We start from the raw sequence: 57,671 nt of genomic DNA on the forward strand, positions 1-57,671 counted from the left end.
GCCAGCGATTATAAAGCCCTTGTTGTCTATAATGACGGATCAAATTTTTCAGTCGGGGCGAATATCGGCCTTTTAATGGTTGCGGCCAAGCTGCGGGCTTTCCCCTTTATTGATTATATGGTGCGTAAGGGGCAGGACACCTATCAGGCGTTGAAGTTTGCCCCTTTCCCTGTGGTTTCTGCACCGTCAGGGATGGCTCTTGGTGGCGCTTGTGAGCTTTTGCTGCACAGTGATGCGGTTCAGGCTCATGCGGAAACCTACACCGGGCTGGTTGAGGTTGGTGTCGGCATTATACCGGGCTGGGGGGGCTGCAAGGAGATCCTCTGCCGCTGGGCAACGTCAACTGATGGTCCTCAGGGACCGATGCCGCCGGTGGCCCAGGCTTTTGAGCAAATTGGTCTGGCCAAGGTTGCCAAATCAGCGGAAGAAGCCCGCGAGATGAAAATTCTGCGTAAGACGGATGGTATTACCATGAACCGGGAGCGAGTCCTTGCCGATGCCAAAGAAAAGGCGCTGGAACTGGCTGAAGGTTATGTGGCTCCCGAGCCTCTTGATATTGTTCTTCCCGGTCCAAGCGGCCGGGTGGCTCTGGATCTGGCTGTCTCGGGGTTCCACCAATCGGGCAAGGCAACAGCGCATGATGTGGTGGTTTCTGCTGCATTGGCAGAGGTGCTGAGCGGGGGGGAGACTGATATGACGAGAACGGTCAGCGAGGCGACGTTGCTGGAGCTGGAACGCAAGGCTTTTCACAAGCTTTGCCGACACCCGGATACGATCCGGCGGGTCAATCACATGTTGAAAACGGGCAAACCTCTCCGAAACTGATTGTTCTGAGCAAAAGGTTTCAGGAAAGATGGGAGTAAGGCGATGACGATGGTAGTGGCAATTCTGATTGCTATTCTGGTTCTGGGAACCCTGCTGTATCTCGGCCGGGGATATTGGGCCTGGATTGGAGCCGTACTGGTTCTTATTGCGGGGGGGCACTTTAGTGGAGCATCGCCTGTCCTTACCGGATTGGTACTTATCCTGACGGGATCGCTTTCTCTGATTTTTGGGATGCACAGTCTAAGGCGTAGCCTTTTAACCAGGTCTTTGATGAAAATTGTCCGGCGCAATCTGCCGGTGATCAGCGAAACCGAACAGACGGCACTGGATGCTGGAACTGTCTGGTGGGATGCCGAGCTTTTTACCGGACGACCGAACTGGAAAAGACTCAGTGAGTTCAATGTTACCGGGCTGACTGCCGAGGAACAGGCGTTTCTCGACGGGCCAGTTGAGGAAATTTGTCGGAAGACAGATGACTGGAAGGTCGCCCAGGATCGCGATCTTTCACCGGAGATATGGCAGGAGCTGAAAGACCAGAAGTTCTTTGGCATGATTATTCCCAAGGAATATGGTGGTCTCGGCTTTTCTGCCCAGGCACATTCTGCTGTGGTCCTGAAGCTTTCTTCCCGCAGTTTGCCGCTCTCGGTCATCGTCATGGTGCCAAACTCCCTCGGTCCTGCCGAGCTACTGCTGCACTACGGCACAGATAAACAAAAGAAATATTATTTGCCCCGCCTTGCGCGAGGTGAGGAGATGCCCTGTTTCGCCCTGACAGAGCCCAAAGCAGGCAGCGATGCGGCGTCGATCCAGAGTAACGGTGTGCTGTGCAAGGAAAAGTTTGAAGGCAAGGAAGTGCTTGGTATCCGCCTTAACTGGCGCAAGCGTTATATTACGCTGGCCCCAGTTGCAACGGTGGTTGGGCTGGCTTTCCAGCTGCATGACCCTGATGGACTGCTTGGCACGAAAAAGGATCTGGGGATTACCTGTGCCCTGATCCCACGCGAGACCAAAGGAATGACGATTGGCAAACGCCATGATCCCATGGGAGTGCCATTTCCCAACGGTCCGATCGAAGGCAAGGATGTTTTTATTCCGCTGGATTGGGTTATCGGTGGTGAAAAGGGCGTGGGCCAGGGATGGCGCATGTTGATGGAATCCCTTGCTGCCGGACGCTCGGTTTCTCTGCCGTCCCTGTCGCTTGGGGCCGCGCAGCTCTCCACCCGGGTCAGTGGGGCCTACGCCACAGTGCGCCGCCAGTTCGGCACACCCATTGGCAAGTTTGAAGGAGTGGCAGAACGGCTCGCCCGTATCGGTGGCCTGACCTATGGGATGGATGCGGCACGGCGGCTGACCTGTGCGGCAGTGGACGCGGGGGAACGTCCTTCGGTACTCTCCGGCATTGCCAAGGCCTACCTGACTGAAAACATGCGCATGATTTTTCTGGATGCCATGGATATTCTCGGGGGCGCAGCGATCTGCCGGGGGCCACGAAATCTTCTGAGCCGGGCGTATGATGGCATTCCCATTGCGATCACGGTTGAAGGGGCAAATATCCTGACCCGTTCCATGATTATCTTCGGGCAAGGTTCAATCCGCGGTCATCCGTTTGTGCCACAGGAATTACAGTCAGTTGCAAAAAATGATCTCAATGCTTTTGATGAAGCTTTCTGGGGACATATCAATTTCACTGCGAGCAATGCTGTACGTGCCGGCCTTGATGGCCTGACCGGCGGATGCTTTATCAAAGTTACTGGCCCGAAGGCCTCGCGGCGACACAAACAGCGACTGACACGCTATTGCTCGGCTTTCGTTCTATTGGCGGATGTCTCGATGCTGGTGCTGGGCAGCAGTCTGAAACGGCGGGAAACCCTGAGTGGTCGGCTTGCTGATGCCCTGTCCTGGCTTTATCTGGCGACAGCCGCGATCAAACGCTTTGAAGATGAAGGAGCACAGAAAGACGACCAGATCTATCTTGACTGGTTCTGTGCCTATGCTTTCCAGCAGATTGAACAGGCCTTGATTACCATCACCCATAACTATCCGGTCAGGTATCTGGGAACACTGTTGCGTCTGCGGACTTTTATACTGGGGCGAACAGCGCATGGACCGAAAGACGAGCAAAGTCTGGAACTGTCCCGCAGGGTCATGGGGGAAAAGGGTGGACGTGATCGTTTGGCGGCTGATCTGGCTGTGTCCAAGGACAGTGATGAAGCTTTGGGGGCACTGGAACAGGCTTATGCCAAAGTGCTTGAAGTAGCGGTTCTTGATGATCGTATCCGCGATGCCCGCAAAGCTGGAAAGCTGAAAGGGGTTCCCCGGGAAGAGCTTCATGAAGCTGCTGCGAAAGAGGGCATCATCACCGCAGAAGAGTTCAAGGAGTTACAGGCTGCAGAGGCCTTGGCCGACGCAGTGATCGAAGTTGATTCCTTTACACCTGCTGCCTATAAAAAGCTGAAAGGCTGATCGTTCTGCTATCCCAGTCTTTCCGTGACGACTCCCGGTCTGCAGCATCGGTTTGCCGTGAGATGAAGGGGCTTGTCACGGAAAGAAGAATGCCTTATCGCGTGGACGGTATTGTCGAAGCTCTTTCCTCCCTGCATTGAGGTTTCTATGTCGCTGTTTTCTGCACGGCCCTTTAGTGTGCCTCTGCCTTCAGATCCTGATGTGGTTGTGATTGGTGCCGGGATTGCAGGCGTTGCTGCAGCAAGGGCCTTGCAGGAAAAAGGGGTTTCGGTTCTGGTGCTTGAGGCCCGTAACCGCATCGGCGGAAGGGCCTTTACAGAAAGTACCACCTTTGGTGTAGCCTATGATCATGGTTGCACGTGGTTACATTCCGCAGACGTTAACCCGCTCACGCCGCTGGTAACTGAGGATGCAGGTTTTAGTATCTTTGATTACGGGGCAGGGGACGAGTTCTTCTATTCCGAAGGCCATCCGGTAAAAGGCATTGATCTAACCGCGCTTGATCAGGCCGAAGATGCTCTGTTCGATGACCTGAACAGGTATGATGTTGCCGGGCAGGGCGATATTTCCATTCACGATCTCAGGCCACCGAAAAACCAGTGGGATGGGTTGGCCCAACTGCGAAAAGGTGAGTTTGAAGCCGGGGTTGAAAGTGAAAAGCTGTCGGTCGCAGATTATCAGACCCAGCATGAGAGTGGGACAGAGTGGATGGTTCCCGGTGGTATGGCCACAGCGGTTTTTACAGCCCTTGGACCGGTGCCGGTCCAGTTGAATACCCGGGTCGAGAAAGTTGACTGGAGTGGGATTGGTGTCAGGTTGCTGACCAATCAGGGGGATTTGCGCTGCAAGGCGGTGATTATCACGGTACCCACAGAGATAATCGCTGATGAAACCCTACAGTTCGAACCGCAGTTGCCCGATTGGAAAATGACAGCGTTTCAACAGCTGCCCATGGCGGTTCTGGACAAGGTGACCCTGCAGTTTACGGAAGATTTCAATCAGTTGCTGCCACAGATGAATACGGCCAGCTGTTATATCCGGGACCACCTGCCTCCTGAACTGGCAAAGGATCCAAGAGCAGGCTGGCGCAATCATGTATTGCGACCTTATGGACAGGCTATGGACACGGTTTTCGTTGGCGGGGATCTGGCCCGGAATCTGACCGCTGACAAAGACGGAGAGAAGGTCGCCTGTGAAATGGCACTGGAAACACTGGCGGGTATTTGGGGCTCAGATATCAGGAAGATGTTTATCAAGGGGCACTTTACCCGATGGTTGGCAGATCCGCTGGCACGAGGGGCTTATGCCTATTCCACTGTTGGACAGAACCATCAGCGGGAGGAAGCCCGACGACCTTTGGCGGAGCGTCTGTTCTTTGCCGGAGAGGCCCTGCACGGGCCGTGGGCAACCATGGCACCGGGCGCGTATCTGACAGGACTTCAGGCCGCGGAAGAGACCACGGCGATCTTATCCTGAATAATTAACGAGGCAGATTGGCGAGACAATTGAAACCCTTGGACTTGCTTGCTGCCTGGGGATATGTTTCCGGCTAGCCCATCGCTTATAGAAAGTTGCAGGACATGCTCTGGTTCGAGGAAAATATCCACCCGGAAATCCGTCAGGTTATCCGCATGGATCACCGCGTTTATGAAGGAAATACTGATTTCCAGTCGGTTCAGATCTTTGATAATGATCTGCTGGGGCGGGTTATGGTAATCGACGGTGCTGTCCAGTTGACCGAGTTTGATGAACACATCTATAGCGAAAGCCTGACTCATGTTGCCGTGATGTCTCACCCGACCGCAACACGAGTGCTGATTATTGGCGGGGGCGATGGCACGATTTTACGCGAAGTGGTCAAGCACAAGGATCTGGAAAGCGTTACAATGGTTGATCTGGATGGGGCGCTCGTTGCGCTATGCCAGGAGCACTTTTCCTCCATCCAGCAGGGCGCCTATGATGATCCCCGTGTCAATCTTATCATCGGAGATGGGGCCCGCTTTCTGCTTGAAACCGATCAGCTTTTCGATGTGATCATCATTGATTCGACGGATCCGGATGAAAATAGCGAAGGCCTTTTTACTGATGACTTCTATGCATCCTGTAAAGACCGCCTTGCCCCCGGGGGAATTCTGGTTGCACAGGCTGGCTGCCCGGCGTTTCAGGATTCTGTTGTCGTTCATATGCGTGAACGCATGCAGGCAAAATTCAGGTTTGGCGGGTTCTATTATGCCGCGGTCCCGACGTACATCGGTGGATTGCATGCCTTTTCCTGGGCCAGTGACGAACATGACCTGTCGCAGCTGGCAGAAACAGGGGCTTTGGAAAAACGCACTAAACCCGTGACAAGATACTATTCTGCCCGCTCCCACAAAGCGGCATTTTATCTGGAACCCTGAATCCAAAAGCTTGTGTAAGAAGCGCTCGCTGCCCATATAAGTCATCAGGTTATTGCCACGCTTCAGAACCCCATGGTCTGATCGGAAGACAATGGTTACAAGAAAAAGCAGATCAGTTTTTTTTACGGTCATTTTTTTGCTGGCAGGTTGTGGCAGCCTGATCCCCTCTGGTCATCAGGTAAAAGAAGTATCCGCCTGGAGGCAAGGGACCTACAGACTTGATCCTGACCATGCCAGTCTGGTTTTCTCGCTCGACCATCTTGGTTTTTCCGAATACGTCGGGCGCTTCAACGTGCTGGATGCCTCGCTGGATTTCGATCCCGAAAAACCACTGACAACAAGACTGTCTGCTGAAGTCGATATCGCGGGTCTGGATGTGAACAATCCGGTTTTCGCCGAAGAGTTAAAAGGACCAAGCTGGTTTGATGCCGCTACCTATCCTGCAGCCTATCTGGAAAGCACGGAAATTATCCTAACTGGGGATAATTCGGCCAGATTGCACGCGGATCTTACTCTTAAGGGCATAACCCGCCCGGTTACTTTTGATGTGACGTTTAACGGTGGCGCGAACAATCTGCTCAGCGGTAAGTATACGCTGGGCTTCTCGGCCGAAGGGACGATCAGGCGTTCGGATTTTGGAATCAGCTATCTGGTGCCGGCGATTGGCGACGAAGTGAAATTACAGATATCTGCCGAGTTCTTGCGGGCTTCGGAAGATTAAGCAAAATGGTTCCTGAAGCAGGCAGAGTTATTCTTCACTTTCGGAAGCGGCAATAATCCGCAAGCCATCAAGCGCCTGATCAACCAGGGCCTTGTTGTTCGAGCTTTTGGCATAGACCATATAGGCAGGGCGTTGAATGGTGGGGGTATCAGGGACGAGAAACAGTTCTCCAATCTGGAGATGGGGGCGAACCACGCGCATGGGGAAATAGCCACTTCCGCCATTTTCCAGAATATATCGCAGACCCAGATCACCAAGACCGACATAAATCGGCGGGGTGGCCATATCGGGAAAATGTTCATTGTGAATGTTGCGAAAAACATCACCCCAATCAACCAGGATATAGTCTTTCCGCCAGTCATCCGGCTCGTTTAATGGAGAGGTGGAAACCATGACCAGCTGTTCTTCGAGCAGCTTTTCGATCCTCAAGCCCGGAATTTGTCGAGGACTGTACATGACACCGATATCAAGCACGCCATCTGAGAGTTGACGCATCATGGCGTTGGAATAGTTTGTGTCCAAGCGCAAGGCTACATCGGGGGCGTGCTGTCGCATCCAGGGCATCCAGTGCAAAATCAGTCGTGACCAGAGGCTGAACTGGGACGACAAAGCCAGAGTGGCGTTCAGGCCCGGTGGCAGGCAAACTTCATGTCGTGCCTGTTTCCAGAGCCGGAGCATACTGGCGGTATAGCGTTGTAACTGACGGCCAGCCGGACTGAGCTCGACACCGTTATGGTTGCGTTTGAAAAGGCTGCGTCCAAGCGAGTCTTCCAAGGCTTTGACACGGGCACTGACAGTTGACTGTGTGACATGCAGGTTTTCTGCGGCCTTGTTAAAGTTGCCGGTTTCTGCAATTTCGAGAAAGGTTTCGAGGTGTGTGAGATTCATGGTTCTGTAATTGATATCGAGAAAATCGATTGATCATATCAACATATATCGCTTTTCAAATAGCGGTAATTTCCAGAAACTTGTTTTTAAGTAAAATCAAGCCCGCTTTGGAGAGTCGTTATGTTTGTGCGCCACCCCGTGTGGTTGCAGAATGCCACACGCCCTGGTTCAGAAACCTTTGCTCTGGTATTTGCCGCTGAATCACTTTCCCGTTCAATTATCTCTTCGGTGATTCCAATCCAGCTTCTCCGTGTTCTGGGGGATAGCCAGCAGGTCAGCGTTCTTTATTTCACAGCTAGCTGTGTCGGAATGGTTTTTGCACTTTTCCTGCCGATGATTGTGGGCATCATTCCCCGGCGGTGGGTGTACACCTTTGGGGCTGTCGGGTTTATTATTGCCGCATTTTTCCTGATGATGGAAGATGAAACCAGCCTAGTGATCGGGATGATCGCGCGTGTGGTCGGGCTGGTCTCGACGACTATTTGCATGAACCTTTATATTCTCGATTTCATTGCCCGTCGGGATCTCAGCAGATCTGAACCCACCCGTATTTTTTATTCTGCGCTGAGCTGGTCTGTGGGACCCGTTTGTGGAGCTCTGTTGATGCAGTGGTGGGGCATGTGGGCTCCCTTCGCGGTCAGTGCCGGTTGTGCGGCTGTCATGCTCGGTTATTTCTGGTGTCTGCGGTTGGGCGGCGGCTTGGCCATTACCGCGGGCAGCCGACGGCGGGCGCCAAACCCTCTGAGCAGTATCCGGCAGTTTATTAGGCAACCTCGTCTGAATATGGCCTGGATCATCGCCTTTTGCCGGGCATCCTGGTGGTCGATGTTTTTTATCTATACGCCAATCTATGCGGTTGAATCAGGATTGGGCGAAATTATCGGCGGGCTGATTGTTTCTGGCGGGAATGCCTGTCTGTTCTTGCTGCCGATCTGGGCGCGAATTGCCCGACGGATCGGGGCGCGCAAAGTTCTGATGATTGCCTTTATTGTCGCGGGAACAGGGACGTCTCTGGTGGCCTTTATGAATGGCTATGCCTATCTCGGTGTCGGCCTTTTGTTGATCGCAGCCCTGGGAATGTCGTTTCAGGATGCTATCGGCAACTTGCCGTTCATGGTTGCGGTGCGTCCCAGAGAACGCTCGGAAATGACATCTGTCTTTATGACATACCGGGATGCCTCCGAGCTGGTTCCCCCTGGTGTCTATGCCCTTCTGTTGCGGTCTTTTGATCTTTCTGCTGTTTTCCTTGCTACGGGGGCGTTGATGTTCGGGATCGTGGGGATTGCTTCGCGTGTTCACCCCCGTGTTGGCAAGGACCGGGTGATCGACAAGATCGCTGCTCCGGCGGAGTAGATATTCCTTCCCTCCTTGATGGAGATCAATCGTCTCCGAGTTGTTCATGCCCTATAACAATCCTGCAAATGGGGAGGATAAGCTGTCTTTAATGGGCAGTATTAATTTGTCTTTCATAACAAATCCCGTATTTTGCAGAGTGTCCAAGGTTGTTAGGTGGGAAGATGGAACAATACGAACTGATTGTGATTGGCAGTGGCCCTTCGGGACGACGCGCGGCGGTGCAAGCTGCAAAGTGGAACAAACGGGTACTGGTAATTGAAAAAAGCCCGGCCATTGGCGGGGTATCGGTTCACACTGGAACACTCCCGAGCAAAACCTTGCGTGAGACAGTACTGAACCTTTCAGGTTGGCGCGAGCGCACCTTCTATGGCCGCTCTTATCGGGTCAAGGACAACATTACGGCAGCTGATCTGCTTGAGCGTCTGCATATGACGCTGGAGCATGAGGTGGAAAATCTCGAACACCAATTCGTACGCAACAAGGTCGACTGGGCCCATGGTCTGGCCCATTTTATCGACCCCAATACCCTCGAGATTGTGGATGACGCAGGCGAGAGTACCAGGGTGCGGGGTGACAAGATCCTGATCGCGACCGGAACACAGCCACACCGCCCGGACTATATTCCCTTTGACGGGGAAACGATTATCGACAGTGACGAGATTATCGAACTGAAAAATCTTCCCCGCTCACTCGCGGTGATCGGGGCTGGGGTGATCGGCATCGAGTATGCCACGATTTTCAGCGCCCTGGATGTAACGGTCACCGTTATTGAACCACGCGATACCATGCTCGACTTTATCGATCGGGAAATCATCGCGGAATTTACCCATCTGCTCCGCTTGCAGAATGTTACTTTCCGTTTCGGCCAGGGTGTCGAGAAAATCGAGAAGACTGTCGGTGGTGGCAGTATTATTCATCTGGAAAACAAACGCATCGTCAAGGCAGATATGGTTCTGTTTTCGGCCGGACGTATGGGGGCAACAGACAAGCTGGGGCTCGACAAGGCGGGGGTGCCGACAGACCACCGCCAGCGGATCAAGGTCAATGAACATTTCCAGACCGAGGTACCACATATTTACGCGGCAGGGGATGTGATCGGTTTTCCGAGCCTTGCTTCTACCTCAATGGAGCAGGGCCGGATTGTTGCCTGTCATGCCTTTGACCAAGACGCCTATGATGCGCCGGAATACTTTCCTTACGGGGTTTATTCTGTCCCCGAGATCTCGACGGTGGGCATGTCGGAAGAAGAAGTCCAGCAACGGGGAATCCCCTATGAATGTGGCGTTTGTCATTTCCGGGAAACAGCCCGTGGCCAGATCATGGGGCTGAGCAGCGGGATGATGAAAATGATCTTCTCGCTCAAGACCCGTCGTTTACTGGGGGTGCACATCGTTGGGGAAGGCGCGACCGAATTGATCCATATCGGTCAGGCGGTGTTGAATCTTAAAGGTACTCTCGAATATTTCGTCGAGAATACCTTTAACTATCCAACACTCGCAGAGGCCTATAAGGTTGCGGCACTCGATGCCTGGAACCGTATGCCTCACTAGAAGGCCTCGGGTAACTGTTTTGCCTAACGGATGCTCTGATAACTCTCCGCAAGCATTTTCATGAGCTGAAAATAGAGGCCCGGGCCATAGCTTATTCTTGATGCCCCGAGAGAGGCGAGTGTCGTGAGGTTGGGTGATGCTTCGGCTTTCATGACATTGACCGGCAGATCGACCGTTTCACAGATTGAGGCAATCAATTCAGCATCGACCAGGCCAGGAATAAAGAAGCCGCTGGCCCCGGCCTCTTTGAATGCAGCTGCGCGTTCAATCGCCTGTTGGATCATTCCGGTATGTTTGTTGCGATTTGTTTCTTGTAAAAAGAGATCGGTCCGCGCGTTGATAAAGAGCGGCAGGCCAAGTGCATTGGCAGCCTGTCTTATGGCAGCGATACGTTTTTGCTGGATATCAAGCGTATAAAGGCCGGCTTTACCGACCTGCTGGTCTTCAAAGTTTATCCCGATAGCGCCGGTAGATATGATCCGGGTGATGTTGTGTGCCAGAGCTTCACAATCTTCTGCATAGCCGCCTTCAAAATCTATGCTGACGGGAATGTCGATTGTTGTCGCAATTCGTGAAGCGATGGTTGTCAGAAGATCCAGCGGGATGGCCTCGCCATCAGGATATCCCTGTGCTGCAGCAACGGACCAACTGCCTGTTGCAATGGCTTTGGCCCCTGTTTCGGCAATAGCCTTGGCGGTGCCGGCATCCCAGATGTTGTAAAGCACAAGCGGGTCTCCTTTGATGTGGAGAGCGGTAAACTTGTGTGCTTTCTCGATTTGTGTTTTTTGAATTTCAGTCATGGATATCTTTGCAAACTATCTTTGAAGTTCAGAGGAAACGCGATGTTCGAGTTCAATCAGCTTTTGCTTGCGCCAGAGCCCGCCACCGTACCCGGTCAGGGATCCATCTGCACCAATGACACGGTGACAGGGGATAACAATGGCAATCTGGTTGGCGCCGTTGGCCTGGGCGACGGCCCGTGTGGCTGTGGGGCGTCCGATCCTGCGGGCAATGTCGCTGTAGCTACGGGTTTCGCCGACAGGAATTTCGCGAAGGGCCTGCCAGACATGCCGGGTGAAAGGCGTGCCATGTAAAGCCAGAGGTACTGTGAATTCCTGTTTTTTACTCTGGAAAAAGGCCGAGAGTTCGGCTTCGATCTGATCCGTTGGGTCAAAGCGGCCAAAACCGAGATTGTTTCGGGTTAACTTGCGCAGTTTTTGCAGTTCTGTTGGCAAGGCCTTACGGTCGGCAAATTCCAGCAGATGCAGGGCCGATTTGTCACTGACCGCGACCATAGCCCCCAGAGGTGTATCAATCCAGTCAGCTCTGAGCAGTGCGTCATTTGTGAAGTGGGCCGGAGTGGTGCCCAGCAGTTTGGCAAAGGCTGTCCTGAAGGCGCTGGGCGAAGAAAAGCCGGCATCAAGCTGGGCATCAATCATGCGCCCCCCGTTGGAAATCGTCTCGAAACCATCCCTGATTCGCGAACGCCGGGCCATCTCGAGAAAGGTTATGCCAAAGTGCCTTTTGAAAAGACGTCGGACGGTAGAAGGGTCCAGGCCATGTTTTATAATGTCGTCCTCACCCCAGCGGTAGGCGGGGTTCTGCTCCAAAGCACTCAGAAGTTTCTGGATCGAAGGATCTGTTTCGGCAGCGGGGGCCAGAGGATAACAACGTTTACAAGGACGATATCCGGCGTCAATGCATTCGGCGACGCTTTCAAAAAATTGACAGTTCTCTGATTTTGGTTTGCGAGCGGGGCAGGTGAGGCGACAGAAAACCCCTGTAGATCTGACTGCGACATAAACGCGACCGTCGTAGGCCGGGTTCCGTTCGACCAGAGCCGTATAAAGAGTTTGATGGTCGGGAGACTGGAACAACATGGTCTGGCTAATCTGTTTCTGGCTGTAATTGGACTGATGAAGAGTACCATAATCTCCTGTTTAGCGTCTGTCCGTCCAGAAACGGGCAGTTATTAAATAAAGTCTCGCATGTTGGAAGGATTTAAAGGCGATTTTGTCGTTCCTTAATCTGGGAATCCTGTCAGGCTTGCACTGTAATTTCTGCGATGTTAAGAGAAGATCATGAAACAATATCGCACACTTCAGGCTTTGAATTGGTGGCGTTCCGAATAGGAGCGGCGCGATGGTATTTCATGTTTTGATTTAATATTTCGAGCCGCCATATGGGCGGCTTTATCTTTTCTTGCAGCATCATGTGGCGGCTTCCTTTATCTGGAGAAAGCAAATGTCACATCCCAAGCCTGTCATCCTTACGGGAGATAGAACCACCGGTCCTCTTCATATCGGGCATTATGCGGGGTCGCTGAGAAATCGGCTCAGGTTCCAGCTTAGCCACGAACAGTATCTCTTGTTGGCAGATATGCAGGCCCTGACTGATAACACAGGTGATATAAAAAAAGTGTGCTCCAATGTGCTGGAAGTTGCATTGGATTATCTTGCCGTTGGTATCGACCCGCAACAGTCAACCATCTGTTTGCAGTCCCAACTTCCAGCTCTTGCCGAGTTGTCGATGCTTTATCTGAATTTTGTGACGGTGGCCCGATTGGAACGGAACCCGACCATTCGCGAGGAAATCAGGGCGCGGGAATTTGGTCGGGATATTCCTGCCGGTTTCCTCTGTTATCCTGCTGCGCAAGCCGCTGATATCACTGCTTTCAAAGCAACAGTGATTCCTGTTGGTGAAGATCAGGCCCCGATCATTGAGCAGACCAATGAAATCATCCGGCGGATCAATACAACAGCCGGGCTTGTCGTTCTGCCCGAGGTCACGGCCGTTATTCCCAAATCCGGTCGCCTGCCCGGGATAAACGGCAAGGCGAAGATGAGTAAATCGCTTGGTAATGCCATAGCGCTTTCTGCATCAGCAGATGAAATCTCTGCAGCGGTGAAACAGATGTTCACAGACCCCAAGCACCTTAGGATTGAGGATCCAGGGCAGGTTGAAGGGAACGTTGTTTTTTCCTATCTGGATGCCTTTGATGAGGATCAGGACGAAGTTGAACATTTAAAGACACTCTATCGGCAAGGTGGACTGGGGGATGCCGTGATAAAGCGTCGGCTGGATGAGGTTCTGCAAAATTTTCTTGGCCCGGTTCGTGACAGACGGGCTTTATTGTCTCGTGATCTTGGCTATGTACAGCAAGTGGTACGCGAAGGAACGGAACGCGCGCGGGCAATTACAGAGGCAACCTATGCAGAGGTGACCCGGGCACTTGGGCTTTTTCAGTTTCAGTAGAGCTTGCGCTAGAGCAGCTTCTTTCTTTGGACGGGCTCAGCGTCGGATAATCGGTTCATGCTTGATCGGAAAATTCACGGAACGGGCGATGAAGCACATTTCCGAAGCGCTGTGGTGCAGTTTTTCTGCCACGGCTGGATCAGAGTTTTTGGAAATCGTAACCTCTGGCCTGAGAAGGGCTGAGGTAAATTGACCGCTGCCATCGCTGTTCATGCTCATGGTGGCGGTCGCCCGGTCTTCATATTCAAGAACGGTTATCTTGTTCACGGAACAAAGGTGCAAATACCAGAGCATGTGGCAGGAAGAAATTGCCCCGAGCAACATATCTTCAGGGTTATGACGGCTTTTGTCTCCGCGAAAGGCTGGATCTGAAGAGCCGGGAAGAGATGGCTTTCCTGTAATCAGGATGTTGTAATCCCGGTCATAGGCTTTATAGGTTTCTGTGCCGGTTCCGCGATTTCCCGTCCAAACCAGATGTGTTTGGTAACTGTGGTTCTGTGTCATGTTTCTTGCCTGTAATCTCGAGAGTAGAAGAGCGCTTGTGACCGGGCCCTTATCGGCAGCAGTCCAGGACTGCCTGTGCAAAAGCTTCCGGATCCTGCAACATCATCAGATGCCCTGTATCCGGGATAACAATGTCTTGTGTTGCCATTTCCCGAACCCATTTCGGGACATCCCAGCCTGCAGCAGAATTTTCCCCTGCGATAAGGCCGAAGGGCAGATCCGAGATCATAAGCTCCTTGATGATTTCAAGATATTCGGGATCATCAGTGGCCTGAACCACGGCTCTGGCTTCAGCCTGGATGGTGGAGGCGGGCTGGTTATCGAGCCAGGCCCGTGCCAGTGCTGAGGTCCAGTCGGTTATTTCAACACCGGATCCTGTTAGCCAGTTATCGGCATCGGCTTTGTAATCCGTAAGAATTTTCTCGACTTCCGACAGAGGCATCCGGGAAATCTGTTCCGACCAGAAGGCATCTTTCAATGTGAAGTTTCCTTCGACAGAAGTCAGCGAGGCAACAAAGTCCGGTCTTTTTCCAGCGATGAGAACCGACACGGCCCCACCAACTGAATGGCCCACCAGGTTAACCGGGCCAAGGTTGTGTGTTTGTATATAGTTGACGATGTGTTCGGCCTGATCGGCCAGGACAAGATTGTTAGTTGGCTGTTCCGTAAACATTCCATAACCAATCAGATCAGGGGTATGGATTTCGATATCATGCTTGGCAAAGGGGAGCAGGACCTGAGGCACTCTGAGGTGTCCGAACAGGCCATGAACAAAGAGGATTGGACGCATCATTGGATAACTCTTTGGCGAACAGAGAGGGGGAAATAGTCGACTGGATCAAGATGATAAACGAGAAAAATTCTGATTAAAAATATTTGTTTTTTAACAATATTGATACAAAAATGAATTAATGGGAGGAGCGATGACAGATTGGGATGATTACCGATATTTTCAGGCTGTGGTCACGCAAGGGAGTTTCTCTGCTGCGGCCAGAGCGCTGGATGTTACACAGCCGACGATCGGTCGAAGGATTGGCGCGCTCGAGGCACGTTTGGGACAGGAGCTTTTTGAACGTGATGGAAAGTATGTGCGGCTGACGGGTTATGGACGTCTGCTTGCCCAGCGTATCGAGCCCATGGTAGCCAGCGCGGGACGGCTGGAACGAGAACTGGAAGGCTTTGGTGATAGCCTGCTCCCTCCAGTACGCCTGACATCAACAGACGGGCTTGCGTTATATTGGCTCCCCGAGGTTCTGGCTGACTTTCACCTGAACGAACCGGATATTCCTTATTTGTTAACTCCGGGGAACAATTTTGAGGATGTTGCCCGCCGGGAAGTTGATATTGCCTTTCGCACCGGAGGAGGCGCGACGACTGGCTTGCTTGAAGTGCCGCTGTTGGAACTGGAATATGGCCTCTGGGCATCTGAAACATACCTTGAGCGGCGCGGGCGGCCTGCTTCTGCAACAGATCTCGAAGATCATTTGCTGATTGCCTTTTCAGAGAGGTACATGGGGCTGGATACCATGCAGTTGTTCCGGCCTGAACAGCTGGCGAAAAATATTGTCTTTCGGTCTGATAATGTGGCGGTGCAGGCACGTGCCGCCCAGGCGGGCTTGGGTATTGCCTTCCTGCCGGACTACCTTGCTGTCCAACAGGAAAAGCTGATCCGGATTCCCTGGCCCTCGGCGCTGGTCTCTACAGGCATTACCATGCTTGCTCACCCCAGCGCACTGGAAAGTCCCTCGATCAGCAAGGTCTGGAACTATCTGTTGTCACTCAGGGGCAAATTGACTATCGCGCATGCATAGCCTTTTCAATGTCCCCGGCAAAGTCGACATCGCAGGCACCACCACCCTGGGTTCTTCCTCCGAGAGGTCCGAGGGGATCTCCGCCTGCCATAATCTCTTCAAGGTAAATCTCTGCATCTGATTGCGGGCGGTATCCCAACCAGTCGACATGACTGTTGTCGACGCGGGAACGGGTATTGTTGGAGACACCATAAACCCGGAAGAAATGAAACTCGGGTGCGGTGAGGCACTGTTCGAAGAGATGCAGGGCATCCTGGTGACTGAGCCAGGTAGAGAGCATACGCTGGTCAGTTGGTTTCTCCTCAAAAGAAGCAATCCGTACGCAAGCAACCGACAGACCGAATTTATCGGCATAAAGACTGGCAAGTGATTCCCCAAAAGCTTTGGAAACGCCATAGAAACCACTGGGCCGCAACCGGGCCTCATCGGTGATGGTCGTTTCAAGAGGATGAAAGCCTACGGCCTGGACCGAACTGGCGAAGATGACACGCTTTATCTTCTCAATCCGCGCTGCCTCGAACAGGGTATGTGTCAGCTGATAGTTGAGGGGAAAAATTACATCCCATGGAGCTTCTTCAGGATAGGCGGCGAGATGGATAACACTGTCCACGCCCTTCATCGCTCCGGTCATGGCGTGAAGGTCAACGGCGTCGATTTGGTAATGCTCTTCCCTTTCGGCGACATCCCCCAGCGCTGATTTGTCTACCAGCCGAAGGATCCGGTGCGGAGAGGCAAGCCCTTCCCGAAGAACACGGCCAATACGTCCGGCAGCACCGGTGATCAAAATTCGTTCCATTGTTTTACTTTCGCTCATGTCTTGTTGTGTTCTTTTCCGGCAGGAGGATCTTATCCTGCATAGCGGTTCATGGGCATCCCGGATACCCCGGGTTTGAAGCTGAAAAGCCCGCCGGCAAGCGGCTGGTCCCGTAATTCGGCATCGGAGAGGTCTTCAAGGGCTGTCGTGATGAAAAGTGTATCCAGATCCTTGCCCCCAAAACAGCAAGAGGTAACATTGGCGACAGGCAGCTCTATAACCTGCAGAACAGTGCCATCGGGAGCATAGCGGGTAATACAGGCACCAGCAAAGTGGGCACTCCACAGGCAACCTTCGACATCAACGGTTGCACCATCGGGGCGTCCTTTGCCTGAAGGGACCGTGGCAAAAACACGCTCGTTGGCAAGGTCGCCGCTCTCAAGGTCATAGTCAAAGGCGAGGATCTGTAGTGTCGGAGTATCGGTGAAATAGAATGTTTTTCCGTCCGGGCTCCAGGCAAAGCCGTTGCTGGTTTTTACGCCGGAGCGGATTTTTTTGACCACGCTGGCCGGGTCCGGTCCCTGGCCCGGATCGAGGCGGTAGACGGCAGCAATGGGTTGACGCAAAGCCGGGTCCGAAACTTCGTGAATACTGCCGCACCAGAAACGGCCACGGGGATCACATTTGCCATCGTTCATCCGGTTGGCAGGTAAGGCTATTTCAGGGGTCGCAAGAAGATCAAAACTTTCGGTCTGGAGGTCAACCAGGGCAAAACCTTCTCTGCCTCCGGTGATAAAACCCGGTGCATTCGCCCTGAGCGCGAGCGCACTGATTTCAGCGCGTACGGGCCACCGGGTGAGTGTTCCTGTGTCTGGTACCAGCCGATAGACCTGACGTTCTGTGATGTCAGTCCAGTAGAGGACCTGTTCCCGCTCGTCCCAAAGAGGACATTCACCCAAGGTGTTTTTTACCTGAGCGATGCAGACAGGGCTATTGTGCATTATTGGAACCTTCGATCGCGGTTGACGATTTCACCAATTCTGGACAGGGCCAGATCGATGTCATCTGTCGAGAGATCCTTGTGGGTGGCGAAGCGCAAACGATTGCCCTTTGGCGGCAAAACGAGGACGGCTTCCCGGGTCAGGATCTCGTGAAATTTATCCGGTTTTGGCAAGTGGTCCGGCAGATAGGCCATGACAATATTGGTTTCAATGGCGGGCAGGTCGACCACCAGCCCCAGAGAGCAAAGACCTTGTGCCAGTCGCATGGCATTTGCATGGTCATCGGCCAGCCGGTTAACATTCTGCTGAAGGGCAAAAAGTCCGGCAGCGGCAAGGACACCGGCCTGCCGCATACCGCCGCCGACCATCTGCCGCCAATGACGTGCCTCCTCGATAAAATCTCGGTCTCCAGCGATCATGGCCCCACCGGGTGCGCCCAATCCTTTGGAAAGGCAAAAGGAAATGCTCTGTAACGGGGCAGCAAGTTCCGAAGGCTTGACGCCAAGGGAGACAACAGCATTGAAAAATCTGGCCCCGTCCATATGGAAGGTAAGGGAACGCGCATTGGCGAAGCAACGCAAATCCTGCAGGTAGGCAAGATCAAGACAGCGTCCCCCCTCGCCATTATGGGTGTTTTCTATGGCGATCAGCTTCAGGCGTGGATTCAGGACAGAAGGGCGTTGGCCCGGTGAAGAGATCGGCCAGGTTTTCTCCAGTTCCGAAAGCGGGTATCTGCCGTCGGGTGTCGCCATGGGATAGGATGTTATGCCACAGATCGAAGCCAGGTGCCCGGTTTCGTTCAGGTGGAGGTGGGAGCTGCTGCTGACCAGCGCCGCGCTGCCCGGTGGCACCTGTGCCCTGACGGAAAGAAGGTTTCCCATGGTCCCGCTGAGGACAAAAAGAGCAGCCTCCTTGCCCAGCAGTTCTGCTGTATAGTCCTCGAGAGCACGGATTGACGGATCTTCGCGATAATAATCATCCCCGACTTCTGCTGCGGCCATGTGCGTGCGCATGGCCTTGCAAGGTGTCGTCAGGGTGTCGCTTCTGAAGTCGATTGGGCGCAAGTGGCGGGTCCTTGTCAGTATTGTTTTCGACGCCAGTATTGCGGAATGGGGGTGATGGTATTAAACAAAATTCTGGATAAAATGAAATTTTGGATCATTATTGTTAATTTTTTGACTAACAATTTCAATATACAGAAAAGGAGGAGGTGTGGGAAAACGCGGGCAAGGTCTGGATCAGATTGACCGGAAGATCCTCAATGCGTTGCAGCGGGATTGCCAAATGCCGAATATTGATCTGGCAGAACTGGTTGGCACCTCTGCGCCGTCCTGTACACGGCGGGTTCGTCGGCTGAGAGCCGAGGGCTATATCGAGCGCGAGATCGCGTTGGTCAATCCGGAAAGAGCCGGAGACACTCTGGTTGCCATTTCTGAGGTCCGGTTGAACAATCACAACCGCCAGGCACGCGACCAGGCCATCAGGGTGATCCAGAATATCCCAGAGGTCATGATCTGTTATAATGTCACCGGAGATCACGACCTGATGTTTATCTCGGCCCTGACCGATATGACCGATTTTGAAGCGAAGATAACCGAGCCACTGACCAGCTTGCCCGAGATCCGTTCGATCAACAGTTATTTCGCGATCAAACGTATCAAGTTTGAACCGTTTCTGAACTTCGACGAAGGACGGTAGAAAAAAGGCTTGGACTAACTACCATACTTTTTCTTCTGATAGGCTGCGTCGGCAGTGGTCAATGTCCATTCGACCAGATGTTTTGTGACTTTGCCCAGTGCCTGATCAAAGGCTTCAATGATTTTGTCGAGTTGATCGGCTGTCGCTGGAATCCGTGCTTCGAAAGAGTTCGAGCCAATGATGTTGCGACGGGGCATCTGGACGATTTTTGCGTTGATGGTGATCAGGACAGTCGGGCTGCCATCAAAGTACTGGGTCTGGAATTCCCGTAGCTCGGTCTTGAGGATAAAGTCGGACCGCAAGCCGACGGTTTCCCGGCCAACCGAGATAATTTTCCGGGTATTCTCAAAGGATTCAACCAGCAGGCTCTGGATCATGACCGAGGCTTTGTCGACCCAGCCGGCATTGGCGTAATATTCCATCTGGTTGGGTTGGCGCTGCAGGGCAATCTTTGTGGTGTTGAGGCTGGCATTGGCGGTGGTTTGTTCCAACACCAGTTGCCAGGGAACAGTTGGCAGGTTGGGATCAAAAGTGCTTTTGGGCGACAGACGATAGAGATCAGGCAGAGGCCCTTGCCCGGGGATCAGAGAGGCGCAGGCTGCGGTTGTCCCTGCGAGTGGCAAAAGAGAAGCGAATTTCAGGAAGGTACGGCGGTTGTGCATGGCGATCTCGTCTCTTTAGGCGTGGGCTTCTTTTGACAGTCTAAAGGAAAAAGATCCTTCAGCGGAAATTTTTCCTTTAACAGGGATTACTGGAAAGGGGGCTGGCTTACTGCGAAGTTTCGTATCCCTTTTGTTTATCCCCGAAAAAGAACCGGGCGGGGTCACGCTCGATTTCAGCAGTAAGATGTTGCAGATCCTCGACCAGCTTTCTTGATTCAGACAGAAGATTTGAAAATTCATAAAGACCACTGGAAGTGAAGTCCTGAATGGGTTCGCGATTTTCACGAATAAGGGCTTCGACCTGGTCGCTGGTTTTGGCAAAACTCTGGGCTGTGCTTTGCAAGTCTTTGACCAGAGAACGAATTTCCGGACTGCTGTCTCCCACGACCGAGTTAATGGTGGTTGCGGCCTTGTCCAGCGCTGATACAGCATGGTTGGCCCGGGTAATGAGATCCTTGCTTCCGGATTGAAGGTCCGCTGTGAGATCTTTTACCGAAGCGGACATTTCTTTCAGGTTTTTTGCTGTTGTAGAGGTATCGTCAATCATGGTTGCTATCTGGTTTTCCCGTTCAGCCAGCGCCTGTGTCAGACTGCGGATATGCACCAGAGTATCCGCGATATTCTGACGATTCTGGTCGTTGAGAAGATCGTTGCCTCTGGAAACAAGGACATTGGTATTTCCCAACAGTTCAGGGGCACCTTTGATCAGCTTGTCCAGGGCAGAGCTGCCAGAACGAATGACGGGATAGCCATAAGGGCCTTTTTCTGTCAGAGGGCCTGCTTCGTTGGTTCCCATATTGAGCAGAACAGAACGGACACCTGTAATGCCTTCAAGCTGGAGTATGGCGACGGTGTCTGTCATAACCGGGGTGGTGTGATCGACCTCGATCAGGATGACAATTTCCTCGGCTGGTTTATCCGGCGAGAGTTCGACATCAACAACTTCTCCGACACTGACACCGCGAAAGCGCACCGCACTACCGGATTTCAGCCCGGTGACATCACCTTGATAGATGATGTTGTAGCGCGTGAAGACTTGGTCAGACTGGAATTTTGCCAGCCAGATGACAAAGCCCATCGCGCCGAGCATAAAGGCGATGACAAAAACACCTACGATCATATGGTTGGCACGGGTTTCCATAAACTGTCCTTCTTGGCTATGACTTGCCTGATTGGTCGCTGTAACTTAAGAAAAAGCTCATCAGCTCTGTGATGAGGTTGCTTTCTGGCTTTGGCTTGCATGTGACCGGGTTGCTGCCCGTCCACGAGGCCCGTCAAAATACTCCTTGATCCAGGGATCCGGCTCTTTTGTCAGTTCTGCTATGGTGCCAACCTTGATACGTTTGTTCAACAGCACACCGATCCGGTTGCAGATGGCATGCAGGGAATCAAGATCGTGGGTGATCATGACCACCGTGAGGCCCAAAGCAGTTTGAAGATCGGATATCAACTGGTCAAATTGTGCTGCACCAATCGGGTCCAGCCCCGCCGTAGGTTCGTCAAGAAACACGATATCCGGGTCAAGTGCCAGGGCGCGGGCAAGGCCGGCGCGTTTGCGCATGCCGCCGGAGAGTTCTGAAGGGTACTTGCCACCAGCATCGGCAGGGAGACCTGCAAGGGATATTTTAAGGGCAGCAATTTCCTTGAGAAACGATATCGGAAGCCGGGTATGTTCCTTGAGAACCGCTTCTATATTCTGGGATACTGTCAGGGAGGAGAACAGGGCACCGTCCTGAAACAAAACCCCCATACGCTGGCGCAGGCGGTTGAGCTCGTCCAGACGAAGCCGATCAACATCCTGACCAAGAATAGAAATGGTCCCCGCAGTTTTCTGGTTCAGGCCGACAATGGTTCGCAGCAGGACAGATTTTCCCGTGCCGGAACCGCCGACAATACCCAGAACCTCTCCTTTGCGGATATCAAGAGTGAGCGCCTCATGGAGAACATGAGAGCCGAATTGGTTCCGGATATCAGTCAGGGAAATAATGATGTCTTCTTGCGAGGTCGCTGCAGGCATCTCTTACACCCCGAGAATGGAAAAAAGGATCGAGAGCATGGCATCAAGAACAATAATCAGAAAGCTGGCCTCGACCACTGACCGGGTTGTCTGGCGGCCAACTGATTCTGCACTGCGGCTGACCTGTAATCCTTCGTGGCAACCAATCAGGGCAATGATAAAGGCAAAGATTGGCGCCTTGATCATGCCGACAAGGAAATCGCCCAGCTTTGCCGCATCCTGCAGATGGCGGAGATATTGAAATAGCGAGAGATCCAGTGTGACCATCGTCATGGCCGCACCGCCGATCAATCCCATAATATCTGCATAGAATGTCAGAAGCGGCAGGACCAGAACCAGCCCGAATATTCTCGGTAAAACCAGTGTTTCAATCGGGTCGAGACCGATTGTACGCATGGCGTCGATTTCTTCGTTGACCTTCATGGTGCCGATCTGGGCGGTAAAGGCACTGCCGGAACGCCCGGCAACAATAATAGCTGTCAGCAGAATGCCCATTTCGCGCAGAACACCGACGGCAACAAGATTGATGGTAAAGATCTGTGCCCCGAAGCGTTCCAGCTGATCTGACCCCTGAAAGGCCAGAACCACTCCGATCAGAAAAGAGATCAGGCCAACAATTGGCAGTGCATGAAGTCCTGCCTGTTCCATCTGGGCGATCAGGGAAGTAAATCTGATCCGACCTGGATGGCGTATCTGGCGCAAAGAGGCTGAAATCACCAGTCCCAAGAAGGCGATCAACTCGCCGGCTTTGTTACAGAGCTCGAGAAAATGCCGCCCCGTTTCTGCAAAGAAAACAGCGATACCTTGCCTTTCCTGCGCTGCAGGTATGGTCTTGCTGTGGTGTTCCTCTATGGCCGAGATGATCCGTTTGACGGGATCCGGTATATTCTCAAGGACTGTATCTTTGCCACTTTCTTCAAGCCGGTTTCGAAGCTTTTGCAGCAGCAAAGCCCCGGCGCTATCCATAATTTCAACATGCTGGAGGTTGAGAACAACGCTGGTGCCCTGCTTGATTGGTAATGTCTCTATCAGAGGGAGAAGTGTGTTCAGCTCCTGGGTTATCCAGGAACCGGACAGTTGTATGGCAGTCTGGTTTTTGTCTTCTGATATCTGAAATCGGGGAGTGGTCAAGTTGGGGCGCGCCGCAAGGTTGTTGAATGATAGGGGTAGTCTAGATCAACTGCGGGTGTTTGCAAAAGCATCGTTTTTCTCCCTGTTGCGCGGAGGCACAACAGGTTTTCTGCTTTGCTATTTCAGCTTACACCGCTGCGCTCAGGATTTTATCGGTATCAGATCCGCCACTTAAAAAGGCCGAGTGTACCCGGCGAGCATAACTGAGATCTGCCAATCGCTTGTTTGAGAGAGTCTTGTCATGGCGCCCGGTTGCACCGAGAACAAATGGCTGTATCAACTCAGGGGGAGCCGGAACAACCCGCTCATCTCTAGGGAGCTCAACCTCAGCCAGGGTGAAATAGGTCTTCCCTTTGTGTTTTAAAAAATCGACATCCCATGTAAGACCATCAACGATGAACTTGTAACGGACTTTGTGGATATCGAGTTCCCGAACTGACCAAAGCGCGGCAAAATCCTCTTTCGCAATATCTGTCTCTACCTCGACCACATCATCACCGACCCGGTGTTTATAGGTATAGATATAACGGATTCTGCCTGTTTTGAGATCGGTCCATTCCCGGACTCTTGAGCCCTTGCGAATATAGCCCTGTTTAATGGAAACACGAAAAAAATCAGATGCTTGCAATTCTGTTTCCAAGACGCCGTCAGGGTCATGAAGGGCAAATTTGTATTCGTTTTCTACCGGCATATCACGCCATTCCCAAGGGATACCACGAACTTTCATTACTCTGTTTTACAAGCTTATGCCAGTTCAAGAGAGTCATGTCATAATAGTTTCATATTTGGGTATTCGCAAAATTCAACGAGTTAACCATATTGTCATGCTTGCAAGGTTATAGCAGATGATCCAGATTGTCGGGGTGTTTGCTGGGGCTATTCCCTGATTGATGTATGTTGATGTTCGTAATTGGTATTCCTTCCAGAATGAAATTTGTTTTAATCTTCCAGATATTTTTTCTTTCGCTTTCCTCATTGGTCCAGGCCAGTCACGAGACGCTCAAGGCTGTGGTCCCACTTGAAAAACCATGGGGATATGTTGATGAAAAAGGACAGTTGGTCGGTGTCGTCGTCGAGTATTTTGATGCTCTTTCAAAGGAACTCGGAGAGCCTATTGAAGTACATGCCGTGCCGGAAAAAAGGTTGAAATATGGATTGGAAAAAGGCTTGTACGACCTTTCTGTCATGTTCTGGCAAGAAGGGATGCAAGAGGTTTTAACACCTGTTATGCCGACAGTACGACTGGACAAAATGGTGATTACCCACAAAGATCTGGTGCTCCAGTCGGATAAAGACATCCTGGGTCTGAAGATGGCTGTGGTCAGGGGATCCAATAGCGGAAGCTGGATTGATCGCAGCGACAAAATCGAAAAAATTGGAACGGCGAATTATACCGAAGCTCTTTGGCTCATGAAGCAAAAGCGGGTTGAGGCTGTTATCGGAACACTGCCTGTGCTGGATGCTGCAATCGAGCACCACAAGATGTCCTGGGAAGATTTTAGTAAACCCTATTTTCTCAACTGTCGCGTTGTCTGGCTGGTCGCGTCGAAAAAATCCTGGCAACGGGTACATATCTCTACCTTGGCAGCAGCTGCAAAACGTCTTTCCAAAAGCGACCAGTGGGAAGCGTTAAAAGGGAAGGCGTCCGGTAAATCTCTATTATGGTTAAGTGATCATAATCATCTGCCTGACGCTGGGAAGTGATGATCCATTTCCTGGTCACGAACAGAAGAAAGCACATGTCGGGGTCTTTTTGCTTTCTATTGTACTTAAGTCGGAAGTAACATCCGGGGAAAAATCTGCTAAGCTGTTGTCGCTTTTCTAAAACATCCAGCTTTTGTGCTGTGGGGTCAGTCTTTGTCCTTCTGGTCACCAGGCAGAAAATCGCAATGAAAAGCTCTATCTGCTTCGGGAGTCGGCGAAGCAGGCAAGGGTGCCCTTACTGATCAATGTCAGGAAATATGAGCCGTGAGTGTGAAGCAGCAGAATATGAAGCGAAAGGCTGGAGAAGCTGATGTTGCTGAACTTCTGTCTGAAAACCTGCATCTCGGCATTTTTAACAATTTTGCAGTCAAGCTTATCGGCATTCCGACGAAAGCAGAACTCGCGTGGTTTGTGGCCAGGGAAGTCGTACAACGCTTTGGTTTTGTCGATTGTGTAGTCTACTATCTTGAACCGGATGGAACCCGGCTTCGCCAAATGTCTGCGATTGGGGAGAAAAATCCCGAGAGCGATACCATTTTTAATCAGCTTACAATTCCGATCGAGAATGGCATCGTCGGCAGTGTTGCGCGCTCAAAAGTGCCGGTTTGTATCGATGATATCAGAAAAGATCCCCGGTATATCGTGGATCTGGAAGGCATGCGCTCTGAAATCTGTGTACCGCTGCTGGGGCATGACAATCAGCTTTTGGGGGTGATTGACTGTGAAAACCCAAATCCGGGCTGGTTCGGCGACAATCACCAGAAAATTCTGACCACCATTGCTGCCATGATGAGCGCCAAGCTCATGTTGTTGGACAAGGAACAGGCGCAGAAGCGGGTTGAGCTTGAGCTTTTGCTGGCAAAGGAAGCTGCTGAAGAAGCCAATGCTGCAAAAACAGCCTTCCTGGCCAATATGAGCCATGAATTAAGAACACCCCTGAATGCGATCATCGGGTTTTCCGATTTTATCACCGGGGAATATCTCGGAGAGTTGGGAAATGAAAAGTACCGGGATTATATCGGATCTATAAATTCGGCCGGAAAACATCTTCTCGATCTTATCAATGATATTCTTGATACAGCCAAGGTGGATTCAGGCACCGTTATACTCAATGAAGTGGCCTGTGATCTGACTCAACTGCTTGAGGAGGCCCTGGTCGTTATTTCTGGCGACCCAAAAGCGAACGAACTACAGGTGAGTTATACCGTTGCGGGAGGTTGTCCGGTTTTGTGGGCTGATGCGCGTTGTGTGAAACAGATACTTTTCAACCTCTTGTCAAACGCAGTCAAGTTTACGCCAGCTAAGGGCAAGGTGAGCGTGCATGCAGAGGTGACTGAGCAGAAGGCGATAACCCTTATTGTCAAGGATACGGGGATTGGAATTGCCGAGGAAAACCTTTTGCGGGTGGCTCAACCCTTTAACCAGGTTCATGATGACTATCTGATTAAATCTCCGGCCAGGGGAACGGGCCTTGGGCTTCCTCTGGCAAAAAAACTGGCCGAATTGCACGGCGCGGTTTTTTCTCTGGAAAGCAAAGTCGGGCAGGGCACAAAAGTTGTGGTGTCTTTTCCACCAGAACGTTCCCAAATTCGACAGACTGATTAAATACTGTTTCCAGAATTAATGCAGGCCTTGCTTTAATCCGGGGATAAAAGGTTATTCCCTTCTTGTTTCTTACGGCCTGTTTCTTGCGGCCTGTTTCTCACAGACGATTTCCGTCGCGCGTTTCCCTAAACCCATGGATACTTATGGATTTTCAGATGTTGTTTGAATACAGCTATGGCTTTTATCTTGTCGCAGCAATTGCTGTTCTGATCACCGGAATTTCAAAAAGCGGCTTTTCTGGCGGTATCGGCGCCTTGACGGTTCCTATGATGGCGCTGTTTGTGTCACCGCTGAAGGCGGCAGCAATCATGTTGCCGATCCTCTGCTTTATGGATCTGCTGAGTATTCTTGCCTATCGGAAAAATTGGCATGGACGCAACCTGGTTCTGTTGCTTTCAGGGGCTTTGCCCGGGATCGTGATTGGTACGCTGACCTTCAGCTATGTTGATCCGGATAACGTACGCTTGTTGCTGGGGGTGGTGACGCTGGTTTTTGGATTAAGTTATTTTGTAACACGGCAGAAAGTCGAGGCTGTCGCTACTGAGCCCTCAACGCCGCTTGGACTTGGTTGTGGTCTGCTTTCTGGCTTCACCAGCTTTGTGGCACATGCGGGAGGGCCCCCTGTGAAATACTTTTTGTTACGACAGCGTATGGACAAGACTCTTTTTGTCGGCACCAACGTTGTCTTTTTTCTGGTGGTCAATCAGGTCAAGATCATTCCCTATGCCTGGATTGGTCAGTTTTCGACAGAAAATCTTCTGCTCTCGCTGGTGTTTGCGCCTTTGGTTCCGCTTGGGATCTGGCTTGGCTTGAAGTTACACAAGGTCCTCTCGCCCGAGCTTTTTTATAAAATAAGCTATCTCATGATGGTGGTCGCGGGAATCAAGCTGATCTATGACAGCTTTGCTTGAGAAAATCTGCTGCAAAAAAAACCCGGGCAACGGCTGTGACCTGTTGCCCGGGTTTTGGTTATTTGTGTTGTTGGAAAGAGGTTAAAGGCCGGAAATGATTTCACCGTACCGTTTGCTCAGGACACGCAGGCGGCTGTCGAAGTCACTTCGGTCAACATAACAGCCCCGCAGATGTCGTGCACCTGTCGCATCAAAAGCCTTCCGCCCGTGCATGACGCGTCGATTGTCAAAGATACAGAGATCACCAGATTTCATCTTGATTGAAATGACGAAACGGCGGTCGTTGATCAGGATCATCAATCTGCGGAAGGCAAGGTAGAAACTTTCCATGATGTCTTCGTCCATGTCGAAGGTATCTACCAGATGCGGGCTGTACCGCAGCTCTACCAGATGACCGTTCTCATCGACATTGATAATCGGATGGCGGCTGCGGATATCTGTTTCGCTATCGTGAAAGCGCATGGGGACGGTAACAGTACTTAACAGCTTGAAAGCTTCGGGATCGGTTGCCTTTAATTCTTCGATAATTCTGAAGCCATCTGCATAAGTGGATTCTCCCCCCCGGCTGTCATTGACCAGGCAATGGAGAAACTGGAAGCCAGGGGGAATTTCCTGATTGATCAGATCGATGTGCAGAGGCAACCCTTCAGAGGTGTAGGCATTGTTGATCGGGTTGGCGACAGATCGCACATTGAATATCTTGCCAAAATTTGTTTCTCGCAAAAAGGCAATGCGTTGAGCGACATCGGTTATGCCTTCGTCATTGCAGGGAACATTTCGCACATAGGAGATCCCGTCGCGCTTGACTGCTTTGAGCCAATCGAACAGGACCCGGTCATCGCGCATGAGATCTTCGTACTGGATCTCATAGATACGATCACGCATTTCCACACCCCAGGGCTCGGCCCATTTCTCGGGTGCAGATTTGAAATCGGGTGAATAGGCATGATCATAGAGCCACTGCAAGCGATAGACGCTTTTGTGTGCATCTTCTGACCACGAGACATAGAGATGCTCTTCATCGAAACTTGAGGCGACAGCATGGATGTCGGGACTGACCGAGGTCAGGTTGAAAAGGCGTTCTTCTGTCGAGGGATGAAATCCGCTGGGACAATTGTCGCGAAGCCATAGATAGTGGTAGGTGGCTTTTTTGCCATCTGCCCAGACAATTTTCAGGGCATGACCTGTCTGTTCAAGCGACTGTATTGTTATGCCGGAATAGGTTAAAGGCACGGCAGAATTCATGATCTCACTCCGTTAATGCGCTTTGTCGTACGATTGGCCATAGACAAAGTTATCTAGATTTTCTTCTGTGAATTTGAACCTCTTCGCACAGGGGGAAAAGTGATATTATTTTACTGATCGTTCAGTTTTTCTCTTAAATCAGAAGAGCTTCCTGTTATATGACACGGCTCTTTGATTGCCTAGAAAGACGCAGCGGTGTTACGATGGAAACAGTCACAAGAGTCGGGGAACGACACCATGAAAGAAGCCAATTCCGTCCTGTCATCCTATAGCACCACAGTCTTCGAAGTCATGTCCCGCCTGGCGCTGGAACATGATGCAATCAACCTGGGTCAGGGCTTTCCGGATGAAGATGGGCCAGAGGATCTTCGGCGGGTAGCCGCCGAAGCACTGATTGCCGGACCAAACCAGTATCCACCGATGATGGGACTGCCGGTATTGAGGCAGGCGGTGGCCAGTCACGACAAAAGATTTTATGGATTGAATCTGGATTGGCAAACCGAGGTGATGGTGACTTCAGGGGCAACGGAGGCTCTGGCCGATTGTCTGCTCGGTTTGATCGAACCGGGGGATGAAGTCATTGTGCTTGAACCCTATTACGACTGTTATCTGCCGTTGATCAAACGTGCCGGGGGGATTCCCAAGGTGGTTCGAATGAGCCCTCCGGACTGGAAACTGCCGCTGGAAGAGCTGGAAGACGCTTTTACGCAGGACACCAAACTGATCATGATCAACAGCCCCATGAACCCCGTGGGCAAGGTTTTCAGCTGGGATGAACTGGAAGCACTGGCAGAGATGTGCTTGCGTTATGATGTCTTTGCCGTTTGTGACGAGGTTTATGAACATCTGGTCTTTGGCGGGCAGAAACACTATCCCCTTTTGACACTTCCGGGGATGCGGGATCGAACGGTCAGAATTGGCTCTGCTGGAAAAAGCTTTGCGTTGACCGGCTGGAAGGTTGGCTACATCTGTGCTGCTCCTGAGGTTCTGGCACCGATTGCCAAGGCGCATCAATTCAACACCTTTACGACTGCCCCGCATTTGCAAAAGGCTGTAGCGGAAGGGCTGGCCAAGGACCGTGCCTATTTTGACGGCCTGATCAAAGAACTGCAGGGTAAGCGGGACTATCTCTCGAAGGAGCTTGCTGCCATGGGGTTCAAGGTTTTGCCCTGTGAAGGCACATTTTTTGTGACCGTAGATTTTTCCGGGCTGTATCGCGGTACTGACGAGGCATTCTGCCGCCACATCACTACCGAAGCCAAGGTTGCAGCTGTCCCCATTAGTGTGTTCTACGAAATGGAAGGTCCAACCCAAATGGCCCGTTTTTGCTTCAGCAAAAAAATGTCTGTGCTAGAAGAGGCCGTCAGACGTTTGAAAGGGCTGTTTTCGTAAATCACAATTTCTTGTGACATTACGGGAGGAATCAGAGGATCCGGCGCAGGATTTTGGCCATGCCCTGAATTCCTGCCGGTATCTCTTCCTCTGGTGTTCCGGCAAAACCGATCATGAAGCCCTTTCGGCGATAAGGCCGGATACAGTAATAATCAATGTTGTTCACGGCATAGCCGGCCTGGCGCAAGATGTCTTCGATCTCTTGCGCGTCCACGTGATCTGGCAGCCAGGCATTACAGTGAAAGCCCTGCTCTACAGGAGAAATGTTGACCAGGCCTTTCAGATGTTCTTCGGCGGCGGCGAGAAGGACTTTTTGTCGTTGGTCATAGATCTTGCGCATCTTGCGCATATGCGTGGCGAAGAAACCTTCGTTGATAAAGTCGGTGATGACCTGCTGGATCAGTTTTGGTGTTGACCGCTGCATGATGGTCGAGGCATGGGCAAAAGCTTCTGACATGGAGCCGGGAACAATCATATAACCCAAGCGAATCCCTGGGTAGAGGATCTTTGTAAAGGAACCGACGTAAAGAACGCGTCCACTCTTGTCGAGGCCTTGCAGTGCGGCGAGAGGGCGCCCGGTATAGCGAAACTCGCTGTTGTAATCATCTTCGAATATCCAGGCGTCATTCTGCTGGGCCCAGTCCAGCAGTTCGATCCTTCGGGTCAGGGGCATGCGACAGCCCAGGGGATGCTGGCTTGAGGGCGTGACATAGGCGAGCTTTACGGGCTTGTCTTTGTGTTCTGGCGGACAGAGTTCAGGATTGAAGCCATGTTCATCGAGAGGAACCGGAACGACATTGGCGCCGCTGCCCTCGAAGACGCAACGGGCTGCCATGTGCCCGGGATCTTCCATCCAGACTGCATCGCCTGGATCCAGAAGCAACTGGCTGATCAGGTGCAAGGCGGATTGTGTTCCTGAGGTGATGATCACCTGTTCAGGGGTACAGCGAATGGATCGGGAGGTTTTCAGATAGCTGGAGATTGCTTCGCGCAGGGGCATAAAGCCGCCCCGGTCTGCATAGGTCAGGTCAGCCGGGGTCGGGCGACGCTGGTAGCGGTTGGTCAGACGGGAAAAGACGTCGTGAGGCAAAAGCTCGTAAGCCGACTGACTGGGTCGAAAAGTATAGATCCCCTCTGGTTCGTATTGGTGCGGCAGGTCGGCATACCCCTGTCCCCGGCGGGAAAGCTTGAGATCGGGCGCTTCCACGTCCTGCTGGGGATCGTCCTCGTCGATCGACTGATAAAAATCGGTCATTGCCGGTAAATGATGTGACACGTAGGTTCCTGCGCCGCGCCGGGTTTCGAGAAAGCCCTCAGAGATCATCTGCTCTATGGTGTTGATCACAGTGGTTCTGGATATACTCAGTTCAGTGGCAATTGTTCTGCTGGCAGGAAGTTTAATTCCAGGCGGGAGGTCGCCGGAGAGGATCAGGCGGCGTATGCCGGTATAGAGCTGGCGGTAAAGCGGACTGAGGGAATTCGGGTCCAGTTTGATCCCGTCCAGCAGGGCTCCTGATGCAAATTTTGCCATAATAAAACGCTTGTTGTTGAATTGGTATTATAGCACGCCGGATAATGGATCTTAAAGAGGTGCCAATCTTTGTGTAATATTTCTTTAACAATAAAGCCGCAAGCAATTCCGCTTAAAAACTTTTTTGCAAACAAAGTTCAATCTGATTGTAATACATGCCTGTTAGGTCTGATTTTACAATGCCATGACGCTGTGTGTAAGGCGTTAACAGGACTTTGAAAGCAATTGTTCGGTGAAAATAAAGGGGCTTGTCCCGTGACGCATTCGAACATGCGCATGATATCAACATGGAGGTATTTTTATGAAATCTGCAAAAACCACGCTTTCCCTGAAGAAGGCGATTCTGGGTGTAACAGCCATCGTCGGATTGGCATTTTCTGCTCAGGCTCAGGCTGAAGAACTGAGACTGCTGACCTGGGGTGGTTATGCCCCTGATGCTGTTGTCGAGCAGTTTAAAGCCGAAACCGGGATTGACGTGAAAGTCACAAAATCCAACAACGAAGAAATGATTGCCAAGCTCCGCGCGACAGGCGGCGGCGGTTTCGATTTGGCCCAGCCAAGCCAGGACCGTATTTCCGGTGCGCAGATCGAAAACCGGATCTACAAGCCGATGGATCTGTCCAAGATCGACAGCAGCCAGTTCATTTCCTCTATGCTTGAAGCAACAAAAGCCAACACGACTGTTGACGGCGAAGTTTACGGTGTTCCGCATGTCTGGGGAACAAGTGGTCTGGTTCTCGACACCAAAAAAGCTGGTGATGTGAAAGACTATGCCGACCTTTGTAACGAAGCTCATGCCGGTAAAGTTTCTTATCGTCTGAAGCGTCCTACCCTGATCGGTTTTGCTTTCTCTATGGGCATGGATCCTTTTGAGGCCTATGGCGATACAGCAAAATATCAGGAAATCATGGACAAGGTTGAAGCCAAGCTGATTTCCTGTAAGGCCAACGTGAAGACCTATTGGGAAGGTGGCGATGCACTGCTGAACCTGGTTCGTTCCGGTGAAGTTGTCGCTGCTATGGCATGGGATACTGGCGGCTGGAAACTCAACGGTGACAATCCTGATGTGACTTTTGTTGCGCCAGCATCCGGTGCGCTTGGCTGGATCGATACCTTTGCTCTGCCACGCAAAACCGAAAACGAAGAAGCGGCATACAAGTGGATCAACTTTGTGATGCGTCCTGAAATTGCTGCGCAGATCACTGCCGAAGCTGGCAACTTTACAGCTTCCAAAGGGGCCGATGCCTTTGCTGAAGACAAGCTGAAAGCCCAGTTCCAGGCCAGTTTCCCTGAGCAGGATCTGAACAACATCAAGTGGTATCCGACTGTTCCTGCTGGACTGGAAACCATTGAAGGTAAAGTTCTGGATCGTGTAAAAGCGGCTTCTTCCAACTAAGCAAGCCAGTTAACACGGTTACAATTCTGGCTTCCCCCGGTCTTGCAAAAGATCGGGGGTCTTGCCATCACCGGCCCTGTTCCGGTTCAATCCCCAACACGTCCGGCTATGAAAACGGCCTCGCTTTCGTCAGGTAATGATGCCCGAGGCCAGATAACTAGGTATAAAATATGAGCACTCAACTGGATCTTGAATGTCGTCAGGTCGTGAAATCCTTTGGAAAATTCACCGCTGTTGACAATGTTTCTCTCGAAATTCCGCAAGGATCATTCTTTTCGATCCTCGGACCAAGTGGCTGCGGTAAAACCACCCTGCTGAGAATGCTGGCAGGCTTTATCGAACCCACCACGGGTGACATTCGCATCAAGGACAAGTCCATGTTGGGCGTGCCACCGAATAAACGTCCTGCCAATATGGTGTTTCAGCATCTCGCCCTGTTCCCGATGATGAATGTGGCCGAGAACATTGCCTATGGACTGAAGCGCCGCAAGATGGGGCAGGCAGAAATAGATCGCAAGGTTGCGGATGTGCTTGAGCGCGTCAGCTTGCCGGATGCGGGTGCCAAGCGCATTGAGCAGCTTTCCGGTGGACAGCGCCAGCGTATCGCCATTGCCCGTTCGCTGGTTCTTGAACCAGCCTTGCTGTTGCTTGATGAGCCTCTTGGCGCCCTGGACCTCAAGTTACGTGAACACATGAAGGTGGAACTCAAACAGCTTCAACATGAAGTCGGCACTACTTTTGTCTATATCACGCATGATCAGTCAGAAGCACTGGTGATGTCTGATAATGTGGCTGTGATGAACGAAGGCCGGTTTGAGCAGGTTGGTACACCACAGGATCTTTATTATAACCCCTCAACGGCTTTTGTTGCCGGATTTGTCGGCGATGCCAATCGTTGGGAAGGACGGATCGAGGCTCTGGATGGTGCCCAGGCGATGGTTGCCCTTGACGAAGGTGGTGTGATTGCGACGTCTTTTGCGCCGGGTACTTCTTTTGCGGTCGGAGAAAATGTCGATCTTTTTGTTCGCCCGGAAGCGATAGTTATTGAACGGAGCAAGGCGGCGCAGGAAAAAGCACGCCTTTCTGGTGGCAAAAACACCCTTTCAGGAGTGGTGCAGAATCTCTTGTTTGATGGGGCCAACAGCCGGGCACTGGTTCGGGATCAGGCAACCGGGCATGAGGTAATGGTCTCTTTGCCACAAACCGGAGCCTTTAGTGATCTGAAACCAGGTGAGGCGCTGGTCCTGTCGTGGGATGTTGAAAAGACCCGTGCTTTTAAAGCGATGAAGGCTGCCAGACAGGGAATTGCAGCATGAGTAGTGTGAGTACCTTGTCTGCAACAGAGGGGCAGGAAAGAAAAATACCGATTATCAAGCTTGGTACCTTCCTGCTTATGCTGCCGCTTCTTCTGTGGCTTTTTCTCCTGATCATCCTGCCACATGTCGACCTGCTGATGGTATCCCTGCGCGAGAAGCTCGGCTATCGCGAATATGCTTTCAGTTTCCAGAACTACATCGAATTCTTTACGGAACCGCTTTACTGGAACACCTTTGTCCGCACTGCGGTTATGTCGATTATTGCCACAGTAATCACGCTTATTGTCGGTTTTCCCATTTCCTATTATATCGCCAAGGTGATGAAGGGAAAAAAGCGCAGTCTTTTGTTTATGATGTGTCTTATTCCTTTCTGGGTGTCCGAGCTTGTCCGGACTTTTGGCTGGATGATCCTGCTGCGTGAAAGTGGTGTGATCAGCAGCTTCCTGCAGTGGGCAGGTATTGTCGATGGGCCGGTTGAGATGCTTTATAACGATGCCTCTCTGATGGTCGGACTGGTTTACACATCGATGCTTTTCATGGTCGTGCCCCTGGTGTCGGTTCTCGATACGCTCGATGACAGCCTGATCGAGGCGGGATATGATCTGGGCGGGAATACCTTTAATATCCTGCGGGAAATTGTGATTCCCCATGCCATGCCGGGTATTGCGTCGGGCTGCATTGTGGTCTTCATGTTGACGCTGGGGAACTATCTGACACCGACGCTGCTGGGCGGCAAGGATGGCTTGTGGTTCACCGAACAGATCTATAACCAGTTTATCACCCGTTTTAACTGGGAATCAGGCTCGGCCTTTGGCTTCCTGTTACTGATCCTCTCTTCTGCAATTGTTTTTGTAGGCTTGAAATTAAGCCGGCAGACGCTTGCCGATACTGTGAAATAGGGAGCGGGACAATGATACCATCCATACCACAATCCAAGTTCAGCACCCGGCTTTATGCCGCTTATGTCACGCTGTTCTTTCTCTATCTGGCGGCTCCTCTGGTCGTGGTCGGGGTCTTCGCATTCAACGACAGCCTTTTCCCTTCCATGCCCTGGAACGGGATAACCTTTGACTGGTTCCTGGGTACAGAATCTCCCCGCGTTGGTGTTTTTCATGATTCACAGCTTCTGGAGAGTATCGGCTACTCTGCCTTCATTGCGATCTGCGTGACCTTGATGGCTGTCGCCGTAGGGACCTGTAATGCTTTCCTGTTCGAGCGCCACTCTTTCCCTTTCAAGAATATTCTCTACATCGTCGCCCTGATGCCATTGGTGGTGCCGGGGGTGATTCTGGGGATTTCCATGCTGGTTTTTGCCAACTCTCTGGTGAACGGCATTGAGGATCTGTTCGGGTTTGAGCTGGATATATTACGCCCGGGCCTGTTCCTGGTAATCCTCGGACAATTTGCCTTTGTCACAACGATTACGACGCTGGTGATTTCTGCCCGTTTGCGCAAGTTTGACACCAGTCTGGAAGAGGCTGCGCTTAATCTCGGGGCGACCAAGTGGGAAGCGGTACAGACCATTACCCTGCCGTTTCTCAAGCCTGCGATGATCGGTGCAGGGATTGTCTGTTTTCTGATGTCGTTTGAAAACTTCAATACCACCCTGATGCTGGTGGGCTCAGATTCTCCTTTGACGATCACCATGTTCGATCGCCTTAAACAGGGATCTACTCCTGCTTTGAATGCGGCATCTCTGATGCTGATGGTGGTCTCCGGCGGGCTGGCCCTGATTTCTGTTTTTGTCCAACGTGATCGTACGGCTGCACCGGAATAAAAAGCTTACTGAGGGACACGTCGCTCCCACGATGTCTGGCCGGGCTTGATCGCCCGGCCTTTTTTTTGACCTTCGTTTTTCACAAAAATATCCTGCATGATAGCGCTGGATGCGGTAAAGCTTTGATCCGAGGGACAGGCAGGCCTGAAATTGGCAAATCCTGATAATAGATAAAAGGGACAGGATACCGGTGAACGAAACGTTGAAAACCCTGACTACAGCAAGGATGTTTACCCGTCGTGGCCTTTTAAAGAACGCTGCCATGCTTCTGGGGGGCGCGAGTATTCCTCTTCTGGGCAGAAAATCAGCGGCAGGGGCTGCATCCGAGGAGATATCTGTCTGGGGGTGGCAGGGGCAGATCAGTGATCAGATGATTACCGCTTTCAAAGAAGACACTGGGATTCAGATCCGGCTTGTTACCTATCGTTCAAACGCAGAAGCGCTCGATAGACTGGTTGCTGCAAAAGGGGAGACTGTGGATCTGGTCTTCCCGACGACAACAGCGCTTAAAGGCTGGCATGCGGCAGGGCTGTTACAGATGCTTGATGAAAGCAAGCTTCAACTGGAGCGGATTAGACCTGGGTTTTTGGAAAAATCAATGGATCTTGGGGCGCGGTATCGTGGCCGTCGCTATGCCATGCCTTTCAACTGGGGGGTGGAAGGGGTGGCTTATGACAGCCATCGGCGCGAGTATCTTCCGGGTAAGCTGTCCTGGTCGGATCTCTGGTCAGATATAAACCGCGGCCTGATGACGGTTCGACCGATGTCGGCCTTGATGGTGATGGCGCTGATGCTGGATGGTACCGGGGAGCGTCTGGATAACGCCTATCAAAATCCAGAAAATGCCAACGAAGTTTTTGCTGATGCTCTCGGGTTCGCCCGTGCCTATAAATCCCATGTGCACCAGTTCTGGCGCGACAGCCAGGAATTGAGGGCGGCTTTTCTTGAGCAGGGATGTGTCATCGGACAAGCCTGGGAGGGGACAGCAGCGGCACTGTCGGAAGAAAGCAACAATCGCTTCCGGTTCCTGTTGCCCAAAGAAGGTGGTCTGGCCTGGCAGGGGGCAATGGCTGTCCCGGCGCAGGCAAAAAATGTTGATCAGGCCTATCAACTGATGAACTGGCTGATCTCACCAAAAGCTGCAGCCCTCTATAGTGCTCATTCGGGATTCCATAGTGCTGCCCTTGGGGCCGAGGGCGAAATGGATGGGGCAGGAAGCAAGCGGTTTCGTGACCTCTATCAGCAGGAAAACGCACTGGAAAATCTCTATTGGTGGAAAGCTGAGCCTGAATGGTTCGCGGCTTTGAAGCAGAAAGCACTCAAAGAGTATCTCAATTCTTGAAATTATATGTCAAAAAATAAGGAAAAAAAGTCGTATTTGTTTAATTGAATCTGTGTCAGCATTGTATACTGATTTTTTTAAGCGTGGCTGAAAGGAATTGGCATATGGCGAATATCATCATGACGGTTATTGGGACAGATCGTTCCGGCTTGGTCGACCAGCTATCAGCCACGATCACGGACCATGGCGGGAACTGGCTGGAAAGCCGGATGTCCAGACTGTCTGGGTATTTTGCTGGTATCCTCCGGGTTTCTGTGCCTGAAGAGCAGCTTGTTAGTATGGAAGCCGCTTTGCAGCATTTGACCGGAGATAGCCTGCAGCTGGTTATTGCGCATGAAACGTCAGGTGTTGATGAAGGGCCGCAAAAAGCACTCCACCTTGAGGTGCTTGGACCGGATCACCCCGGTATCGTTCACGACATTTCCCATGCTTTGGCGACCAAGAATATCGGAATCAGCAGCATTTCTACTGACTGCAGGGATGGTGCCATGTCGTCAGAAAGAATTTTCAGCGCAGATATCAATATCTCGGTGCCCGTGGATGTGTCAGTTGAAAGCATCCGGGATGAACTGGAAGACCTTGCCAACGAATTGATGGTTGATATCACCATGGATGATCTGGAAGGCAGTGTTGTCCAGATCTAGGCTGTAATCAGGCTTTGACTGTTTAGCAAAGGGCATGGTTGTTGACTGTGCCCTTTGTTTATTGCGGTATTAGAGCGCCCGGTCAGAGCGCCCCGTCAAAATCGATTTCGGATATCTGCGGCAGAAGCCAGTTAACCGGTTTCTTTCCCTGTTGCTCCAGATAATGGTTGGCCTTTGAAAAATGGCCGTTGCCAAAAAAGCCTCTGTGAGCTGACAGAGGTGAGGGGTGGGGTGACTGCAGGACAAGATGGCGATTCCGGTCGATGGCCGCGCCTTTTTTCTGGGCATAACTACCCCAGAGTAAAAAGACCAGACCGTCATGTGACCGATTCAATATTTCAATAATTTTGTCGGTGAAGAGTTCCCAGCCTCTCCCTTGATGCGATCCTGCCTTATGTTGTTCTACGGTCAGTACAGCATTAAGCAAGAGCACACCTTGTTGCGCCCAGGGCAGAAGACAGCCATGGGAAGGCTGTTCTATGGCCAGGTCCTGCGCCATCTCTTTGTAGATATTCTTGAGGGATGGTGGGGTCGGAACGCCAGGTTTGACAGAAAAACACAAGCCATGCGCCTGCCCGGGGCCATGATAGGGATCCTGACCCAGGATCACGAGTTTGACCTGTTCGAGCGGGGTGAGGTTCAGGGCCTGGAAGTATTCCTTCCCACGCGGAAATATGGTTTTCCCCTGCTGCTTTTGCTGCTGGAGAAAAGCTTTCAGATTCCGCATGTAGTCTTTGTTGAATTCTGAGGCGAGCTGGGTTTTCCAGCTTTCGTCCAGTTTAATCTGATCAGTCATCTATCCTGAATATCAAATTTATTCCCGGCGGGAAACAGTCTGACAGGGCCAGTCGGCAATATCAGTCGTCAATAAGGGTGAGGAGGACACTCATCGCATTCTCGGCCCCGCAGGCAATATCGGGAACTGTTGCATCAAGCATGTAGCAAGGGGTGGTCACGAGCTTGTTGGTGCGATCGACAACAACTTCACCGTGTCCTGTGGTTTCATGGCGGGCGCCCATGGCCTCGAGCGTATTCGCCGTTTCCACATCCTGACCAATGGTCAGAGTTGGTGAAGTATATAACCGGGCAACAACCGCCGGAGAGATGCAAAGGGCTGCGACAGGCTTGTTGAGTTTGATCATGCCCCTGATCGCGCTCTCTACATCGGGATTGATACTGCAGGCGGCTCCGTCAGAAGCGAAGCTTGAGAGATTTTTTGCCGCTCCGAAACCACCAGGGAGAGCCATGGCGTCAAATTGTTCCGGGTCAAACGCTGCAATATCCTGGATTTGTCCCCGGGCAATACGGGCAGATTCAACCAGAACATTTCTTTTTTCATTTTTGGCGATTTCGCCCGTCAGGTGGTTGACCACATCACGCTGGTCAATGTCAGGGGCAAAACAGAAAGTTTTTGCGCCAAGTTTCTGTAAGGCATAGAGCGTCATGACAGCTTCGTGGATCTCAGCTCCATCCAGAAATCCACAGCCTGACAGGATGATGGCGACTTTTACACTCATATGCTTCTCCAAAACCGATCGATCTCTACAGAAAATCCTGTAGAGAGATTAACAGGATCGATCTGAAAAATCCCGGATAATCATCGGCTTAGATTGATTTCTCCCTATGGGCGAAAGTCAATTGGGTAACCATTAGTTTTTCTCTGACGCTTCCCTGAGCAGTTTCTGGACATCCTGGCGCTTGGTGTGTTTAAAAAACTCCAGGGCTATGGGGGATCCGGGTTCGCGTTTGGCAATAACCATCGCAATTTTATTGATCAACCGGGGCTCGGAAAGAGGGATGGCAACAACGCCGTCCAGGTTTCGCAACACGTGAATAAGACCGATGGGGACAATGCTGGATGTGTTCCCGAACCTGGTTTCATGCAGAAGCTGGGTGATCGAGTTGGTTTGTGTATGCGGGGTAATATGACAATCGAGTTCTTCAAAAGTCTTGTCGATGATCCGGCGATACTGCATGTCCGGTGTCAGCAGGCTGAGAGGAAGTTCCGCTGCTTCCTGCCAGGTAATGCTTTTCCGGTCCTTCAAAGGGCCATTGGCATTGTGTATCAGCGAATACTCTTCCTGGTAGAGTTCGTGTGTTTCTATATTTCCGGTTAGTTCCTTGCTCAGGTAAGTGACACCGACTTCCAGATCAAATTTTTCAAGCCCAAGCTGAATCTCGACTGAGGAGAGGGATAACAGTGAAATGGTGATATTGGGATGGGCAGCACAGAAGGGGTTTTTGATCAGCGACATCATCGGCATGGCAGAGGGAATGGCACCGATCCGGAGATGTCCTGCAAGACCCTTGCTCATCTGACTCAGGGATTGCTTGAGTGTCCGGGCTTCCGCCAGAATACGCTGGGCCGTGGTAACAACGAGTTCACCTTCTGTGGTCAGGCCTTGAAAGGATCGTTCCCTTTGGACAATAGGGACTCCCAGTTCATTTTCCAACTGGCGAATACGCGCTGAAAAAGCTGGTTGGGATATGTTGCAGTTTTTTGCTGCGCGACCGAAATGCTTTTCCCGGGCCAGAGCGCAGAGTAATTCAAGTTGGCGCAAGTCCAATGCCTTAATCCCCTGTGATCGACGTGTTGCTTTTCTTAATTACGGCGATACTGAACCCGCAGGTGTCAGCGGTGCCCTTTGAATATATACAATATATCCCCTTTGTTTATAAGGAATATATTGGCCAGCGCTAGGGTGAATACGTCCTTCTTGTTCTGTTGTGCGACGAAACGCTATTGCTCGAGGGCGATTTATCAGAACCAGTTTCACTCCGGAGAGATTTTTTTTCCAGTCATCAATGCGGGGGTGCCTCCCGGAGAACGCATGCCGGTATTCATCATGAACTGACGGAGGGGGGGGAAGTTGCGAATGGCAGCCAGCCCCAGCCCCCTAATTCCGTGCAGAATGCCGCTGTCGTTTGAGGCAAAGCGGTTTAAGCCATCTGCTGCCGCCATCCGGGTAACCACGTCGAGGCGACGAGCCCGGTCATAGTCCTCTAACAGGGTGCTGTCACCCAGATCAAGCCGGTTGTTGTGCTGGTCGATCAGGGCTTCTGCCAGGACAGCGATGTCTCGTAAACTCAGATTAAGCCCCTGCGCAGCGATGGGGGGAAGGGCGTGAGCCGCTTCAGCGACAAGCGCCAGTCGGGGGCCATGGAAACTGTTGCTCAGCATTGCCGAAAGAGGAAAGCCCCCACGGCGGCCAAAAAGCTTTACACTTCCAAGTCGCCCGCCAATCTTTTCGATCAGCGCCTTGCTGAAGGTTGCCTCATCTTGCTGCAGTAATTTCCGGGCCAGACGGGTTTCTTCAACCCAGACAATAGAAGAGCGATTACCCATCATGGGGACCAGAGTGAAGGGCCCGGCAGGATAGTGGGTTTCTGTCGAAACGTTCCGGTGCGGCTTGCTGTGTTCAATGTAGCAGGTTATGGCCGTTTGCGGGTAGGGCCAGGACATACTTCTGATACCTGCGGTCTTGCGACAGAGAGAATTCTTTCCATCCGCACCGACGGTGAGCTGGGCTGTTGCCTTGCTGCTATCAGAGAGCGCCAGAAGCCAGCCGTCTTCCGAGGAGCGCATGCCATCCATTTTGGTCTGGGTTAAATGTGTGACTGAGGATAACTGGGCCAGACGCTGGCATAACACCCTACGTAAAACAGCATTGGGAACATTATAGCCAAAGGGGCTGGTTTCGGTTTCGCGGGAATCAAAATCCGTGGTGCTGGCTTTGGTCTGCCGCCCCCGAGGCAAGTTGATAATGCGCATGACAGTCAGGGCTGTCGCGTATTCCTCACAGCCTTCCCAGGCCCCACAGGCTTTCAGCAGGTTGATTGAATTGAGAATCAGAGCCGTGGTCCGGTTGTCAGTGGCTTCACTGTACGCCGCAGCTGAAACCGGGGCTTCCTGATCAACAAGAAGGGTTGTTATGCCTGCAGATCCCAGGGCCGCCGCAAGGCTCAGTCCTGCCAGACCGCCTCCGACAATCTGAACCTGGCTTGTGATCGGTTCAGATTGGCTGGAGCGCGATGATGAGGACGAATCTGTCATCTGTCTTGGTGGCATGACTGCTCGGTTCCTGCAAGTTTATCGTGATCTTGAGATACTCTTGCTGCTGTTGGACAGCAAGAGTGGTTTTGTCGCAGTTATCCTAGTTACCAAGAAGACCTTTTAAGGCGTTGCCTGCACTGTCTGCTGCGCCCTTGACCGTGTCTGCGGTGCCTGTTGCAGCTCCTTCGACACTGCTGCCAACAGTATCGGTCACAGCCGAGACGCCATCGGTTACACCCTTGGCAACATCACCAGCGAGGCCCTTGAGGTCAATTCTACCGACGGCACCTGTGATGTTTTTGGTAACGGCACCCAACGCGGCCTGGAGGATAACTTCCGGGCTAGCGCCTTTGTCGTTTTTGCCAATGTCTTTCAGGTGGATGTCGGGAAGGGCGAGGTCAATGGTTTTATCTCCGAGTGGTGCGGCGGTTACTGATATTTCTCCGTCATTCAGGTAGAGATGTTCGACGATGAACTCTTTTCCGGGGCCTTCGCTACTGTCGGAACTGCTGTTGACACTGTAGGACTGGGTATTCCTGTTAATCGTGTCAATGTTGCTTTCCTCAGGTCCGAGTTCATAGGTGATATGGGGCGCAAGGATACGTACTTCATTAATCACCACAACATCTGAGGTCAGCGTGGACATGTCTACCTTGACGGTGATTTCTTCAAACTGAAGAGCTTGATTCGCCTTGTAACCATCTGGATTTCCCATAACAAAACCCTGGAGACGGCCTTCTCCGGTTGTTGGAGAGATCTGGACGTCACCAAGCTCGACACGGGTTTGGGTCATGTCTGACGCGATGCTTTCAACAGCGGTTTTGATCACAGAGTCGAGAGAGGAATATATAAAAATAAATCCACCAACGATCAGCAGGGCGATAGTAATAAGTGTGATGCTGGCTATTTTGATCGCTTTGTTCATGGTTTTGAATCCCGGTTTCCGATAGCTAGCGGCTTAGCATTTAAGGGAGAAAAAATCTACCTGAATGTCTTTTCGCAGGAGAGTGCAGTCCTGACCTTCATCGCAATATTACTTAACCTTCACTGTGTCAGGGACGTTGTGCCGAAGGTGAAAAGCTATTTTTAGATGTCAGAAAGCGGTCTGGATGTCTCAAGCCGCAAGGGTGGAAAACCCCTCCGGCGAGGTACATATAAATATTGGAGGAGACAGTAATTTTCAGCTGCTTTCCTGTGTTTTAAGTAAAAAGGTTAACGAGGTTAAGTTCTTGTTTCTGGTTGATAGAGAGGGAGGGTTGGCCAGCTTTATACCTCTTGAATTTGCTGCCAAGTAAAAACGCAGATTCACAAAAATAGGTAAATATACCTTATTTTGTGAAAATATTGTGTTTTATAGCAAAATATATAAGAATATAATCTTATAATTGTGGCGATAATCTGTTTGCTCATTTCGGGTAATAATTCAACAGAGGTTTCATTTTCAAGCATAGGAACTATGCGGCTACTGCATGGATATTTATTTTTTATTTAAAGTAAAACCAATTTTTTTGAAGTAAATGGTAAATTGAGGTCGTGTAATTCTTGAGTGAACAAATATTTTAACGGAATTTTTGCGCGAATTCATGATAAATATTTCTTTGACTCTTGCTGTTAATCTCTTGTAAAGAATTGGGCAGCAGACACCGGGGGTGTTTGCATCGAAAAAAACGACCCTATTTCAGGGTCAAGCTCACTAATGATCCAGGCTGTGTGGGCACGGGCTTTAAAAGCTGCTGAAGTGATGAACTGAGGTACTTCTATGCGACGTGGTTTACGACAGATTAAACTTTCGGGTTACCGGATGAGGGGACGATTCCGGGGGCATTGGTATGGCCTGTCTTCATTTATGTTTGCCGCTACGATCTGTGCAGGTGTTCTTGCACCTGAGTCGTCCGTAACAAAGCCGGCTGTACAGGTTTCAGCGAGTGATTTTATCGCCCCTGTTGATGTGCTGGTCCTTGCAAGGGAATATGCGGTGCAGCCTGAGCTTGCCCGCCGCCGGCCAACAGAAGCAGCTGTCGATACTGAGCTGGCTTGTCTGGCGCAGAATATCTATTTCGAGGCACGTAGCGAAACTGTCGGTGGCAGACGTGCTGTTGCGCATGTTGTTCTCAATCGTGTGGCGAGTGAGCGTTTTCCGTCGACCATTTGCGAAGTTGTTCAGCAAGGTGGGGCAAAACAGTCCAACAGCTGTCAGTTTTCCTGGTGGTGCGATGGACGTAAGGACGAAATCACCAATCAGGTTGCCTGGGATGAGGCAATGAAGCTGGCCCGTTATGTCTATTGGGGGCTGTCCAAAGACGTCAGCGAAGGGGCTCTTTGGTATCATGCGGATTATGTTGCACCGAAGTGGCGGGAAGCTTTTGATGAAGGCCCGACCATTGGACGTCATATTTTCTATCGCGAGAAAAGCGACGACGATCTCGAAGTGGCAGCTCTGGAGCTGGATGATTAAAAGGAGCAGATCAGTCTGGCCAATGACTGTATCGCTATAATAAAGAAAGCGCCTCGTTCGGGCGCTTTTTTAATGGGGATTGTCGGCGACATCTCTCTTTTTTCAGGCTCTATTCGGATTTGTCTTTGCCCAGTCTGTGCGCATCAAGTTGTTTCTGGTGACGTACTTCTTCAGCTTTGGTGGCTTCTTTTTCGGCTTTTGTTCTGCCAAAGGCAATGCGATTATCCGCTGCCCGGGTTGCCTTGTCCGCCCGGGCTTTTTGCTTGCGTGCCTGGTTGAGATTGATGACCTTGGGCATTCAGAATTTTCCTCAGAAAAAGAACTCAGGGCTGTACGCTGATAACTTTTAGACGCTCTCGGTCTACCTTTATTGTTTCCTGGCATGATGTAACCATTTAAAGCTACGACACCAGAGTTTTATGAAGTTAGACGGAGCCATTATGACGACCCCGACCATTTCTGTGAATAGCCTTGCCCCGAAAGCTGAAAAGAAACCCTTTGTGCATGAGATGCACGGGCAGCAGAGAGAGGACAGCTATGCCTGGTTGAGGGCGGAGAACTGGCAAGAGGTCATGCGGGAGCCCACCAGGCTGGCACCGGATATCCGCGATTATCTGGAACAGGAAAATGGATATTGTGAAGCCGTGATGGCTGATCAGGAAGAGCTGAAACAGAAGCTGTTTGAGGAATTGAAGGGGCGGATCAAGGAAGATGATTCTTCTGTACCGTCTCCAGATGGGCCCTGGTTGTATTACACGCGTTACGAAGAAGGTGCTCAGCACCCGATTTTCTGTCGTAAAAAGCGGGATGGCCTTGCTGATGAAGTTGTGCTGCTTGATGGCAACAGGGAAGCAGAAGGGAAGGACTATTTCCAGCTGGCCAGCTGTGTACACAGTCCGGATCACCGATACCTTGCCTACAGCGTGGATGAGAAGGGGTCGGAATATTACAGCCTGAAAGTCCGCGATCTGGAAACCGGAGCCGAGCTGGACGATCTGATCGAGAATACCTCGGGAGCTGTGGTTTGGGCTGCAGATAACCGGACACTGTTCTATACGGTACTGGATGAGAATCACCGCCCCTCAAAAGTGTTACGCCACCTTCTTGGAGATGATGAAAACCTTGATGTCCAGGTTTATGAAGAACCGGATGCCGGGTTTTTTGTTGGGGTCGGCAAGAGTGAATCTGGCCGTTTTATCCAAATACTTGCCCATGATCACCAGACATCAGAAGTCCATTTGATTCCTGCAAATACACCGGCAACAGCTCCGGCAGTGGTCGCCCCACGTCAGACTGGGCTGGAGTATGAAGTCAGTGACCACGATGACCGCCTTCTGATTTTAACAAACGCAGACGGAGCTGAGGATTTTAAAATCTGCACGGCACCAATTGCCACACCATCACAGGAGCATTGGCAGGATTTGCTCTCGCATAAGCCAGGTGTGCTTGTTTTGAGCCTGATTGTGTTCGAGAAATTTATGGCGCGTCTGGAGCGGGTTGAGGGCTTGCCTCGAATTGTTATCACCAGCTTTGTTGATGGCGAGGAACACCAGATTTCGTTTGATGAAGAAGCCTACAGTCTGGGAATGTCTGGCGGGTATGAGTTCAAAACCACCAATCTGCGCTTTTCCTATTCTTCTCTTTCAACGCCTTCACGAGTGTATGACTATGACATGGCCAGCCGGGAGCGGGTGCTGCGCAAGGAAGACGAGATTCCCAGTGGTCACAATTCGGAAGATTATATCGTCCGGCGCCTGATGGCCCCTTCTCATGATGGCGCTTTGGTGCCGATCTCGATCCTTTACCGCAAGGACACTGAACTTGCTGGCGAGGCTCCCCTGCTTCTTTATGCCTATGGTTCCTATGGGAACGCTATACCTGCAGGGTTCCAGCGCAACAGCTTCTCTCTGGTCGACCGTGGCTTTGTCTACGCGATCGCTCATATTCGCGGCGGCACGGATAAAGGCTATGGCTGGTACAAAGAAGGAAAGATGCTGAAAAAGAAAAACACTTTCCTCGATTTTATCGCGGCAGCAGAACATCTGATAAAAGAAGGCTTTACCTCGGCGGGCCGTATTGCCGCCCACGGCGGCAGTGCGGGTGGAATGCTGATGGGCGTCGTCAGCAATCAGCGACCAGATCTGTTCAAGGCAGTGGTTGCTGATGTGCCGTTTGTCGATGTGCTGACCACCATGTCAGATGCCAGTCTGCCTTTGACGCCGCCTGAATGGCCGGAATGGGGCAATCCGATCACGGATATTGCGGCTTATGAATATATCCGTTCCTATTCTCCCGTTGATAATGTCACTGCCCAGGATTATCCAAACATGCTGGTTACGGCAGGGTTGAGCGACCCTCGTGTGACCTATTGGGAGCCGGCAAAATGGGTGGCCAGACTGCGTGAACTGAAAACCGACAATAACCTGCTGTTGTTCAAGACCAATATGTCTGCCGGGCATGGCGGCGCCTCGGGGCGTTTCGAACGGCTGAAGGAGGTGGCGTTGATGGATGCTTTCCTTCTGAAGGTCTTCGCGGTGTAAGGGAGACAGAATCTGACAAAGGTCAAGGCTAACCTGGCCTTTGTCGCACTTGTCATCTAGGGGATAAATTTTTGTTGCCAGACCGGTTTGTCTTGTGAAGGCGGGATGTTCTGCACAAGGGTACAGTTGGGAAGGGTTGCACCCTTTTCGTATCCGGCATGCTCCATAACTGCCCAGTAGATGCCGCCGTGGGCGACAATAAGTACAGGTCCGGGGCGGGTGAGGGCCTGGTTTATGGCAGCAGTGGAGCGAGCAATAAAGTCACGATAACTCTCTGCACCTTTCGGGGTGAAATGTCCTTCTTCCCAGTCGGATAACCAATCGTGACCCAATTGTCCTTCGTGCTCCCCAAAACAGCATTCTTTGAGCTCTTCAAGAATTTCCAACTTGGCTCCACATGCTTTTTGCAGAATTTTTGCTGTTTCAAGCGCGCGTGACAGCGGGCTGGAACAAATCGTGGTAATGTCGATATTACGGATTGTCTCGGCAGCAGAGTGAGCCTGGGCAATTCCGGTTTCATTCAGAGGAACATCCGTATGCCCTTGCATTCGATGAATAATGTTCCAATCGGTCTGGCCGTGGCGGATGTAGTAGAAGGGAGCAGGGTGGAGTGTCTGGTGCATAAAGATATCTTGATTCCAATAGGCGGTCTGTCAAATGAGCCGGGGGGATCAATCTATAAAACGTTCAAGGCAAGGCAACAACAATCTGTCCACTGAATTTCCGCCGGGCATCATGTGCCGTTGTGTATGTCGCACAGGGCCAACGATGTTAATTGCTGGAGAAATGCTGTAAGGACTTTGAAGAAACAGATTATAAAAATATTTATGGAGCTGATTCTGATGCAACGGGCCTTTGTCAATATTCTGAGCGAGAACGTGGCTGTGTCTGCGAAGTTTTATGAAGAGCTTCTGGGGATGACCCGGCATTTTGATTCTGATTGGTTTGTCATCCTGACCCACCCTGATATTGACGGGCTGGAGTACGGGATATTACAGCGATCATCAAATAGTACCCGAGGCCGTACGGTGCATGCCTGCCGGCGTCATCATGACGTTTGTCGTTTTGGACTGCGATGCGCTTTACCAGCAGGCTCTGCGAATGCATGCGGAGATTGTCGAAAAACCGACTGATATGCCCTACGGACAGAGGCGAATGCTTGTTCGTGATCCTGATGGAACGGTTCTGGACATCAGTGCCCCGACGGCTCTTCTGTGATGAGATGATCCTGAATTGTTGTAGCGGAGCGCAGGAAGCAGCCTGAAGCAGTCAGTGAGGCATTTTCTTGAAGAGATAGAGGATAATCGCCAGGAACAGAGCGCCCAATGGCATGATCAGCAATTCCCATGTCATCTGTTCAAGCAAGATGGACTTCAGGAACAGGACAGCAAGGATGACAATCACGATCTCCAGCAAAAGAGCTTTTAGCTCGGTAACAGTGCTGATATGCCACCAGGAGTTGGAGTGTGGATTATTTGAGGCCTCTTGCTCGTTGTCTGGCTGCGAGACGCCGAGAACGAAAATCCGGTAAATACCACACGCGAGGATCAATAACACGAGACCAAAGAGGAAAGTGTCGACTGCTTCGACGATGCCAACCAACGCGACTTCTGCATCGCTTAAATGACTGTATTCTTCGGGCAGGTTTTTCTGGAAATAATTTACGATGGCTGTGTAGGTTTTGTAGCTACCAAGATAAAACAGAAAAATCGAGCCGATCATTGAAAAGGCTGTCGCAACGAGGCTGATGTATCTGAAAGGCAGGATCCATTTCATCGAAAAACTCTCTGTTTGAAGGACATCTCTCATTATACACAAAAGGCACCTGCCGGAGAAAGCAGATGCCTTTTATATGGTGGCACGCTTAGTCTAATCCTTCGTCCTGATAGATGTTCTCGCCTTCTAGAAAAGTTGCAAGAACCCTTGTCTTGCTGATGTCTTCAGTGGGAATGTCGAACAGATTTTGATCAAGAACGATAAAGTCAGCAAGTTTCCCGACTTCAAGAGAACCCGCGCGATCCTCTTGTCTCATGGTATATGCACCGTTGATGGTGTAAGCCTTGATGACAGCAGACAGATCGGGAAGGGCTTCTTCTCCTCGGGTCAGAGCGTGTTCCATACCAATAAAAGGATTCATCGGGCTGACATCATAGTCACTGCTCAGTGTGATTCTGGCGCCAGTGTCAAACACGCTTCGAAGGGGGATGGGGTTATCGGCGCGGTGGCCGATCAGTTCACCTTCGGGCGCATATTCTTCGGGGAAAGTCCAGTCGCCAGCAACTTGAAAATCTGCAACGGCGTCCAGTTGTTGGAATCGTTGTAAATCAAACGGGTCTGCAATTTCAACATGGGTCAGGCGGTGGCGTCGATCGATGTGCAGGCCATTTTGGTTGCGCACGCGTTCAATGGCGTTCAGAGATTCGTGGACGGCCTGGTCGCCAATAGTATGAATCAGGAAATCGAACCCGGTTTTTTCCAGCTCGGCCATAAAGAGGGCCAAACGATCTTCGTTAAAATAGTTGAGACCTCTATTGCCTTCTATACCCAGGCCAAGATTGACTTTATAGGGGGCTTTCATCTTGGCGGTGGTGTTGCCGACAATGCCGTCACTGTAAACCTTGACCTGATTGATTCTCAGCAAGCTTTCCGGATTGTTAGAGTAGAGAGATTTCATCGTCTCCATCTGATCATTTCCAAGTTCTGGATAAGCCCAGAGTGCAAGGTTGACGCGGGCGGTCAGGGTTCCCTCACGTTCGGCTCGTTGCCAGACAGTGTGATGGTCGCGGGTCCAGTAACTGCGGGCATCAACGACTGAAGTGATGCCATTTTCTGCAAGAAGTTCGAGGTTTTCCAGTAAGCCTTCGTACATCAGTCCCAAAAACTCAGGCGTTTTTTTATGGGCATTGGCCTCTATGATCATGCCGGCATTGTCTATCAGGATACCGTTGGGGTGGCCTGTATCCGGATCTTTGACAATGATCCCTCCGGGAGGATTGGGGGTGTCAGCTGTGATGCCTGCAGCTTTCAGTGCCTGGCTGTTGGCCCAATGGGAATGAGAGGTGAATTCCATCATCAGTGCCGGACGATTATGGATAGATTGATCAAGGATTTCGACAGGTGGACGTGCCGTATCGAGTAGATCCCCGATATAATGTCCCCAGCCGAGCACCCAGTTTGTGCCGATCTGTCGGGGAGCGCAGTCGATGAATTCCTCATGATAGGTCTCAGGATCTCTGCCCGCTTCAAGCATGCAGGTTCCAGCTGCAAGGTTCCCTGCTTCAAGCGGATGCATATGAACATCATGAATTCCCGGCATGACAAATCTGCCGTTCAGGTCGATGATCTGTGTTGTTTCTGTTAAAAAAGATTCAGCTTCTTTCGCGTTGCCGATAAAAATAATTTCGCCCTGGTCCACGACCATCGCTTCAGCCCAAGGCTGTGAGGGGTTGACCGTGTAAATCATGGCATTGGTGATAAGCAGGTCTGCAGCCTGTGTGCCGGATGTCGACAAGGTGAGCGCAGCTGCCAAGGCGAGTGAAATTGCAGGATGTCCGGGCATCATGTCTATCCTTTGTCTGGATGGGTAGGGCAAGAGCCATAGAGGTTTATGGTGTTGGAATATTGCCTGTTTGTATAGGCCTATAGGTAATTGCAGATTGCCCGACAAAAAAGTGAAACTTCCTCATCGAATTGATGCAAAAAATCTATAGGTGAAAAGTTGAGACAACCGGTCTGGTATGCGGGAGGGGATCTTGCCAAGATGGGCTCGAATAACAAATCACGAATATTGATGGGGAAAATCCTGGTGGCACAGGCCGCAACTATTGCAGGCAGATCGTTTTCGGGATCAACGACCCAGCTGTCACAAAAAACGGCTCTTTTTTGCGATAAGGGCTGGCGTTCTAGATCCCGGGTGTTGTCGTGCTTTTGAGGATCCAGCTGTGCAGTTTCTCGGCAGAAGGGCGTTTGGCAAAACGCGGGTGTTGGAGTAGGTAGAAAGCTTCCTGTGTTTCGAGAATGAGGTCAAAAAGCCTGACGAGACTGCCGTCCTCGATCAGGTCGCGGGCCATGGACAGGCTGCCCAGTACAATGCCATGGCCCAGGGTTGCGGCGTCGAGAGCCAAAGCCGGATCGCTAAAGTTCATACCGGTAATGAAATCAAGTTCTGCTGCACCTGCCAGATGGAGCCATGACTGCCAATCGTCTTTTCTTTCATCGTGCAGAAGAGGATAGAAGGCCAGATCTGCCGGGGTGGTGATCGCTTGTTCCGGCGTGAGCATTCCTGGTGCACAAAGTGGCGACAGATAATCGGGGAAAAGTCTGGTGGCCTCTATTCCTGGCCAGTTTCCATCGCCATAAACAATGGCCAGATCGATTTCACTGCTTTCGAGATCAAAAGAGTCATCACTGGTGTAGACCCACAGGGTTGGATATCCGGGCAGCTTGCCTTGAGTGTGCTCAGGCGGGGGAGGAGCCATTTGCGTGCGATCATGGGGGTGGTCGCCAGAACAACGGAACCGGGTTTGAGGTAGTGATCCAGACGGTGCTGCCCTTGAGAGAGGATGCCCAGCATTCTGGTGGCAGTTTCCAGGAAATCACGGCCTGCATCAGTCAGGATGACCGAACGTTTCACCCGGCGAAACAGGGGTTGTCCAAAAAACTCTTCCAGTGCCTTGATCTGATGGCTCACAGCAGACTGGGTGATGTTCAGCTCTGCAGAAGCGAGGGAAAAACTCCCGAGGCGGGCTGCGGCTTCGAAACCTTCAAGCGAGGTCAGGGGAGGGAGGCGTCCGAATCTTCTGTTCATGAGCAAAATTGATGGAAATGGATCATTTGTGCTGCTGCGTTTCTTCCTGAACTGCAAAATATACTTAAACTTAGGCCGAAAATATAAATTTTCGGTTTCTCCTGTGATGAAATTTTTTTGTCTTTAAGTGGCAGCAATGTGGGTATCAGGAGAGGAGGGGATACTGGTGGAATTTATTCTGTCGTCCAGGAACAGTCTGTCTTGCGAGTTCAGTCGCGTTCCTGCCTCAAAAAAAAGCCCCGTCCTGTTGAGGTCGGGGCTTTTTGCAGCACTTGATCGCTTAGATATACTGGATCTTTACGATTTCATAGCCTTTGTCACCAGCGGGCGTTCTGACTTCAATCGTATCGCCTTCTTCCTTGCCAATCATGGCACGGGCGATAGGGGAAGTAATGGCTATCCGTCCGGCTTTAACGTCAGCTTCAAGGTCTCCTACCAGTTGGTAAGTGGACTCTTCGTCGGTGTCCTCATCGGCAATGGTCACTGTTGCGCCGAATTTGACTGTTGAGCCAGACATGGTGGCCACGTCAATGACTTCGGCACGGGAAATCCGTGCTTCCAGTTCCAGAACGCGCCCTTCGATGAAGCTCTGTTTTTCGCGTGCAGCGTGATATTCGGCGTTCTCGGAGAGATCACCGTGCTCACGTGCTTCTGCAATTGCACGAATAACAGTCGGCCGTTCAACCACTTTGAGGTTGCGTAACTCTTCTTCAAGTCGGGCAAGGCCCTCCTTGGTCATAGGGAACTTTTCACTCATTCGCGTTTCCAGGCGCAGGCGTTGATACAAACAGCAACTCCCGATTCTACCGCATGATTCGGGCGGAATCGGGAGCCAGCTATACTAGAACGAAGTATTAAAATAGGCCTGAAGTGGCGCGACTTCAAGTCGTCCTTCACGTTTTGCCTTTAATGCCTCAACCATAGCCCAGGCACCATTGGCTGTTGTGGAGTATGGAACCGAGTTATCCAGCGCTCCCCGACGGATGTTAAAGCTGTCTGCAATCGCTTTTGGTCCCTCGGTTGTGTTGATGATCAGGTGTATCTGACCGGACTTGATCGCATCAAGGATATTTGGTCGACCTTCGCGAACTTTAAGGACGGATGTGACTTCAATTCCCTGCTCCTGAAGATGTTCTGCAGTCCCGCTGGTGGCCACCAGTTTGTAGCCGAGATCAAGAAGGTCACGGGCAATACTGACCATTTCCGGTTTGTCCCGGTCTTTGACAGAGAGAAAGACAGTTCCGCTGTCCGGCAGGTTGGAGCCAGCTGCAATCTGGGATTTCAGGAAAGCGCGGCCAAAAGAGGTATCAAGACCCATGACTTCGCCTGTCGACCGCATTTCCGGGCCGAGAACCACGTCGACACCGGGGAAGCGGTTGAAGGGGAAGACGGCTTCCTTGATTGCGATATGATCGCCGCGCTCGCGGTTGATTTCAATCCCGGCCAGTTTTTCCCCGGCCATAACCCGCGAGGCGATCTTGGCAATGGCGTTCCCGGTTGCCTTGGCGACAAAAGGTACGGTCCGGCTGGCGCGGGGGTTAACTTCGAGGATGTAGATTACATCATCCTTTACCGCGAACTGGATATTCATCAGGCCGACGACATTGAGCGCGATGGCAAGTTTTTCTGCCTGCAGGGAGATTTCGGCAATGATCTCTGGCTTCAGACTGTGTGGAGGCAGAGAACAAGCAGAATCTCCTGAGTGAATACCAGCCTCTTCGATGTGTTCCATGATGCCGGCGATAAAGACATCGCTGCCGTCACAGATGGCATCGACGTCAACTTCGATTGCATCCTGCAGATAACCGTCAATCAGGACAGGGTTTTTACCTGAAACCTGTACCGCTGTCGTGATGTAACGCTCAAGCTGGTCGGTATTGTGGATGATTTCCATGGCGCGTCCGCCCAGCACATAGGAAGGTCGGATCACAACTGGAAAGCCGATGCGCTCGGCGACGGCAAAGGCCTGTTCCCGGGTTGTTGCTGTCCCATTGGTGGGCTGGCGCAGGTCAAGATCCTGCAGCAGGTGTTGGAAGCGCTCACGGTCTTCGGCCAGATCAATGGCGTCAGGAGAGGTGCCGAGAATTGGGATGCCCGCGTCTTCCAGTGCCTGGGAGAGTTTCAGGGGGGTCTGGCCACCGAACTGAACAATAACCCCTTTGAGGGTGCCATTGCTCTGTTCCTTGCGGGCAATCTCGATCACATCTTCGGCGGTGAGGGGCTCGAAGTACAGGCGGTCAGAGGTATCGTAATCTGTGGAAACCGTTTCTGGATTACAGTTGACCATGATGGTCTCATACCCGGCTTCGCTCAAAGCATAAGCAGCATGCACACAGCAGTAGTCAAACTCGATGCCCTGGCCGATACGGTTTGGTCCGCCACCAAGGATCATGATTTTTTCCCGGTCGGTGGGCTCAGCTTCACATTCTGCCGGGTTGACGCCGTCGCCTTCATAACAGGAGTACATGTAGGGTGTTGTCGAGGGGAATTCCCCCGCACAGGTGTCGATCCGCTTGTATACCGGTAGGACATTCAGGCTGCGGCGATGTGCTGAAACAGCTGCTTCTTCCTGTCCGGTTAGTTCGGCCAGGCGAACATCGGCAAATCCCATTTTCTTGAGGCTGAGGAAAGACTGACGATCCATCGGCAGGCCCTTGCTCCGGATCTCTTCTTCGATCTGGACGATATCTTCGATCTGTCGAATGAACCAGGGATCAAACTTGGTAACGCTGAATATTTCCTGAACGCTCAGGCCATGACGGATCGCCTGGGCGATGGTCAGCATGCGGTCTTTTGTCGGCTTGGCGAGGAAGGATCTGATGGCATCTTTGTCAATCTGACCGTCACTGTTTACCGCCCCGGGAATCTTGACTTCGTTAAAGCCGGTCAGGCCCGTTTCCATGGAACGCAGGGCTTTTTGCACAGATTCGGCAAAACTGCGGCCAATCGACATGGCTTCACCGACAGACTTCATTGCGGTTGTCAGATAATCTTCGGCACCGGGGAATTTCTCGAAGGTGAAACGCGGGATCTTGGTGACGACATAATCAATTGTCGGTTCGAAAGACGCCGGAGTGACCTTGGTGATGTCGTTTTTCAACTCATCCAGTGTATAGCCAACAGCAAGCTTCGCAGCGATCTTGGCGATCGGGAAGCCTGTGGCTTTGGAGGCCAGTGCCGAGGAACGGGAAACCCTCGGGTTCATTTCGATAACAACGAGTTCGCCGTTTTCGGGGTTGAGGCCGAACTGGACGTTGGAACCGCCAGTATCAACACCGATCTCGCGCAGGCAGGCAATCGAAGCATCGCGGAGGATCTGGTATTCCTTGTCGGTCAGGGTCAGTGCAGGTGCGACGGTGACGGAATCCCCGGTGTGGATGCCCATCGGGTCGATATTCTCGATCGAGCAGATGATAATGCAGTTGTCGGCACAATCGCGGACAACTTCCATTTCATATTCTTTCCAGCCCAAGACCGACTGCTCAACCAGAACTTCTTTGGTTGGGGAGGCCTTGAGACCGCTCTTGATGATCTCTTCAAATTCCTGCTGGTTGTAGGCAATGCCGCCGCCGGTTCCACCCAGTGTAAAGGACGGGCGGATGATGGCTGGCAAACCGACAAACTCAAGTGCTTCAAGGGCCTCTTCGTAGCTGTGTACGACCTCGGAGCGTGGGGATTTCAGGCCGATTTTCTCCATGGCTGTGCGGAACAGCAGGCGATCTTCGGCTTTCTCGATAACATCGGCTTTCGCCCCGATCAACTCAACACCATGTTTCTGCAACACACCGCTCCGCTCGAGCGCCAGACCCGTATTGAGGGCTGTTTGCCCACCCATGGTCGGCAGCAGAGCATCAGGTTTTTCTTTCTCGATGATTTTCTCAACGATTTCCGGGGTGATCGGCTCGATATAGGTCGCATCGGCCAGGCCCGGGTCTGTCATGATGGTTGCCGGGTTGGAGTTGACCAGAATAACCCGGTAGCCTTCTTCGCGCAGCGCTTTACAGGCCTGGGCACCGGAGTAATCAAATTCACAGGCCTGCCCGATGATAATAGGTCCGGCACCGATGATCATAACCGATTTGATGTCTGTTCTCTTTGGCATGGTCTGCTCTACTCGTCTTTGTCTGGATGTCCGGTATCTGTCAGCGAAAGACAGTTGGACGTGTTCATTTATCGATCTCAAAGAAGTGGCGGCTGCTGGGATATCAGCGCCGCCACAAAACCCTATTTTCGTCGTTCAGCCATCAGATCCCGGAACCGCTTGAACAGGTACTGACTGTCCTGGGGACCAGGTGAGGCCTCGGGGTGGTACTGCACCGAAAAGACTGGCCGGTCCTTGAGACGTATTCCCTGGTTTGTGCTGTCAAACAGGGAAATGTGGGTCTCTTCAACATTTGCCGGAAGGCTTGTCTTATCAACCATGAAGCCGTGGTTCTGGCTGGTGATCTCGACCTTGTTGGTTGTGAAATCCTTGACCGGGTGGTTGGCGCCACGGTGTCCGAGGTGCATTTTTGTTGTCTTGGCGCCCAGAGCCAGTGCCAGGATCTGGTGCCCCAGACAGATGCCGAAGATCGGAAGCTCCTTGTGGGTCAGAAGCTCTTGCACCATGGGAATGGCGTAAATTCCTGTGGCAGCGGGGTCGCCCGGGCCGTTGGAAAGGAAAACGCCATCCGGCTTATGTGCCAGAATTTCACTTGCCGTTGTTTCTGCGGGGACAACAGTGACCCGGCACCCCTGGGAGGCCAGTGAACGGAGAATGTTGCGCTTGGCGCCAAAATCGACGGCCACAACATGAAACTCCGGATCGGTGAGCGCGGTATAGCCTGCTTCCAGGTCCCAGCGCTGCTCATCCCACTTTGTTGTCTGGCTGCAGGTAACTTCCCTGGCCAGATCCATACCGTTCAGCCCTGGCCAGGCCGCTGCTTTGGCGCGCAGGGCTTCAAGGTCAAACTTGCCATCGGGATGGTGAGCTATACAGCCGTTTGGCGCGCCTCCGTCACGGATCAGGCGGGTGAGAACCCGGGTATCAATACCAGAGATCGCGCTCAGGTTATGGGATTTCAGCCAGGTATCCAGATCGCGGGTTGCGCGCCAGTTGGATGGCTGGGTGATATCGACGCGGAAAATGGCACCGCGGCAGGAGGGAGTAATGGTCTCGATATCCTGTTCGTTGGTCCCGACATTTCCGATATGAGGGAAGGTAAAGGTAATGATCTGTCCAGCATAGGAAGGGTCGGTCAGGATTTCCTGATAACCGGTCATCGAGGTGTTGAAGCAAACTTCCGCAACGGCCTCTCCCTCTGCGCCGAGACCCATACCCCAAAAGACCTTGCCATCTGCGAGTACAAGAACGGCAGTGGCTCCGGCGGGCTGTTGGCAGGCAGAATCAATAGCCCCTGTCTGTGCGACGGGGGGTTCATGCGATTTCATCTCATTCATGGAGGAGCGTCCTTCAGGCAAACGTGCAGACAGACGTGTGCGTCAGCAAATTAATGGCTGAGGCCTTTGTATAAGCATAAGTTCCCCGGAGGTCAAGAAAAAGAGTTCAATAAAATATCTTTTAAAAACAGTAACTTAGTCTCTTCATCTAAACTTTGCCATTTTGTGAGTTTTAGGTTAGGTTCTGGTCCTTTCCAACGTGTTCGGGGCAAACGATGCTACGCAACAGCTTGAATGATGCGCTTAAAGAAGCCATGCGAAGTAAAGATAAACTAGCGATTTCAACGCTTAGGCTTATCCTTGCTGCTTTAAAAGACCGTGATATTGCAGCGCGTGGCGAAGCACGGGATCAGATTGGCGAAGAAGAAGTTCTGGAAATGCTCCAGAAAATGATTCGTCAGCGGCGTGATTCTGTAGAAATGTATGAAAAAGCCGGTCGTTCTGAATTGGCCGAACGTGAGCTGAGCGAGATCACGGT

Annotated in this window: 53 protein-coding genes (2 of these 53 cut by a window edge); 24 read left to right on the forward strand and 29 right to left on the reverse strand. The window is 51.6% G+C overall.

All coding sequences use genetic code 11. From position 1 onward, the window contains the following. The 5 genes from O4H49_RS00270 to O4H49_RS00290 form a co-directional block, all read left to right on the forward strand. Positions 1-825 carry the 3' end of a 3-hydroxyacyl-CoA dehydrogenase/enoyl-CoA hydratase family protein gene (locus O4H49_RS00270; RefSeq protein ID WP_269421403.1) on the forward strand. It extends 1,503 nt beyond the left edge of the window, so only the last 825 of its 2,328 coding nucleotides appear in the window; the start codon falls outside the window, past its left edge; its stop codon occupies positions 823-825. Between the two features lie 42 nt (positions 826-867). Further along, a complete protein-coding gene (locus O4H49_RS00275; protein WP_269421404.1) occupies positions 868-3,288 on the forward strand; it encodes an acyl-CoA dehydrogenase in 2,421 nt (806 codons plus the stop codon). A gap of 147 nt (positions 3,289-3,435) precedes the next feature. Then, positions 3,436-4,764 (forward strand): flavin monoamine oxidase family protein, encoded by a 1,329-nt coding sequence (locus O4H49_RS00280; RefSeq protein WP_269421405.1) that lies wholly within the window; start codon positions 3,436-3,438, stop codon positions 4,762-4,764. A gap of 104 nt (positions 4,765-4,868) precedes the next feature. Beyond that, positions 4,869-5,687, forward strand: coding sequence for a polyamine aminopropyltransferase (speE, locus tag O4H49_RS00285; protein WP_269421406.1), 819 nt, complete (start codon positions 4,869-4,871; stop codon positions 5,685-5,687). A gap of 136 nt (positions 5,688-5,823) precedes the next feature. Next, entirely contained in the window at positions 5,824-6,408 is a 585-nt protein-coding gene (locus tag O4H49_RS00290) for a YceI family protein (RefSeq protein ID WP_269421407.1), read from the forward strand. Positions 6,409-6,435: 27 nt separating this feature from the next. Here O4H49_RS00290 and O4H49_RS00295 read toward each other — a convergent pair whose 3' ends face one another. Continuing rightward, entirely contained in the window at positions 6,436-7,296 is an 861-nt protein-coding gene (locus tag O4H49_RS00295) for a LysR family transcriptional regulator (RefSeq protein WP_269421408.1), read from the reverse strand. 120 nt (positions 7,297-7,416) lie between these two features. Here O4H49_RS00295 and O4H49_RS00300 point away from each other — a divergent pair, with 120 nt between their 5' ends. Together O4H49_RS00300 and sthA are read left to right on the forward strand one after the other, a co-directional pair. Beyond that, positions 7,417-8,649 carry an MFS transporter gene (locus O4H49_RS00300; protein WP_269421409.1) on the forward strand — a complete coding sequence of 411 codons (1,233 nt, stop codon included), beginning with the start codon at positions 7,417-7,419 and terminating at the stop codon, positions 8,647-8,649. A gap of 164 nt (positions 8,650-8,813) precedes the next feature. Further along, on the forward strand, positions 8,814-10,202 hold the full coding sequence (gene sthA / locus O4H49_RS00305; protein ID WP_269421410.1) for a Si-specific NAD(P)(+) transhydrogenase: 1,389 nt from the start codon (positions 8,814-8,816) through the stop codon (positions 10,200-10,202). Positions 10,203-10,225: 23 nt separating this feature from the next. On the opposite strand, the gene O4H49_RS00310 is transcribed toward sthA, so the two are convergent. Next, positions 10,226-11,002 carry an isocitrate lyase/PEP mutase family protein gene (locus O4H49_RS00310; protein ID WP_269421411.1) on the reverse strand — a complete coding sequence of 259 codons (777 nt, stop codon included), beginning with the start codon at positions 11,000-11,002 and terminating at the stop codon, positions 10,226-10,228. Positions 11,003-11,017: 15 nt separating this feature from the next. After that, positions 11,018-12,082: a bifunctional transcriptional activator/DNA repair enzyme AdaA gene (locus tag O4H49_RS00315; RefSeq protein ID WP_269421412.1), complete on the reverse strand. Its 1,065-nt coding sequence runs from the start codon at positions 12,080-12,082 to the stop codon at positions 11,018-11,020. A gap of 364 nt (positions 12,083-12,446) precedes the next feature. Here O4H49_RS00315 and trpS point away from each other — a divergent pair, with 364 nt between their 5' ends. Next, positions 12,447-13,457: a tryptophan--tRNA ligase gene (trpS, locus tag O4H49_RS00320; RefSeq protein WP_269421413.1), complete on the forward strand. Its 1,011-nt coding sequence runs from the start codon at positions 12,447-12,449 to the stop codon at positions 13,455-13,457. Between the two features lie 36 nt (positions 13,458-13,493). Here the strand turns inward: trpS and O4H49_RS00325 are convergent, their stop codons facing one another. Then, complete coding sequence (locus O4H49_RS00325) at positions 13,494-13,961, reverse strand: OsmC family protein (RefSeq protein WP_269421414.1); 468 nt, start codon at positions 13,959-13,961, stop codon at positions 13,494-13,496. Positions 13,962-14,010: 49 nt separating this feature from the next. Next, entirely contained in the window at positions 14,011-14,754 is a 744-nt protein-coding gene (locus O4H49_RS00330) for an alpha/beta fold hydrolase (protein ID WP_269421415.1), read from the reverse strand. A 130-nt stretch (positions 14,755-14,884) separates the two neighbouring features. On the opposite strand from O4H49_RS00330, the gene O4H49_RS00335 reads away from it, so the two are divergent. Continuing rightward, a complete protein-coding gene (locus O4H49_RS00335; RefSeq protein WP_269421416.1) occupies positions 14,885-15,772 on the forward strand; it encodes a LysR family transcriptional regulator in 888 nt (295 codons plus the stop codon). On the opposite strand, the gene O4H49_RS00340 is transcribed toward O4H49_RS00335, so the two are convergent. From O4H49_RS00340 to O4H49_RS00350, 3 genes are read right to left on the reverse strand one after another with little or no spacing between them, the layout of a single operon-like run. Continuing rightward, complete coding sequence (locus O4H49_RS00340; protein ID WP_269421417.1) at positions 15,756-16,586, reverse strand: NAD-dependent epimerase/dehydratase family protein; 831 nt, start codon at positions 16,584-16,586, stop codon at positions 15,756-15,758. The two genes, O4H49_RS00335 and O4H49_RS00340, sit on opposite strands and share 17 nt — an antisense overlap. Positions 16,587-16,618: 32 nt before the next feature. Continuing rightward, positions 16,619-17,527: an SMP-30/gluconolactonase/LRE family protein gene (locus O4H49_RS00345; RefSeq protein WP_269421418.1), complete on the reverse strand. Its 909-nt coding sequence runs from the start codon at positions 17,525-17,527 to the stop codon at positions 16,619-16,621. Then, complete coding sequence (locus O4H49_RS00350; RefSeq protein ID WP_269421419.1) at positions 17,527-18,591, reverse strand: threonine aldolase family protein; 1,065 nt, start codon at positions 18,589-18,591, stop codon at positions 17,527-17,529. The genes O4H49_RS00345 and O4H49_RS00350 overlap by 1 nt, the downstream gene beginning before the upstream one ends. A 148-nt stretch (positions 18,592-18,739) precedes the next feature. On the opposite strand from O4H49_RS00350, the gene O4H49_RS00355 reads away from it, so the two are divergent. Then, entirely contained in the window at positions 18,740-19,225 is a 486-nt protein-coding gene (locus O4H49_RS00355) for an Lrp/AsnC family transcriptional regulator (protein ID WP_269421420.1), read from the forward strand. A 14-nt stretch (positions 19,226-19,239) separates the two neighbouring features. On the opposite strand, the gene O4H49_RS00360 is transcribed toward O4H49_RS00355, so the two are convergent. The 5 genes from O4H49_RS00360 to O4H49_RS00380 all read right to left on the reverse strand — a co-directional run bounded on the left by O4H49_RS00360 (position 19,240) and on the right by O4H49_RS00380 (position 23,726). Then, complete coding sequence (locus O4H49_RS00360) at positions 19,240-19,887, reverse strand: ABC-type transport auxiliary lipoprotein family protein (RefSeq protein ID WP_269421421.1); 648 nt, start codon at positions 19,885-19,887, stop codon at positions 19,240-19,242. Between the two features lie 106 nt (positions 19,888-19,993). Next, positions 19,994-21,028, reverse strand: a complete 1,035-nt coding sequence (locus O4H49_RS00365) for an MlaD family protein (protein ID WP_269421422.1) — start codon at positions 21,026-21,028, stop codon at positions 19,994-19,996. Between the two features lie 60 nt (positions 21,029-21,088). Continuing rightward, complete coding sequence (locus tag O4H49_RS00370; protein ID WP_269421423.1) at positions 21,089-21,904, reverse strand: ABC transporter ATP-binding protein; 816 nt, start codon at positions 21,902-21,904, stop codon at positions 21,089-21,091. 3 nt (positions 21,905-21,907) lie between these two features. Beyond that, the gene (locus O4H49_RS00375) at positions 21,908-23,035 is read right to left on the reverse strand and encodes an MlaE family lipid ABC transporter permease subunit (RefSeq protein WP_269421424.1); all 1,128 of its coding nucleotides are present in this window, start codon (positions 23,033-23,035) and stop codon (positions 21,908-21,910) included. A 127-nt stretch (positions 23,036-23,162) separates the two neighbouring features. Then, a complete protein-coding gene (locus tag O4H49_RS00380) occupies positions 23,163-23,726 on the reverse strand; it encodes a hypothetical protein (protein WP_269421425.1) in 564 nt (187 codons plus the stop codon). Between the two features lie 236 nt (positions 23,727-23,962). On the opposite strand from O4H49_RS00380, the gene O4H49_RS00385 reads away from it, so the two are divergent. From O4H49_RS00385 to O4H49_RS00395, 3 genes are all read left to right on the forward strand, one after another. Beyond that, entirely contained in the window at positions 23,963-24,739 is a 777-nt protein-coding gene (locus O4H49_RS00385; RefSeq protein ID WP_269421426.1) for a substrate-binding periplasmic protein, read from the forward strand. Between the two features lie 264 nt (positions 24,740-25,003). Beyond that, positions 25,004-26,344 (forward strand): GAF domain-containing sensor histidine kinase, encoded by a 1,341-nt coding sequence (locus O4H49_RS00390; protein WP_269421427.1) that lies wholly within the window; start codon positions 25,004-25,006, stop codon positions 26,342-26,344. Between the two features lie 155 nt (positions 26,345-26,499). Next, positions 26,500-27,255, forward strand: coding sequence for a sulfite exporter TauE/SafE family protein (locus O4H49_RS00395; RefSeq protein ID WP_269421428.1), 756 nt, complete (start codon positions 26,500-26,502; stop codon positions 27,253-27,255). Positions 27,256-27,336: 81 nt separating this feature from the next. On the opposite strand, the gene O4H49_RS00400 is transcribed toward O4H49_RS00395, so the two are convergent. Beyond that, a complete protein-coding gene (locus O4H49_RS00400) occupies positions 27,337-28,500 on the reverse strand; it encodes a TauD/TfdA family dioxygenase (RefSeq protein ID WP_269421429.1) in 1,164 nt (387 codons plus the stop codon). A 237-nt stretch (positions 28,501-28,737) separates the two neighbouring features. Here O4H49_RS00400 and O4H49_RS00405 point away from each other — a divergent pair, with 237 nt between their 5' ends. Then, on the forward strand, positions 28,738-29,892 hold the full coding sequence (locus tag O4H49_RS00405; RefSeq protein WP_269421430.1) for an aminotransferase: 1,155 nt from the start codon (positions 28,738-28,740) through the stop codon (positions 29,890-29,892). Positions 29,893-29,923: 31 nt separating this feature from the next. Here O4H49_RS00405 and O4H49_RS00410 read toward each other — a convergent pair whose 3' ends face one another. Further along, a complete protein-coding gene (locus O4H49_RS00410) occupies positions 29,924-31,423 on the reverse strand; it encodes a PLP-dependent aminotransferase family protein (protein ID WP_269421431.1) in 1,500 nt (499 codons plus the stop codon). A 301-nt stretch (positions 31,424-31,724) separates the two neighbouring features. Between O4H49_RS00410 and O4H49_RS00415 the strand changes: the two genes are divergently transcribed. The 6 genes from O4H49_RS00415 (at position 31,725) to O4H49_RS00440 (ending at position 37,898) form a co-directional block, all read left to right on the forward strand. Further along, positions 31,725-32,819: an extracellular solute-binding protein gene (locus O4H49_RS00415; RefSeq protein WP_269421432.1), complete on the forward strand. Its 1,095-nt coding sequence runs from the start codon at positions 31,725-31,727 to the stop codon at positions 32,817-32,819. A 170-nt stretch (positions 32,820-32,989) separates the two neighbouring features. Then, positions 32,990-34,135 (forward strand): ABC transporter ATP-binding protein, encoded by a 1,146-nt coding sequence (locus tag O4H49_RS00420; protein ID WP_269421433.1) that lies wholly within the window; start codon positions 32,990-32,992, stop codon positions 34,133-34,135. Continuing rightward, complete coding sequence (locus tag O4H49_RS00425; RefSeq protein ID WP_269421434.1) at positions 34,132-35,034, forward strand: ABC transporter permease; 903 nt, start codon at positions 34,132-34,134, stop codon at positions 35,032-35,034. Before O4H49_RS00420 ends, O4H49_RS00425 begins: the two co-directional genes overlap by 4 nt. Before the next feature lie 11 nt (positions 35,035-35,045). Next, positions 35,046-35,912 carry an ABC transporter permease gene (locus O4H49_RS00430; protein WP_269421435.1) on the forward strand — a complete coding sequence of 289 codons (867 nt, stop codon included), beginning with the start codon at positions 35,046-35,048 and terminating at the stop codon, positions 35,910-35,912. Positions 35,913-36,102: 190 nt separating this feature from the next. Beyond that, on the forward strand, positions 36,103-37,254 hold the full coding sequence (locus O4H49_RS00435; RefSeq protein WP_269421436.1) for an extracellular solute-binding protein: 1,152 nt from the start codon (positions 36,103-36,105) through the stop codon (positions 37,252-37,254). Between the two features lie 104 nt (positions 37,255-37,358). After that, positions 37,359-37,898: a glycine cleavage system protein R gene (locus O4H49_RS00440; protein ID WP_269421437.1), complete on the forward strand. Its 540-nt coding sequence runs from the start codon at positions 37,359-37,361 to the stop codon at positions 37,896-37,898. 82 nt (positions 37,899-37,980) lie between these two features. On the opposite strand, the gene ung is transcribed toward O4H49_RS00440, so the two are convergent. The 5 genes from ung to O4H49_RS00465 form a co-directional block, all read right to left on the reverse strand. Further along, positions 37,981-38,694: a uracil-DNA glycosylase gene (gene ung / locus O4H49_RS00445; RefSeq protein ID WP_269421438.1), complete on the reverse strand. Its 714-nt coding sequence runs from the start codon at positions 38,692-38,694 to the stop codon at positions 37,981-37,983. A 61-nt stretch (positions 38,695-38,755) separates the two neighbouring features. Continuing rightward, positions 38,756-39,415 (reverse strand): isoprenoid biosynthesis glyoxalase ElbB, encoded by a 660-nt coding sequence (gene elbB / locus O4H49_RS00450; protein WP_269421439.1) that lies wholly within the window; start codon positions 39,413-39,415, stop codon positions 38,756-38,758. A 132-nt stretch (positions 39,416-39,547) separates the two neighbouring features. Beyond that, positions 39,548-40,459, reverse strand: a complete 912-nt coding sequence (locus tag O4H49_RS00455) for a LysR family transcriptional regulator (protein ID WP_269421440.1) — start codon at positions 40,457-40,459, stop codon at positions 39,548-39,550. 212 nt (positions 40,460-40,671) lie between these two features. Next, positions 40,672-41,967 carry an FAD-dependent monooxygenase gene (locus tag O4H49_RS00460; RefSeq protein WP_269421441.1) on the reverse strand — a complete coding sequence of 432 codons (1,296 nt, stop codon included), beginning with the start codon at positions 41,965-41,967 and terminating at the stop codon, positions 40,672-40,674. An 85-nt stretch (positions 41,968-42,052) separates the two neighbouring features. Beyond that, the gene (locus O4H49_RS00465; RefSeq protein WP_269421442.1) at positions 42,053-42,877 is read right to left on the reverse strand and encodes a hypothetical protein; all 825 of its coding nucleotides are present in this window, start codon (positions 42,875-42,877) and stop codon (positions 42,053-42,055) included. 876 nt (positions 42,878-43,753) lie between these two features. Between O4H49_RS00465 and O4H49_RS00470 the strand changes: the two genes are divergently transcribed. Then, positions 43,754-44,407, forward strand: a complete 654-nt coding sequence (locus O4H49_RS00470) for a cell wall hydrolase (protein ID WP_269421443.1) — start codon at positions 43,754-43,756, stop codon at positions 44,405-44,407. Positions 44,408-44,516: 109 nt separating this feature from the next. On the opposite strand, the gene O4H49_RS00475 is transcribed toward O4H49_RS00470, so the two are convergent. Continuing rightward, on the reverse strand, positions 44,517-44,705 hold the full coding sequence (locus tag O4H49_RS00475; protein WP_269421444.1) for a DUF4169 family protein: 189 nt from the start codon (positions 44,703-44,705) through the stop codon (positions 44,517-44,519). 142 nt (positions 44,706-44,847) lie between these two features. On the opposite strand from O4H49_RS00475, the gene O4H49_RS00480 reads away from it, so the two are divergent. Beyond that, entirely contained in the window at positions 44,848-46,947 is a 2,100-nt protein-coding gene (locus O4H49_RS00480) for a S9 family peptidase (RefSeq protein WP_269421445.1), read from the forward strand. A gap of 56 nt (positions 46,948-47,003) precedes the next feature. On the opposite strand, the gene O4H49_RS00485 is transcribed toward O4H49_RS00480, so the two are convergent. Then, a complete protein-coding gene (locus tag O4H49_RS00485; protein ID WP_269421446.1) occupies positions 47,004-47,570 on the reverse strand; it encodes a histidine phosphatase family protein in 567 nt (188 codons plus the stop codon). Between the two features lie 427 nt (positions 47,571-47,997). Here O4H49_RS00485 and O4H49_RS00490 point away from each other — a divergent pair, with 427 nt between their 5' ends. Continuing rightward, positions 47,998-48,165, forward strand: a complete 168-nt coding sequence (locus O4H49_RS00490) for a VOC family protein (RefSeq protein WP_269421447.1) — start codon at positions 47,998-48,000, stop codon at positions 48,163-48,165. Between the two features lie 51 nt (positions 48,166-48,216). Here O4H49_RS00490 and O4H49_RS00495 read toward each other — a convergent pair whose 3' ends face one another. The 7 genes from O4H49_RS00495 to carA all read right to left on the reverse strand — a co-directional run bounded on the left by O4H49_RS00495 (position 48,217) and on the right by carA (position 57,184). Continuing rightward, positions 48,217-48,723: a YqhA family protein gene (locus O4H49_RS00495; protein WP_269421448.1), complete on the reverse strand. Its 507-nt coding sequence runs from the start codon at positions 48,721-48,723 to the stop codon at positions 48,217-48,219. Positions 48,724-48,811: 88 nt separating this feature from the next. Further along, positions 48,812-50,509, reverse strand: a complete 1,698-nt coding sequence (locus tag O4H49_RS00500; RefSeq protein WP_269421449.1) for an amidohydrolase — start codon at positions 50,507-50,509, stop codon at positions 48,812-48,814. Between the two features lie 340 nt (positions 50,510-50,849). Then, positions 50,850-51,389 carry a LysR substrate-binding domain-containing protein gene (locus O4H49_RS00505; protein ID WP_269422261.1) on the reverse strand — a complete coding sequence of 180 codons (540 nt, stop codon included), beginning with the start codon at positions 51,387-51,389 and terminating at the stop codon, positions 50,850-50,852. Beyond that, a complete protein-coding gene (locus O4H49_RS00510) occupies positions 51,278-51,754 on the reverse strand; it encodes a LysR family transcriptional regulator (RefSeq protein WP_269421450.1) in 477 nt (158 codons plus the stop codon). Before O4H49_RS00510 ends, O4H49_RS00505 begins: the two co-directional genes overlap by 112 nt. Before the next feature lie 280 nt (positions 51,755-52,034). Further along, the gene (gene greA / locus O4H49_RS00515) at positions 52,035-52,511 is read right to left on the reverse strand and encodes a transcription elongation factor GreA (protein WP_020592536.1); all 477 of its coding nucleotides are present in this window, start codon (positions 52,509-52,511) and stop codon (positions 52,035-52,037) included. 84 nt (positions 52,512-52,595) lie between these two features. Next, on the reverse strand, positions 52,596-55,856 hold the full coding sequence (gene carB, locus O4H49_RS00520) for a carbamoyl-phosphate synthase large subunit (protein ID WP_269421451.1): 3,261 nt from the start codon (positions 55,854-55,856) through the stop codon (positions 52,596-52,598). A 122-nt stretch (positions 55,857-55,978) separates the two neighbouring features. Beyond that, positions 55,979-57,184, reverse strand: coding sequence for a glutamine-hydrolyzing carbamoyl-phosphate synthase small subunit (carA, locus tag O4H49_RS00525; RefSeq protein WP_269422262.1), 1,206 nt, complete (start codon positions 57,182-57,184; stop codon positions 55,979-55,981). Positions 57,185-57,408: 224 nt separating this feature from the next. Between carA and O4H49_RS00530 the strand changes: the two genes are divergently transcribed. Then, positions 57,409-57,671: the 5' portion of a GatB/YqeY domain-containing protein gene (locus O4H49_RS00530; RefSeq protein ID WP_269421452.1), read on the forward strand. It continues 190 nt past the right edge of the window; 263 of the gene's 453 nt are visible here — the first part of the coding sequence; it begins with the start codon at positions 57,409-57,411; its stop codon lies beyond the right edge, outside the window.

This window comes from Kiloniella laminariae, from assembly GCF_027214005.1.
Classification (GTDB): Bacteria; Pseudomonadota; Alphaproteobacteria; order Kiloniellales; family Kiloniellaceae; genus Kiloniella; species Kiloniella laminariae_A.

Excerpts from the sequence above, each read along its gene's own strand:
- O4H49_RS00275 (WP_269421404.1), top strand. The coding sequence starts at position 868 with ATGACGATGGTAGTGGCAATTCTGATTGCTATTCTGGTTCTGGGAACC.
- O4H49_RS00280 (WP_269421405.1), top strand. The coding sequence starts at position 3,436 with ATGTCGCTGTTTTCTGCACGGCCCTTTAGTGTGCCTCTGCCTTCAGAT.
- speE (WP_269421406.1), top strand. The coding sequence starts at position 4,869 with ATGCTCTGGTTCGAGGAAAATATCCACCCGGAAATCCGTCAGGTTATC.
- O4H49_RS00295 (WP_269421408.1), bottom strand. The coding sequence starts at position 7,296 with ATGAATCTCACACACCTCGAAACCTTTCTCGAAATTGCAGAAACCGGC.
- O4H49_RS00300 (WP_269421409.1), top strand. The coding sequence starts at position 7,417 with ATGTTTGTGCGCCACCCCGTGTGGTTGCAGAATGCCACACGCCCTGGT.
- sthA (WP_269421410.1), top strand. The coding sequence starts at position 8,814 with ATGGAACAATACGAACTGATTGTGATTGGCAGTGGCCCTTCGGGACGA.
- O4H49_RS00310 (WP_269421411.1), bottom strand. The coding sequence starts at position 11,002 with ATGACTGAAATTCAAAAAACACAAATCGAGAAAGCACACAAGTTTACC.
- O4H49_RS00315 (WP_269421412.1), bottom strand. The coding sequence starts at position 12,082 with ATGTTGTTCCAGTCTCCCGACCATCAAACTCTTTATACGGCTCTGGTC.
- trpS (WP_269421413.1), top strand. The coding sequence starts at position 12,447 with ATGTCACATCCCAAGCCTGTCATCCTTACGGGAGATAGAACCACCGGT.
- O4H49_RS00325 (WP_269421414.1), bottom strand. The coding sequence starts at position 13,961 with ATGACACAGAACCACAGTTACCAAACACATCTGGTTTGGACGGGAAAT.
- O4H49_RS00330 (WP_269421415.1), bottom strand. The coding sequence starts at position 14,754 with ATGATGCGTCCAATCCTCTTTGTTCATGGCCTGTTCGGACACCTCAGA.
- O4H49_RS00335 (WP_269421416.1), top strand. The coding sequence starts at position 14,885 with ATGACAGATTGGGATGATTACCGATATTTTCAGGCTGTGGTCACGCAA.
- O4H49_RS00340 (WP_269421417.1), bottom strand. The coding sequence starts at position 16,586 with ATGAGCGAAAGTAAAACAATGGAACGAATTTTGATCACCGGTGCTGCC.
- O4H49_RS00345 (WP_269421418.1), bottom strand. The coding sequence starts at position 17,527 with ATGCACAATAGCCCTGTCTGCATCGCTCAGGTAAAAAACACCTTGGGT.
- O4H49_RS00360 (WP_269421421.1), bottom strand. The coding sequence starts at position 19,887 with ATGCACAACCGCCGTACCTTCCTGAAATTCGCTTCTCTTTTGCCACTC.
- O4H49_RS00365 (WP_269421422.1), bottom strand. The coding sequence starts at position 21,028 with ATGGAAACCCGTGCCAACCATATGATCGTAGGTGTTTTTGTCATCGCC.
- O4H49_RS00370 (WP_269421423.1), bottom strand. The coding sequence starts at position 21,904 with ATGCCTGCAGCGACCTCGCAAGAAGACATCATTATTTCCCTGACTGAT.
- O4H49_RS00380 (WP_269421425.1), bottom strand. The coding sequence starts at position 23,726 with ATGCCGGTAGAAAACGAATACAAATTTGCCCTTCATGACCCTGACGGC.
- O4H49_RS00385 (WP_269421426.1), top strand. The coding sequence starts at position 23,963 with ATGAAATTTGTTTTAATCTTCCAGATATTTTTTCTTTCGCTTTCCTCA.
- O4H49_RS00395 (WP_269421428.1), top strand. The coding sequence starts at position 26,500 with ATGTTGTTTGAATACAGCTATGGCTTTTATCTTGTCGCAGCAATTGCT.
- O4H49_RS00400 (WP_269421429.1), bottom strand. The coding sequence starts at position 28,500 with ATGAATTCTGCCGTGCCTTTAACCTATTCCGGCATAACAATACAGTCG.
- O4H49_RS00405 (WP_269421430.1), top strand. The coding sequence starts at position 28,738 with ATGAAAGAAGCCAATTCCGTCCTGTCATCCTATAGCACCACAGTCTTC.
- O4H49_RS00410 (WP_269421431.1), bottom strand. The coding sequence starts at position 31,423 with ATGGCAAAATTTGCATCAGGAGCCCTGCTGGACGGGATCAAACTGGAC.
- O4H49_RS00415 (WP_269421432.1), top strand. The coding sequence starts at position 31,725 with ATGAAATCTGCAAAAACCACGCTTTCCCTGAAGAAGGCGATTCTGGGT.
- O4H49_RS00420 (WP_269421433.1), top strand. The coding sequence starts at position 32,990 with ATGAGCACTCAACTGGATCTTGAATGTCGTCAGGTCGTGAAATCCTTT.
- O4H49_RS00425 (WP_269421434.1), top strand. The coding sequence starts at position 34,132 with ATGAGTAGTGTGAGTACCTTGTCTGCAACAGAGGGGCAGGAAAGAAAA.
- O4H49_RS00430 (WP_269421435.1), top strand. The coding sequence starts at position 35,046 with ATGATACCATCCATACCACAATCCAAGTTCAGCACCCGGCTTTATGCC.
- O4H49_RS00440 (WP_269421437.1), top strand. The coding sequence starts at position 37,359 with ATGGCGAATATCATCATGACGGTTATTGGGACAGATCGTTCCGGCTTG.
- ung (WP_269421438.1), bottom strand. The coding sequence starts at position 38,694 with ATGACTGATCAGATTAAACTGGACGAAAGCTGGAAAACCCAGCTCGCC.
- elbB (WP_269421439.1), bottom strand. The coding sequence starts at position 39,415 with ATGAGTGTAAAAGTCGCCATCATCCTGTCAGGCTGTGGATTTCTGGAT.
- O4H49_RS00460 (WP_269421441.1), bottom strand. The coding sequence starts at position 41,967 with ATGCCACCAAGACAGATGACAGATTCGTCCTCATCATCGCGCTCCAGC.
- O4H49_RS00465 (WP_269421442.1), bottom strand. The coding sequence starts at position 42,877 with ATGAACAAAGCGATCAAAATAGCCAGCATCACACTTATTACTATCGCC.
- O4H49_RS00470 (WP_269421443.1), top strand. The coding sequence starts at position 43,754 with ATGAGGGGACGATTCCGGGGGCATTGGTATGGCCTGTCTTCATTTATG.
- O4H49_RS00475 (WP_269421444.1), bottom strand. The coding sequence starts at position 44,705 with ATGCCCAAGGTCATCAATCTCAACCAGGCACGCAAGCAAAAAGCCCGG.
- O4H49_RS00480 (WP_269421445.1), top strand. The coding sequence starts at position 44,848 with ATGACGACCCCGACCATTTCTGTGAATAGCCTTGCCCCGAAAGCTGAA.
- O4H49_RS00485 (WP_269421446.1), bottom strand. The coding sequence starts at position 47,570 with ATGCACCAGACACTCCACCCTGCTCCCTTCTACTACATCCGCCACGGC.
- O4H49_RS00490 (WP_269421447.1), top strand. The coding sequence starts at position 47,998 with ATGACGTTTGTCGTTTTGGACTGCGATGCGCTTTACCAGCAGGCTCTG.
- O4H49_RS00495 (WP_269421448.1), bottom strand. The coding sequence starts at position 48,723 with ATGAAATGGATCCTGCCTTTCAGATACATCAGCCTCGTTGCGACAGCC.
- O4H49_RS00500 (WP_269421449.1), bottom strand. The coding sequence starts at position 50,509 with ATGATGCCCGGACATCCTGCAATTTCACTCGCCTTGGCAGCTGCGCTC.
- O4H49_RS00510 (WP_269421450.1), bottom strand. The coding sequence starts at position 51,754 with ATGAACAGAAGATTCGGACGCCTCCCTCCCCTGACCTCGCTTGAAGGT.
- greA (WP_020592536.1), bottom strand. The coding sequence starts at position 52,511 with ATGAGTGAAAAGTTCCCTATGACCAAGGAGGGCCTTGCCCGACTTGAA.
- carB (WP_269421451.1), bottom strand. The coding sequence starts at position 55,856 with ATGCCAAAGAGAACAGACATCAAATCGGTTATGATCATCGGTGCCGGA.
- carA (WP_269422262.1), bottom strand. The coding sequence starts at position 57,184 with ATGAAATCGCATGAACCCCCCGTCGCACAGACAGGGGCTATTGATTCT.